Consider the following 57,671-nt stretch of genomic DNA (forward strand, 5'->3'; position numbering starts at 1 on the left):
CTGTTCAGCGAGTTGGGCGACTTCGATCTGGCCTGTGCCAAGGACGGCGAAGAAGCACTGGATTGCCTGAAACACCGCGACTTCGATCTGGTGCTCACCGATTTGCTGATGCCGGGCATGGACGGCGTGCAATTCATTCAGGGCCTTGCCGCCCAACGCTCACGCCCGGCACTGGCGATCATGAGCGCCGCCTCACGACGCATGTTGATGGGCGCGAGCCTGGTGGCGAGCAACCTGCAAGTGAAAGTCATCGGGCTGATTTCCAAACCAGTGAACGCTGCCGCCCTGCGCTGCCTGATCGATCAATTGCAGGCGCTGCGCCAGAGCGTCCCGGCGGCGACGCATCCCGGCATTGATCGCCAGAGTATTTGCAATGCCCTCGACAACGGTGAACTGCAAGCCTGGTTTCAACCGAAGAAGGCTTTGAACAATGGCCGGATCGTCGCCGCCGAAGCGCTGGTACGCTGGAATCATCCTGAACATGGCACGCTGTTGCCCGGAGTTTTTTTGCCGGCGTTGATTGCTTTTGGTCTCGAAGAGCCGTTGCTCTGGTGCGTGCTGAAACAGGCGATCGCCGCCCAGGCTACGTGGCGCGAGCAGGGTTATGACATTCCGGTCTCGGTCAACCTGCCCACGCACCTGCTCAACAGCCATGACCTGCCTGATCGCATTCTCGCCTTCGTCCTCACCCATCAAGGCCTGCCCGCACGGATCTGTTTCGAGTTGATGGAATGTTCGGTGCCCGACGACATCAGCAATTTCTACGCCGGTGCCTGCCGGCTGCGGATCAAGGGTTTCGGTCTGTCGCAGGACGATTTCGGCAAGGGTTACAGCTCGTACATGAACCTGGTGTCGGCGCCGTTCACCGAACTGAAAATCGACCGCGCGCTGGTGCAAGGCTGCAACGCCAACGCCGAACTCGCGCAGGCGCTGACCAGCATTGTCAGCCTCGGTCGGCAATTGGGTTTGACCGTTGTGGCCGAAGGTGTGGAAACCGCACAAGAACTTGCTCTGTTGCGTAAAATCGACTGCACTCAGGTTCAGGGTTTCCTGATCTCCCATGCCGTTTCAGCCGATCAGTTCCAGCACTTGCTGACCCACGACGGGCCGGCGACTGCCTATTGAGCGGCACGTGGCTGTTGTTGAACGTCGCTCGCTACCGAGGTCACTGTGTCCCAAGGCTGCCCCATCATCGCTGGTCAGGCGCTGTAATGCCGCATACCAATGCATTTCTGGACAAACTGGCCAGCAGTTCGCTGCGTTTGAACAAAACTCTGCTGCTGCTCGGCGCACTGGTGTTGCTGCTGTTGGGCATCAGCTATGTGGGGGTGCTGCGCATGCTCGAAGAGCAGCGCGACACCTTGCAGTTTCACTTCGCCCGGTTGATGGAAAATATCCATGAGCAGGAAGTGTTCCTGCGCGATATCTCCCAGGCCAGTGCCAAGGGCCAATATTTTCCTTTGGTGGTGTTACCCACCTATTCGCAAAAGCTGCTGCCCGATGAAGGCCCGAATATCTATGAGGGCCGTGGCTTGCCGTTCTCACTGCCGTTCAGTGTAAAAATCGACCCGCACAGAATCGCCGCCGACCAATACCCCAAGGTTTTCGCGCTGGGCAGTTATCTGGCCGCCTACTACAGCGCGTTCTGGGCGGCATCGCACTATCAGTCGCCGCAAGTGATCCTGCTCAATGGCCCCGACAACTTCGACGTGGCGGTGCCCTCCGCCGGGCGCTTGCGCGGTGCAGGCCCGATGCAGATCGGCGCGTTTGCGCAAGTGATGAGCCAGGTGAACCAGCACACACGCGAACAGTCTTCATCAGCGGCCGATCATCAGGTGCATTGGGCACCCTACCCGTCTACTCAGGACAGCGAGGCAACACCGACGCTGCTGGCCTACGTCAGGATCAATCTGCTGCAGCCAACGCTGACCATTGAAGGTGCCGATTCCTGGGTGGTGCTCGGCACGCTGCTGAAGCTGTCGCAGGTCAACAACATCGAGCGCTTGATGGAGTGGTCGATTTACGATGACTTCACCTTGATCACCCCGGCCGGTTTGGTCTTGACCGGCGCACAGAGGTCCGACCAGGCGCTGGATGAGGGGATAAATTTCGACCGTGACGGCCTGGTGTTCAAGCTGAGCAGCCCCGGCGAGCAACACTGGACCGCGATCTACGTCATCAGCCTGCGCAGTTTCCTCAGCTATGCGCTGTGGCCATTGCTGTGCCTCGTGGCGGTGGTGCTGGCGTTGCTCGGTTGCGGTCGGGCCATCAATCGCTGGTACACCGCGCGCGTGATACTGCCGGCGCAAAGTGCGCACGCGAGCATCGCCGAAAGCGAGGCATTCAGCCGGGCGGTGATCGACACCGCGCCAACCGGCCTGTGCGTGATCCGCCGCAGCGATCACCACGTACTCCTGGAAAACCAGCGCGCCCAGCAATGGCACGACAGCAGCCGGTTGATGAGCCTGCTCAAGGCGCACAGCGAGTCCGGCCATGCCGATCTCGAGATCGATGGGCGTCATCTGCATGTGGCCTTCGTCTCGACCCGTTATCAGGGCCAGGATGCCTGGCTGTGTGCGTTGCATGACGTGACTCGGCATATCGAAGACGCCGCCGCTCTTGAAGAAGCCCGTCAGGCCGCCGACTCGGCCAACCACGCCAAAAGTCGTTTCCTCGCCACCATGAGTCATGAAATTCGCACCCCGCTCTACGGCGTACTGGGCACCCTTGAGTTGCTCGGGCTGACGCCGCTCGCGCCGCGCCAGCAGGATTATCTGGACACCATCCAGCGTTCCTCCGCCAGCCTGTTCAAGCTGATCAGCGATGTGCTCGATGTGTCGAAGATCGAGGCCGGGCAGATGACCCTTGAGCTTCAGGACTTCTGCCCGCTGGAGCTGACTGAAGATGTCGTGCGGACTTACAGCGCCTTCGCCCGCGCCAAAGGCCTGCAACTGTATGCCTGCATCGATTCAACATTGCCGGATCGGCTGCGCGGCGACCCGTTGCGCATCCGCCAGATCCTCAACAACCTGCTGAGCAACGCGATCAAGTTCACCGACAACGGCCGCGTGGTGCTGCGGGTACGCGTGGTGCAAAACGCCGCCGACAACGCCCAAGTGCAGTGGCAGGTCAGCGACTCGGGGGTGGGGATTTCCCAGGCGCAGCAACAGCAATTGTTCGACCCGTTCTATCAGGTCAACGATGCCGACAGTCAGGCCGGCGCAGGTCTGGGCCTGGCCATCTGCAAATGGCTGTGCGAGTTGATGCTAGGGAAGTTGAGCGTGGTCAGCGAACCGGGACTGGGCAGCAGTTTTACCCTGCAACTCACGCTGGAGAACAGGCCGGGCGCATTGGCCGACTGCCCCGCGTTCGAGGCCGGAAGCCCCGCCGTTTATGTTCGTGCACCCGTTAACGAACTGGCGCTGCACCTCATCGCCTGGCTCAACCGTTTTGGTCTGGACTGCCACTTGGTGACAACCGAGATGCCAACATCCTCGGCGCTGCTGGTGGACCTCACGCCTCTCGACAACGCTCCGCACTGGAGCGGGCCACGGATCGTCGCCATTGCGGGCGGCCCCAATCCGGCGCAGCCAAGCGGTGCAGACTGGGCGGTCGACGCCGGCGATGTGCGCGCAATTGCCTGGGCGATTTATCTGGCACAACACGGCGCCAATGCGCAGCGCCCAGCCGCATTGCAGGCAAAGACCCGCCCACTGAATCTGCAGGTGCTGGTGGCCGAAGACAACGTGATCAACGCGGCAATCATCAAGGAACAACTGGAAGCACTGGGCTGCGCGGTGATCGTCGCCGTGAACGGCGAACAGGCCTTGGCACAGTGGGTGCCCGGCCGCTTCGATCTGCTGCTGACCGACGTCAACATGCCGGTCATGAACGGCTACCGGCTGGCCGAAGCGGTGCGCCAACAGGACACTACGCTGCCGATCATCGGCGTCACCGCCAATGCCCTGCGCGAAGAAGGCGAACGCTGTGCCGCCGTCGGCATGAACGCGTGGATGGTCAAGCCGCTGAACCTCGCGACGTTGCGCGCGCAACTGGAGCAGCATTGCAAAATCGCCCTGGCGCCGACTATCGACGCCCCGCCGGCGCTTTCAGCGAAAATGCGCGAATTGTTTGTCACCACCCTGCGTCAGGACATTCAGACCACCCTGACGGCACTGGATGCGGCCGACGCCAACAGCGTGGCGCAGCAACTGCACAGCATGGCAGGGGCGCTGGGCGCGGTGCAGATCAACGTCTTGGCCAGCGCGTTCGTCGAACTGGAATGTCGCTTGACCGGCATGGCCGTGACGCCCGCGCTGGCCGTGGCAGTGCGACAAAATCTGACGCGGCTGCAAGATCTGCTCGATTCCCTCGAATAACTTCACTCTGGATAAATCACTCATGGAAACCTTCAACGTTGTCATCGCCGATGATCATCCCATCGTGCTGCTGGGGGTAAGGGAACTGGTTGAGCGTGACCAACGCTTTCGCGTGGTGGGCGAAGCCGTTGGCTCCGATGAGCTGATCAAGCTGCTGGAGACCCGGCCTGTGGATTTGTTGATCACCGACTTCAACATGCCCGCCGAGTCGCCCTACGGTGACGGCCTGAAACTGGTGGAATACCTGACGCGGCATTTTCCCAAGGTTCGGGTGTTGGTGCTGACCATGATCTCCAATCCGTTGATCCTGACGCGCCTGCAGGAACTCGGCGTGCTGGCGGTCATTCAGAAAAACCAGCTGCACGATGAAATAGCCGCCGCCCTCAAAGCCATTGCCAAAGGCAGCCCGGTGCGCTGGCAGACACCCGCGCCGACATCAGTGGTGAACGACGGCGCTGATCTGGACGAACGTTTTTCAAGGCTGTCGCCCAAGGAACATGAAATCCTGCGTTTGTTCGTTCAGGGCCAGGGCGTCAACGACATTGCCCGCCACTTGAACAGAAGTGCGAAGACCATCAGTACGCAGAAAGTCTCGGCAATGCGCAAACTGGAAGTCAGCAGTGATCAGGAGTTGATGACTTACTGCATCGAACGCAACTTGTTCAATTAACTAAAAGACACTTTCCGAAATCCTCCGAACTTCTAAGGATCGTCTGATGTTCCAACGGTAATGCGCGTTTTATTGTGTTGTCTTCTCCCCAACCAATGGAAAAAGCAACATGAAAAAGTTGTCCCGAACGCTTCTCGCCCTTTCGATGTTCGCTGCGGCCGGCAATGCCCTGGCAGCCGACCCGCCAGTGACCCCGACCAAGGCCGGCAGCGGCACCATCAACTTCACCGGCACCATCAACAACGACGCCTGTTCGGTTGAAAGCGCCGGCAAGGACAAAACCATTTCGGTCGCCATGGGTGAAGTGTCGATCAAAGACATGGGCACCGCGACTGCGCCGAAAGGCAACGGCACCTTGAGCGTCGAAAACTTCGACATGAAGATCAACTGCAACGCTGGCACCAAGGTTGCGATGCTCTTCGAACCGACCAAAGGCGCCGGTTCGGGCATCGAACCTGGCACTAAAGTGCTGCGACTGATCAGCGGCCTGGGGGCTGCAAAAGGTATCGGTATCGCCTTGCTCGACGCCAATGGCGCCGTGATCGACTTGAGCTCGCCAGCCACCGCGAAGATCGAAAACACCCTGCAGGACAGCAATACCACGCTGAAATTTTCGGCCGCCTACGTCACTACGGTTGACCCGAAACTGGCTGTTGCCGGTCGTGGCGATGCCACCCTGCCGTTCACCCTCCAATACGAATAACCCGCGCGAACTTTCGAGCCCGGTGCGGGGCCTCGCGGCCCCGTGCTTTCAATCATCTGCGCGGTAGCCATCATGTTTTATCGTCACTCACTGTCATTTTGCGCGGGCCTGCTGGGCCTGTTCGTGGTCACTCAGGCCACGGCCGGCATTTCCCTGAGCAGCACCCGCCTGATCTTCGACGGCCAGCACAAGGAAGCCGGCATCACCGTCCGTAACAGCGGTGAAGACGTATTGATCCAGTCCTGGATCGACACCGAAGCCAGCGAAACCGCTTCCGTGCCATTTGCGGTCACACCGCCGCTGGTGCGTGTCAGCGGCGAAGAACAGCAAATACTGCGGGTCATCTACGAAGGCACCGGCATGCCGACCGACCGCGAATCGGTGGTCTGGTTGAACGTGCAGGAAATCCCCCAGACCGCGAAAACCCAGAACACCTTGCAGCTCGCCGTACGTCAGCGCATCAAGGTGTTCTTCCGCCCCGCGGGCCTGAAAAACAACGCCTACCTTGCACCGGGTGAGTTGACCTGGCGCCTGGCCGAGCGCGCCGGCAAAAGCGTGCTGGTGGTGAACAACCCCGGTCTTTATCACGTGTCTATTGCCGATATCACCCTGCAATCCGGCGCACTCAGCGAGCACCCGTTTGATTCGATGATGATCGCCCCCGGCGAACGCAAAGAGTTCGCCCTGAAACAACTTCACTCGACGAACACGCCAATTTTGTTGTTCAGCAGTATTAATGACTATGGCGCTCAAGATCGTTTTACCGCGCAACTTTCCAACAGCGCCGAAACCCGCGCTCGTCCAAAGAACGAATCTCCATAACTCGCGAGTCGCTTTGATCGCGCACTTTCACTGTATTTCTCTTCGCTCCGTTAGTTCGTATCGGAGGTGATATAGGGTTCCTGCATGTTTTTACTCAAACGCGACGGCCTGGCATCGTTGTTGATCGCCTCGGCTATCAGCACGGCGTGCCAGGCTGACGGCGATGAACAGTTCAATACCTCGTTTCTGCAAGGCGCCGCGTCGACCGTTGATGTGCAATCGCTGCTCGCCAGCAACAGCGTCCTGCCCGGCAACTACCGGGTTGACCTCTACAGCAACGACACGCTGGTCGGACGTCGCGATATCGACTTCCGCCGCCACCCCGGCAACGGCAAGATCCAGGCCTGCCTGACCCTGGAAATGGTCCAGCAGTTGGGCGTCGACATCGCCAAGTTGCAGGCTAGCGGCAAACTGGATGCTGACGATCCGCACGCCTGCCTCGACCTGCCCGCATTGATCGAGCATGCCAGCGTGCGTTACGACGTGCCACGCTTGCGCCTGCTGGTCAGCGTGCCGCAAAGCGCCATGGAACGCGGTCGACGTGGCTATGTTGATCCGGCGCTGTGGGACGAAGGCGTGCCGGCCGCATTCATCAACTATCAGGTCAGCAGCAACCGCAACAGCACGCAAACAGCCGACACGATTGCCAATAACGTCGGCCTGCGCAACGGCATCAACCTCGGCGGCTGGCGCCTGCGCAACGAGTCCAACTTCAACAGCAGCACCGGCCAGCCGAGTACGTTCAAGAGCAACCGCAGCTATCTGCAACATGACCTGACCGCGCTGAAGGGCCAGTTCAGCGCCGGGGATATTTTCTCCGACGCCGACCTGTTCGACAGCGTGCGCTATCGCGGCCTGAAACTGGCCTCTGACGACGGCATGCGTGCCGACAGCGAGCGCGGCTATGCGCCAGTGATTCGCGGGATTGCGCAGTCCAGCGCGACTGTGGAAATTCGTCAGAACAACTACATGCTCTACAGCGCCAACGTGCCGCCGGGGCCGTTCGAAATCAGCGATATCTATCCGAGCGGTTCCAACGGTGATCTGGAGGTGACGATTATCGAGGCCGACGGTCAGCGCCGGGTGACGGTGCAGGCGTTTTCCAGCCTGCCGATCATGGTCCGTCAAGGTCAACTGAAGTACAGCTTCTCCGCTGGCCGCTACAACAGCAACAGCGACGATCTACAGTCGCCGCAGTTTGTCAGCAGCACGCTGGCCTATGGCATCAGCAGCAACTTGTCCGGCATCGTCGGCGTGCAGGTGACCGAGGATTTCCAGGCGTTGTCCGTGGGCGCGGGGCGCAATACGCCGATTGGTGCCGTGTCGCTCGACGTCACCCATTCCGCCAGTCGTACCTTTGGCCAAGCGGTCAAGGGCAACAGCTTGCGGGCGCTGTACGCCAAGACCTTTACCGGCACCGACACCAGCTTCACCCTCGCCGCCTATCGCTATTCGACCGAGGGTTATCGCACCCTCACCGACCACGTCGAGGAACTGAGCCACGAGGGCGAAAAACGCACGGGCAACTCGAAAACCCGCACCGACCTGACCGTCAACCAGAGCCTGGGGCGTGATCAGCAATATGGCAGCGTCTACCTGAATGCCAGTGACCAGCGCTATTGGGGCCGCGGCGGATCGCAAAGTCTGTCGGCGGGTTACAGCAACTATTGGGGTGATGTCAGCTACAACCTCGGCGCCACCTACACCAAGGATGTCGGCAACTATGGGCCGGCGAACAACGACACCCTGGTCAACCTGTCACTGTCTTTCCCGCTGGGTTCAAAACCGCGCGCGCCGCGAGCGTTTGTTTCCGCGAGCACCCAGAAAGCCACCGACAGCACCCAGGTCGGGATCAACGGTTACCTGACGGAAGACAGCGATACTTATTACTCGGTGCAAGGCGGCAACAGCAGCACCGGTGGCAGCAGCGGTTCGGTCAATCTCAGCACCCGCACGTCAGTGATGGACATCAGCGCCGGTTACAGTCAGGGGCGCGGCTACAACTCGCAGAATCTCAATCTTGCCGGCTCGATTGTCGGCCATGGCGGCGGGATCAACCTCGGGCAAACCGTCGGCGAGACGTTTGCGCTGGCGCAGGTCGAAGGGGTTTCAGGGGTGAAAATCGGCAGTTTCTCCGGGGCGAAAACCGGTCGAAATGGCTATGCCGTGGTGCCCAATGCGCAACCCTATCGGGTAAACTGGATCAACCTCGACACCCGCGATCTGGGCGGCGATATTGAAATCGATAATGCGACCCGGCAAGTGGTGCCGCGCCGCGGTGCGGTGGTGCTGGCGCGCTATGCGAGCAAGACCGGTCGGCGCGTGCAATTTGCTTTGTTCGATGCGCAGCACCAGCCGATTCCCTTCGGTGCTTCGGTGGAAGATGGCGCCGGCAAGCAACTGGCAATCTCCGACCCGAGCGGCAAGGCACTGGCGCTGGTGGAAAGCGACACCGGGACGCTCACAATCAATTGGCAAGGCCAGCGTTGTGAAGCACCGTATGCGTTACCTGAACGTGACAAGGCGTTGAACTATGAGCGGGCCTCGCTGGTGTGCGGTCCGTCCCAGTAAATCCAAAGATCAAATCAGCAACGAGCCTGCTCGCGAAGAGGTCAGCAACCTCAGCATCATCGATGAACGAGAAGACGCCTTCGCGAGCAGGCTCGCTCCCACAGGGGATTTCGAGCGAACACATATCCATGCATGGCACAGATCGAATGTGGGAGCGAGCCTGCTCGCGAAGGCCGCGCCTCGGTTCAAATAAAACAGGTGCGATCTAGAAATCGCGCTTGTAGAAAATATCCAGCGAACTCGCGACGCCACTGGCCGCCTCGACATAGACCTTCTTGCTCAGCTTGTAGCGCAGCGCAATGGTGCTGGCCGGTTCGAACACGCCAACGCCATAACGCAAACTGAGCTTCTCGGTAATATTGCCGCTGGCCACAACACTGGTGGCATCGCCGCTGCCTGCAGTGTCGAGTTGGAAGTCCTGAATCCCCAGATCCTTGGCCAGACTGCTGGTGACCCCGGAACTGCCCATCAAGCCCAGTCCCAACGCCGCTTGCGCGAGCATGTTGTTGTCTTCGCCGTTGGTGCTCAGCGGACGACCCAATACCAGATAGGACAACGCCTGCTCCTGGCTCATCGCCGGCTCGGAGAAGATCTGTGTGGTCGGCTGCTCGGCGCTGCCGCTCAGGCGAATACCGGCGATCACGTCGTCGGTCTGGCGGATCGCTTCGATGTCCAGATACGGCTGATCGAGAGGGCCGGCGAACAACAGACGCGCACGGCGCACTTGCAGGCGCTGACCGTAGGCACTGTAGCGGCCGTCGTTGAGCCACAGTTCGCCACGGGTGTCCATGTTGTCGCCGATGTGTACATGCCCTTGCACATTGGCGGTCAGACCAAAACCGGCGAAAGCCAGTTTGTCTTCGCCGACCACCACGTCGATGTCCATCTTCATGGCCATCGGTGGTTTGCCCTCTTCGGTCTGCGCGCCGACGATAATCGTGTCATCGGAGACTTTCACCGTTGACGGCGGCAGCTCACGCACGGTGATTTCGCCTTTGGGCACCTGCACTTTGCCAGCGATTTTCAGCTCGTCGCCGGCCATGGAAATCTTCAGGTCCGGCGCGACTTCGAGCTTCGCGTACGGTTCAACGGTGACCGGCAATTGCGTGCCCTTGAGCGCCAGATCGACCATCAGTGCCTGACCCCAGGCGACGTTACCGGTCAGGCTGCCCTGCCCGCTCTTGCCGCTTTTCCAGCCGCCGTCGAGGCGCACGGATTCACCGGCAATCACGGCAGTGAGTTGCAGGTTCTGCAGCTCCATCGGCAACTCGGCGCCGGACACTTCGCCGTCGCTGAGTTGCACGCTGCCGTTGACCAGCGGCGCCAGCAATCCGCCGGAAATCGTGCCGCTGCCGTTGAGGCGGCCGGTGAGTTTCTCGACCATCGGCACAAACGGCCGCGCCACCGACAGATCCAGCCCGGAAAGGCGGAACGAGCCGCTCAACGGTTTGTTTTTCGGCAACGGGTTGAGCTGCGCCTGCACCATCAGTTCGCCGAGTTTGCCGCCGACGAAGTTCAGTTCGGTGTCGACGCGTTTCGGCGTGAGTTTGCTGCTGAGCTTCAGGGTCTGGTACGGGAAGTCCAGCCACTGATCCTTTTCCTTCATGCGCAAGGTGCCGCCGCTGGCGTCAATGCTGACCACGCCGTTCGGGCCACTCGCCGGCAGATCCAGTTGCAGATCGGCGTTGAGCTTACCCTTCCAGGCAAAGTCTTTCGGCAACCATTGCGCGAGGCTTTCGATCGGGAATTGCTTGAGGTGATAGCGCAGTTTCGGCTCCGGCATCAGCCGCTGATCTTCACCGCACAGGCTGGCGTCGCCGGACATCCAGCAATGCGCGCCAAAGTTGATTTTGCCGTCAGCCAGACGTTCCAGCTTGGCCGGGTTTTGCAGTTTCCAGTCCTGGCCACCGGCCTGAATGTCGCCGCTGGACAGGCGACCGCGCCAGTTGCCTTTATCCAGATTGCCGTCCAGACCGAGGGCCAGTTTCAGCTTCGGCCCGATCAGGTCGAGGTCGAGTTTCTGCTTTTTGATGTCGCCTTGAGCGCTGGCGGTCAACACGCCCAGGTTAGTGTCACCGGCCTGAATGCCGCTGCCTTTCAGATCAATCTTTGCCCGCTGCGCACTGTCGAGGGTGGCGTCGAGGTTGAGGCTTTGCAGGCGATTGTCCTGGAAGGCCAATTGCGAACCTTGCAGATCGAGTTTGCCCTGCGGTGCTTGCAGCGTACCGGCCACATTGACCTGGCCGTTAACCTGTCCGCGCAGTTGCGGCCAGAGCTGGGCCAGACGCGACAGCTTGATGTCGATCTGCCCGGTCAGTTTCTGTTGCAGGCTGCCCTTGCCGTTGATGCTGTTGTCGCCGAGGCGGATTTGCAGGGCATTCAGGTTCCACTGCTCGCCAGCGCCGTCAGCCTTGGCCTGAAGAATCGCCGGTTGGCCGCGCAATTTGCCTTTCAAATCGAGGTCGGCGGTCAGGCTCAGACGCTCATTCTTCATTTCGCCCTTGCTCTTCAGCGGCCCGGCCAACGTGCCCGGCAATTCGGCGACCCAGTACGCCGGGTTCAGCGCCGAGAGATCCAGCGCGGTGTCCCAGGCGATGCCATCGGCGAACTGCACATTGACGTGCCCTTCAGCCTTGCCCTGCCCGGCTTGCATTTTCAATTGAGGCAAAGCGATCTGTGTAAGGCTGCCGCTGAACGGACTGCTCAGGGTGAACGCGCCGGCCGGACCATCGAGGGCGGCGGCGAAGTTGCCGAGGTATTGACCATCGGTGTAAGAAACTTCGCCAGTGAAGGTGCGTAAGGCGACCTCTGGCTCGTCGATTTCGTTATAGAGCCGATGCCAAGGAAAGTCCTGCCAGTTGATGTTGGCTTGCGCGGTAAGGCCTTTGCTCCAGTCGACGCTGCCAGTGAGTTTCAGGCTTTGTTTATCGTTGGCCGTCAGGTCGAGGCCGGCGATCTGCGCGCCGCTGGCATCGACTTTGCCTTTGAGCAACAGCGCCACCGGGCCTTTGTCGGCGGGCAGCGTGGCGTTGCCGTTGAGCTGGTAACCGTTTTCCAGGTCGCCTTCGCCGGTCAGCAGCAATTGATTGAGTTGCAGAGTGTCCGGCAGGTCAGCGCTTGGTTTGAACGACTCGGCGGTGATGCGCACTTTGGCCGGCAGGTTTTCCGCCAGCGGTTGCAACTCGCCACTCAACTGGCCGTCGAGGTAGCCATGACTGTCGGCATGCAGGTTGAGGGTTTTCAGCAGATCGCCATCGATCTTCAGCGCCAGTGTCCACGGCCCAGTGCCCGGCGACGGCAATGTCAGGTCACCGGCGATGTTAAGCGGCCAGTTGCCGGTCGGCGTGAGTGTGCCGGAGAGGTTCAGGCTGAGGTCGTCGCGCTGCAATTTCACGCTGTCGATCTGCATGCCCTGGGCAGTCCAGTGCGCCGCCAGTTGCAAGCCTTTAAGCTGTTCGCTGCCGTTGAACAACAGGCTGCCGACCTGTACGTCGCCCAGCTCGATGGCCACCGGCAATTGCAGATCCGGCAGTTTGATCGGGCCGCTTTCGGTGGTTTCTTCGCTCGGCGGGAATTGCAGAATGACCTGATCAGCCTTGAGCTGTTCGATGCACAAAGTCATGCGCGTCAGGCACAGCGGTGACCAGGCGAAGATTGCCTTGTTCAGCTCGACGCGACTGCTGTCCTGCTGCCACAGCAGATGATCGGCGCTCCACTGCCCGCCGAGGCGGCCTTGGAAATTTTCCACCGTCAGCCCCGGCACGAGGCCCAGCACCCAGCGGCTGCCGGCCGCCGTGCCGAGTACGGCGGTGACACTCAATACAATCAACAACACCAGCGCCAACAACGCCAGCGCCGTCATTTTCAAACCACGCTTCACAGCTCAGGCCCCATGGAAAAGTGCAGCCGGATGCCGCCATCGTCGTCGAGTGCGTGGGCCAGGTCGAGGCGGATCGGCCCCACCGGAGAGACCCAGCGCACACCAATACCGACCCCGGTCTTGAGGTTCGGCAGTTCGAGTTTGTTGAAAGAGTTGCCTTGGTCGACGAAGGTCGCGACGCGCCATTTTTCGGCGATCGAGTATTGATACTCGACGCTACCGGCGACCATGTAGCGGCCGCCGATGCGATCACCCTTGGAGTTTTCCGGGGACAGGCTCTGGTAGTCGTAACCGCGCACGCTCTGATCGCCACCGGCGAAGAAACGCAGCGACGGCGGCACGGAGTTGTAGCCATTGGTGGCGCTGCCGCCGACCTGCACGCGACCGAGGAACCGGTGTTTGTCGAACACCGTGGTCAGGCCTTTGACCAGTGCGGTGCCATATAAAAGGTTGTTGTCCGAGCCGAGGCCTTCCTTCGCCACTTTGCTTTCGAAGCTCAGGCGATAGCCGTTGTGCGGGTCGATGCGGTTGTCGCTTTTCAGGTACGAGTAACTGATGCCGGGCATCAGCAAGGTGCTCAAGCCGGAGTCATCGCCGAGTTCATATTCTTCACGCTGCCATTTCAGCGAGATCACCCGCTGCCAGCCGCTCGGCAATTTGCTGTGCCATTCCGGGCCGAAGGTCAGCAGTTTGCTCAAGGTGTCGGAACCGTCGATGTCTTCGAATTGATAACCGCCGGCCCAACGCAATTTATCGGTCAGTGGCGGGTCGAGCGGGATGTCGTAGAACAAACCGACGTTTTGCCGAGGTGCCGACAGTTCCGCTTCCCAGCCATAGCTGTCGCCCTGCGGGTTGACCCAATGGCGCGTCCAGTTGGCTTTGATGCGCGGGCCGACGTCGGTCGAATAGCCGAGGCCCAGGCCCATGGTCCGTGGTTTGCGCGTGTCGAGTTTGACGTCCACCGGGATCACGTCGTTTTTCGCCGTGGTGGGTGCGGCATCGACGCGTACGCCTTCAAAATAACCGCTCGATTGCAGGTCGCGATTGAGCTCGGCGATCAGCTCGGAGTCGTAGGGTTCGCCTTCCTTGAACGGCACCATGCGTTGCAGCAGGTCTTCGTCGAACGGCGTGTCGCCTTCGAATTTGACTTTGCCCAGCGCATAACGCGGGCCGCTTTCGTAAATCAGTTCGATGTCGGCCACCCCGGCGCGCGGGTCGACCATAAGTTTTTGACTGGTGAAATGGCCACTGAAAAAACCGAAGCGCGAGGCCTGATTCTGAATAAGTCTTTTGGCGTCTTCGTAACGGCCATGGTTGAGCACCGCGCCGGACTTGAGCGCGTCGCTTTTCGGGACTCGAAAGGATTTGAGGGAGGCAGCCGGGCCGTCGACACGAAGGGTGACGTTGCGCAGGTGAATTGGCTCGCCGGGATCGATGTTCAACACCAGGCGCGGCTTGTCGCCGCCCTTGACGTCGCTTTCGATCTGCGGCTGGTAGTAGCCCAACGCCTGGGCCGCTTTGCGCGCCTGCTCTTCGGCACCGCGACTGAAGCGTTGCAGGGCTTCTTCGTCACGGTCGCCGAGGCTGCCGATATAGCCTTCTATATTGGCTTTAAGTTCGTCGTTGGACGGTTTGATCCGCACGTCCAATTCACTTTGCGCCAGCGCCGCGCAGCTGGTTAACAGCATGAGCACGCCACTGGTAAATCTTCCTGGAAACTTCATAGGCGCGGATGCTATCACGGGCTTGGGAGCGTGATAGAACAGGAAATTTCCCAAGAAGTTCGATTGTCATGCTGTTGCAGTTTGTAACACCTGCGGATTGGCGTGGAAAAACACGTGTTCCCGCACCGGCCCGACGGCAACCTCGCCGATCTCCTCGTAACCCTGCCTTTTATAGAATTCCAGGTAACGCGGGTTGCCGGTGTCGAGCACCACGCCCTGCGAGGTTTCATCCACCGCGCACCAGTTGTGTACGGCTGTCAGCAATTGTTCGCCGAAGTGTTTGCCCTGGAATTGTGGATGAATGCCCAACAAGGGCAGCATGTGCACGGAATCGCTGGGCACACACGCGGCGACCGCATCGTGGTATTCCAGATAGCGGCGGGTGCAGCGGAAACCGGTGCTAAGCACCATGCGCAGGCGCCAGGCCCAACTTTCAGTGATGCCCAAACGGCGTTGTGGCGGCGCGATCAGGGCGATGCCGATCAGGCGATCGTTGACCAGCAGGCCGATGGCGGGCAGGTCCTGCAGAAAGTGTTGTTTGACCAGTTCCCGCACCGTCGCCCGCACGCGCTGTTCGTAACCGGGGCGCTCGGCTTCGAACAGGTAGCCGAAGGTCGGCTCGTGGCGATACGCCTGATAGAGCAGCGATCGGGCTTCGCGGGAATAACCGCGGTCGAGCATATGAATGTCGGCGATGGCGGTCTGGGTTTCAGGCATGACGGTGATTCTCCCCGGGGCGCGTGCAAATGGCGGCGCTCTTGTTGGTACGAACCTTTTGGCGGTGGGACAGTTCCCCACAGGTATAGACCAACTCGGGATCTTCATCGACTGGGCGGGCCTCATCGCTGGCAAGCCAGCTCCCACAGTGTCTGTGTTGTACACAACATTCATATGCACCACAGAAACCTGTGGGAGCTGGCTTGCCAGCGATGGGGCCGGGGCGGACAACATAAATCCCACAGGCCAAAATGATTTCTCCCACACTGGCCCATCTCCCCCATGTCAGCTAGCATCGCCCTTTTGCCAGGACTGCCGACCATGAAGATCGTTTCCTTCAACATCAACGGACTGCGTGCGCGTCCGCATCAGCTGGCAGCGCTGATCGAAAAACACCAGCCGGACGTCATCGGCCTGCAGGAAACCAAGGTCCACGACGACCAGTTCCCGCTCGAAGAAGTCCGCGCCCTCGGCTACCACGTGTATTTCCACGGCCAGAAAGGCCATTACGGCGTGGCGATGCTGTCGCGTCAGGAACCGATTGCCATCCACAAAGGTTTCGCCACTGACGAAGAAGACGCTCAGCGCCGCTTTATCTGGGGCACCTTCGCCGACGCCAATGGCGTGCCGGTGACGATCATGAACGGCTACTTCCCCCAAGGCGAAAGCCGCGACCACCCGACCAAGTTCCCCGCCAAGCAGCGCTTTTACAGCGATCTGCAAACGCTGCTGGAAAGCCAGTTCCACAACGAACAGCCGCTGGTGGTGATGGGCGATGTGAACATTTCCCCGGAAGACTGCGACATCGGCATCGGCCCGGACAACATGAAACGCTGGCTGAAAACCGGCAAATGCAGCTTCCTGCCGGAAGAGCGCGAGTGGATGGCACGCCTGAAGAACTGGGGCCTGACCGACAGCTACCGCTACTTGAACCCGGATGTGACGGACATGTTCAGTTGGTTCGATTACCGCAGCCGGGGCTTTGAGGATGAGCCGAAGCGTGGGCTGCGTATTGACGTGATTCTGGCGTCCCATGGTTTGTTGCCGCGGGTGAAGGCAGCCGGTGTCGACTATGAACTGCGCGGGATGGAAAAGCCTTCCGATCATGCGCCGATCTGGCTTGAACTGGCCTGATCTTCGAATCTCTTGAAATCCCCTGTGGGAGCGAGCTTGCTCGCGAAAGCGGAGTGTCAGTAACCAGAGATGTTTCTGATACAGCGCATTCGCGAGCAAGCTCGCTCCCACACTCGATCTCTGTCATCTTTTGGTCATGCGCCTGACTTAATCTCCCCGGCAATCCCCTTGGCTTGATTCGGTGCCGGCATGACCCTGCGTGTTTTGTGCGTGTTTCTCTTGAGTGCGTGGCTGTCGGTTTCTGCCGCCGCCCTGCCCCTTCCTGAAAACGGCCCGGCGCTGCGCATTCAAGGTTCCAACACCATCGGTGCCGAACTCGGCCCGGCACTCGTTGAGGGTCTGCTGCAAGAGCAAGGCCTGCTGAAAATCCACCGCGAAACCCCGGACACCGCCAACGAACTGCGCATCGTCGGCCAGACTGCCCAAGGCAAACGTGTGGTCATCGAGGTCGCCGCCCACGGTTCCAGCACCGGTTTCACCGCGTTGAAAAATGCCAGCGCCGACCTTGCCGCGTCCTCCCGCGAGATCAAGGACAGTGAACTGCAGACGCTGCAATCACTGGGCGATCTGAAAAGTCCCGCCGCCGAGCAAGTCATTGCCATCGATGGTCTGGCGATCATCCTTCATCCTGATAATCCGCTGCAGCAACTGGACACCGAGCAACTGGCGCGGATCTTTGCCGGCGAGGTGAAAACCTGGGAAGACCTCGGCGGTCGTGGCGGTGCGATTCATTTATATGCGCGCGATGATCAGTCCGGCACGTACGACACGTTCAAGGAATTGGTGCTTAGTCGTCGTGGGAAAAGTCTGAGTAGCGCAGCGAAAAGGTTTGAGTCCAGCGAGCAATTGTCCGACGCCGTCAGCGCGGATCCTCAGGGCATCGGCTTCATCGGTTTGCCTTACGTGCGCCAGGCCAAAGCGGTGGCCATTACCGATGGTGCGTCGCAATCGATGCTGCCGCTGAACAGCTTGATCGCGACCGAGGACTATCCACTGTCGCGGCGATTGTTCTTCTATCTGCCACCCGACAGCAACAATCCGTGGGCGAAAGCCTTGGTGGCGTTTGCACAAAGTCGTCAGGGTCAGGCGATCGTGGCGGCCAATGGTTTTATCAGCCAAACCGTGCACGCCATGACTGTGGCGCCGAATGCGCTGATGCCCGAGGGTTATCAAGCGCTCAGCCGTCACGCCCAGCGTCTGACGGTGAATTTCCGTTTCGAGGAAGGCAGCGCGAATCTCGATAACAAGGCGCGTCAGGATCTGGCGCGGGTGTTCGACTATATAAAGCGCCATGACAAGACCGAGCGCGCGGTGACATTGGTCGGGTTTGGTGATGCCAAGGATGACCCGGCACGCGCGGATTTACTGTCGAAGCTGCGAGCGATGGCGGTGCGACGGGAATTGGTGAAGAACGGCGTGGTGTTGCGTGAGGTTCGTGGCTTTGGCGCGCTGATGCCGGTGGCGGCGAACAATGTCGATGAGGGGCGGATCAAGAATCGGCGGGTTGAGGTTTGGGTGTATTGAGCCTGATGTTGATGTGTTGAACCTGCTTACGTCATCGCTGGCAAGCCAGCTCCCACAGGTTTTTTGAGCCTACATGAATTTTGTGTACGACTCGGACACTGTGGGAGCTGGCTTGCCAGCGATGAACGATAACGCGGTGCCGGATCAGCGCTCGCTACGCAACATTTCCTTCGGCACATATTTGCCGATCTCGAACTTGCCGATCGCCGCGCGGTGCACTTCGTCCGGGCCGTCGGCCAGGCGCAGGGTGCGTTGCATGGCGTACATGTAGGCCAGCGGGAAGTCGTTCGACACCCCTGCCCCGCCATGCATCTGGATGGCCCGATCGATCACGCGCAGGGCCACGTTCGGCGCAACGACTTTGATCTGCGCGATCTCGCTTTTCGCCACTTTGTTACCGACGGTGTCCATCATGTACGCCGCTTTCAGCGTCAGCAGACGTGCCATGTCGATTTCCATCCGCGAGTCGGCGATCTTGTCGACGTTACCGCCCAGACGCGCCAGCGGCTTACCGAATGCAGTGCGGCTCACCGCACGTTTGCACATCAATTCCAGCGCACGCTCAGCCATGCCAATCGAGCGCATGCAGTGGTGAATCCGGCCCGGGCCAAGACGACCTTGCGCAATTTCGAAGCCGCGTCCTTCACCCAACAGGACGTTCTCGTACGGCACGCGCACGTTGTCGAACAGCACTTCGGCGTGGCCGTGTGGCGCGTCGTCGTAACCGAATACCGGCAACGGACGGACGATCTTCACGCCGGGAGTGTCAACCGGCACAAGGATCATCGAGTGCTGGGCGTGGCGTGGCGCATCGGGGTTACTCAGGCCCATGAAGATGAGGATTTTGCAGCGCGGATCGCAGGCGCCGGAGGTCCACCATTTTTTGCCGTTGATCACCCACTCGTCGCCATCACGCACAGCGCGGGCGGCCATGTTGGTCGCGTCAGACGAAGCAACGTCGGGTTCGGTCATGGCGAACGCCGAGCGGATTTCACCGCGCAGCAGCGGTTCGAGCCAGCGCTGTTTCTGCTCTTCGTTGGCGTAGCGCACCAGCACTTCCATATTGCCGGTGTCCGGTGCCGAGCAGTTGAACGGCTCGGGACCGAGCAGCGAGCGGCCCATGATCTCCGCCAATGGCGCGTATTCGAGGTTGCTCAGGCCGGCGCCGAGTTCCGATTCAGGCAGAAACAGATTCCACAAGCCTTCGGCCTTGGCCTTGGCTTTGAGCTCTTCCATGATCGCCGTCGGCTGCCAACGATCACCTTCGGCAACCTGGCGTTCGAACACGGCTTCGGCCGGGTAAACGTAAGTGTCCATGAACGCGGTCACGCGCTCACGCAGTTCTTGCACCTTGGGCGAATAAGCGAAATCCATGATCAATTACCTTCTTGGGCAGAGGTTGTTCAAGTCATGCAATCGATGCTAGAACAGCGCTGATAATTTACCTAGCCTATTCTCGGCGTGTATAAACATTCATCACCGATATATGATCGGCTGATTGCCAGCCCCCAAAACACCGCCCTAAATAACAAGAGAAGCCGCGTTATGAATCTGAGTAAGGTCGACCTCAACCTTTTCATCGTCTTCGACGCGATCTATACCGAAGCCAACCTGACCCGCGCCGGGCAGATTGTCGGCATCACCCAGCCGGCGGTGTCCAACGCCTTGGCGCGGTTGCGCGAGACCTTCAACGATCCGCTGTTCGTGCGCACCGCGCAGGGCATGGTGCCGACGCCGATGGCGCAGAACATCATCGGCCCGGTGCGCAACGCGCTGTCACTGCTGCGCGTGTCGGTTCAGGAAAGCCGCATTTTCAACCCGGCGCAAGCGGTCAAGACCTACCGCATCAGCATGACCGACCTCACCGAGGCGGTGATTCTGCCGCCGCTGTTTCAGCGCCTGCGCCGTCTGGCGCCGACGGTGATCATCGAAAGTTTTCTGTCCAAACGCCGCGAGACCACCAAGGAACTGGCCGCCGGGCGTCTGGATTTTGCCGTGGATGCGCCGCTCAACACCGACCCGCAGGTGCGTCACGTCAAGCTGATGGAGGACCGTTACGTCTGCGCGATGCGCAAGGGGCATCCGATGGCGGGCAAGGAAAAACTCTCCCTGGATGATTATCTGTCGCTGACGCATATCCACATTTCCAGCCGTCGCAGTGGCCTGGGCTATGTCGATCTGGCCTTGGGCAAAATGGGCATTCAGCGCAAGATCGCCCTGCGTTCGCAGCACTATTTGATGGCGTCGCAGGTGATGCAGCAGACCGACATGGTCATGACCGTGCCGGAGCGCTTCGCCCGTCGGCATGAGTTGCAGGCGTTTAACCTGCCGGTGAATGATGTGCCGCCGGTGGAGACGCATCTGTATTGGCATGAAAGCACCGATCAGGACCCGGCGAATCGCTGGATGCGTGAGCAGATGATCGAGCTGTGCCAGCAGGTGACGGCGCAGGAGAAGAAGCTCGATAAGCAGGTGGTGTAAGGAAAGATCAAAAGATCGCAGCCTGCGGCAGCTCCTACAGAGATCGGTGTAGGAGCTGCCGCAGGCTGCGATCTTTTTCTTGCTTGACGTAAACGTCAACCTGCCATTAGCTTAGCGCCAAGACCTTTTTCCGAGCGCTTCCATGAGCAGCCAGACTTACAGCATCTCCGACCTCGCCCGCGAGCTGGACATCACGACCCGGGCAATCCGCTTTTATGAAGAGCAAGGCCTGCTCAGTCCTGAGCGCCGTGGCCAGGAACGCATCTATTCGCCCCGCGACAAGGTCAGCCTGAAGCTGATCCTGCGCGGCAAACGCATTGGTTTCTCCCTGGCCGAATGCCGCGAACTGATCGAGCTTTACGACCCGTCCAGCGGTAACACCAAACAGCTCAACAGCATGCTGGCGAAAATTGCCGAGCGCCGCGAGCAGCTGGAACAGCAGTTGCTGGATATCGAACAGATGAAGCTGGAACTCGATACTGCCGAGGAGCGCTGCGTGCAGGCGTTGGAGCAGACGCTCAAGAGCCAGCAGGCGATCTAACGGATCAAAGACCATTCCCTGTGGGAGCGAGCTTGCTCGCGAATACGGTCTGACATTCAAATGTTTGTCGACTGATGCACCGCTTTCGCGAGCAAGCTCGCTCCCACAGTGATCTCCACGAATTCAAAAGAGCAGGTCAACCGCCATGTCCCTCCCCTCCCAAGTACGCCTGATCGAAGTCGGCCCGCGCGATGGCCTGCAGAACGAAGCCCAACCGATCAGCGTCGCCGACAAGGTGCAACTGGTCGACGCTTTGAGCGCCGCCGGCCTTGGCTATATAGAAGTCGGCAGTTTCGTCTCACCAAAATGGGTGCCGCAGATGGCCGGTTCCGCCGAGGTGTTCGCGCAGATTCAGCGCAAGCCCGGCGTGACTTACGGCGCGCTGGCTCCGAATCTGCGCGGCTTTGAAGATGCGATTGCCGCCGGGGTCAAGGAAGTCGCGGTGTTCGCCGCCGCCTCCGAAGCCTTCTCGCAGCGCAACATCAACTGCTCCATCAGCGAAAGCCTCGCGCGGTTTGCGCCGATCATGGAAGCGGCGCAACAGCACGGCGTTACCGTGCGCGGTTACGTTTCCTGTGTGTTGGGTTGCCCCTATGAAGGCACGGTCGCGCCGGAACAAGTGGCGATGGTCGCGCGCGAGTTGTATGCGATGGGCTGCTACGAGGTTTCGCTGGGCGACACCATTGGCACCGGCACCGCTGGCGCGACTCGCCGCTTGTTCGAAGTGGTGTCGGCGCAGGTTCCGCGCGACAAGCTCGCCGGGCATTTCCACGACACCTACGGTCAGGCCATGGCCAACATCTACGCCAGCCTGCTCGAAGGCATTTCAGTGTTCGACAGCTCTATCGCGGGCCTCGGCGGCTGCCCGTACGCCAAAGGCGCGAGCGGTAACGTTGCTACCGAAGATGTGGTGTACCTGCTCAATGGCTTGGGTATCAAGACCGGAATCGACCTGGACGCCTTGATCGCCGCGGGTCAGCAGATCAGCGCGGTGCTCGGTCGCCCGAGCGGTTCGCGCGTGGCCAAGGCTCGTAACGCGCAGTGAGGGGGAAAGGTGTTACCGCTGTGTCCGGAATGTGGGTTCAAGCGAGTAACACGGAAACAAATTGTCTGGTTTCGCCGGAATGAAAAATCGCTGAAACTTTCAAGCTGTTGATTTATAAAGAATTTTTAAAGTTGGCACGGCTTCTGCTATCTCTATGGCATAACAAGAATAAAAAGCAGCAAACCAATAAAAATAAGACGTACCGACTCTGACATAACAAAAACAACACGGCAGAGACGCAGCTAACAGATTTTTTTGGAGAAGGTGTGCTTTTCAGGGTGCTCTCAGGAGTGACCCGCAACCGGGCAGAGAACAATAAAACTACCTTCAGGTAGCTCCCGAATCGGTTGGATCGCTTAGCGAGAAAGTAGATCAGCGCTCAAAAAAATACGTTTGCTCTTGACCCCGGATGGGGGTCGCCAAAAACAGCGGTAAAGGGCCACGGTTGCCAAAAACAACAACAGACCGACCCTCAATAATAAAAAAGAGCACGCGACGACAAAATTAAAGGGGAGCTTCGGCTCCCCTTTGTGCTTTCTGTGATTTCTTAAAAACCATACAGAACACTGTGGGAGCTGGCTTGCCAGCGATTGCGGTAGATCAATCATCATAGATGCTGGCTGACCTGACGCCATCGCTGGCAAGCCAGCTCCCACAGGGATGGAGGTTACCGTTCGATTGTTTTCAGTTCTTTGATACTGATCTCTCGCATGCGGAATTTCTGAATCTTGCCCGTCACCGTCATCGGAAACTCTTCAACAAACTTGAAGTGCCGTGGCGTCTTGAAATGCGCGATGCGCTCCTTGCACCAGGTTTGCAGCTCCAGCTCGGAGGCGTTATGGCCGGGGTGGAATTTTATCCAGGCAACAATCTCCTCGCCGTAACGCGAGCACGGAATGCCGATCACCTGCACATCCGCCACCGCCGGATGGGTGAAGAAAAACTCCTCCAGCTCACGCGGATAAATGTTCTCGCCGCCACGGATGATCATGTCCTTGTTGCGCCCGGCAATGTTGACGTAACCCTCCTCGTTCATGCTCGCCAGGTCGCCGGTGTGCATCCAGCCCGCTTCATCGATGGCTTCAGCGGTGGCCTGCGGATTGTTCCAGTAGCCGAGCATCACACTGTAACCACGGGTGCACAGTTCGCCGATGGTGCCGCGCGGCACGAGGTTGCCGGCCTCGTCGACGATCTTGCTTTCCAGTTGTGGCTGGGTGCGACCGACAGTGGTCACGCGCAGTTCCAGTTCGTCGTTCGGACCGGTTTGCAGCGACACCGGGCTGGTTTCGGTCATGCCATAGGCGATCTGCACTTCGCTCATGTGCATCTCGCTGATGACCCGGCGCATCACTTCGATCGGGCACGTTGCGCCGGCCATGATCCCGGTGCGCAGGCTCGACAGATCGAATTCGCCGCGCTGTGGCTGGTCGAGCATGGCGATGAACATGGTCGGGACGCCGTACAGGCCGGTAGCCTTTTCTTCGGCGACGGTTTGCAGGGTCAGCAATGGATCGAACGCGTCGTTGGGGTAAATCATCGTGCTGCCGTGGGTGATGCAGCCGAGGTTGCCCATGACCATGCCGAAGCAGTGGTACAGCGGCACCGGAATCACCAGGCGATCGCGCGAGGTCAGGCCGATACTTTCGCCGACCATGTAACCGTTGTTGAGGATGTTGTAGTGGCTGAGGGTCGCGCCCTTGGGGAAACCGGTGGTGCCTGAGGTGTACTGGATGTTCACCGGTTGATCGAAGTGCAGGCTGTCGCTGCGTTCATTCAGTTGTTCTTTGGAGACACTGCTTGCCATGTCGGACAATTGCGACCACGGCAGGAAACCTGACGGTGGCTGCGCATCGAGGCTGATCACCCCGCGCAAGTCCGGCAGGCGCTCGTTGCGCAATTGGCCGATGGATTGTTCGGCCAGTTCCGGCACCAGTCCCTGCAACATGGTGTGGTAGTTGGAGGACTTGAACGCCCCGGCGCAGACCAGCCACTGGCAGCCCGATTGTTTGAGCACGTATTCCAGTTCGGAGCTGCGGTAGGCGGGGTTGATGTTGACCAGGATCACGCCGATTTTCGCCGTAGCGAATTGGCTGATGCACCACTGCGCGCAGTTCGGCGCCCATATCCCGAGGCGGTCGCCGGCCTGAAAACCCAAAGCCAGCAGCGCTCTGGCGTGCAGATCCACTGCGTCGGCCAGTTGTCGCCAGGAATAGCGCAACTGCTGATGGCGCACCACCAGCGCCTCACCGTCCGGATACTGCGCGACCGTCTGATCGAACTTCTGCCCGATGGTCATCGCCAGCAAGGCTTTGTCCTGTGAGCCACGGGTGTAGCTGCGCTGCGGGTTTGCACTGGGTTGATCCATGACGACCCCTATTGTCTTTATTAGTGGGTTTTGCCGGATTTAACCCCTGTGGGCTCGCGAAGAGGCCAGCGGATTCAACATCCATGTTGACTGATCTGACGCTTTCGCGAGCAAGCTCGCTCCCACAAGGTCTATTCCGTTTCAATCTTGAACTGCCACTACTCTCGCTCAAGTTGACGTTAACGTAAAGGGTGATTGACAGCCATTCATCACCGGCTTACGTTAACGTAAAGGTGAGAGCCGAGTGACCGCCCTCCCCACCCTACAAAAAAGCCAAAAGGTGACCCATGAGCTATCCATCCCTGAACTTCGCCCTCGGTGAAACCATCGACATGTTGCGCGATCAGGTGCAGTCCTTTGTCGCCAAGGAGATCGCCCCGCGCGCGGCGCAGATCGACAGCGACAACCTGTTCCCTGCTGACATGTGGGGCAAATTCGGTGACATGGGCCTGCTCGGCATCACCGTGCCGGAAGAGTACGGCGGCGCGGGTCTGGGTTACCTCGCGCACGTGGTGGCAATGGAAGAAATCAGTCGCGGCTCGGCCTCGGTGGCGCTTTCTTACGGCGCGCACTCCAACCTCTGCGTCAACCAGATCAACCGCAATGGCAACCACGAACAGAAAACCAAGTACCTGCCGAAGTTGATCAGCGGCGAGCACGTCGGCGCCCTCGCCATGAGCGAGCCAAACGCCGGCTCCGACGTGGTTTCAATGAAACTGCGCGCCGACAAACGCGGCGACCGTTTCGTCCTCAACGGTAGCAAAACCTGGATCACCAACGGCCCCGACGCCAACACCTATGTGATCTACGCCAAAACTGATCTGGAAAAAGGCCCGCACGGCATTACCGCATTCATTGTCGAGCGTGACTGGAAAGGCTTCAGCCGCAGCAACAAGTTCGACAAGCTCGGCATGCGCGGTTCCAACACCTGCGAACTGTTTTTCGATGACGTCGAAGTGCCGGAAGAAAACATCCTCGGCGTGCTCAATGGCGGCGTCAAAGTGTTGATGAGCGGCCTCGATTACGAGCGCGTCGTACTGTCCGGCGGCCCGACCGGGATCATGCAGTCGTGCATGGACCTGATCGTGCCGTACATCCACGACCGCAAACAGTTCGGCCAGAGCATCGGTGAATTCCAGCTGATCCAGGGCAAAGTCGCCGACATGTACACCCAACTCAACGCCAGCCGCGCCTACCTCTATGCAGTCGCCCAAGCTTGCGAACGCGGCGAAACCACGCGCAAGGATGCCGCCGGGGTGATCCTCTACACCGCCGAGCGAGCCACACAAATGGCCCTCGACGCGATCCAGATTCTCGGCGGCAACGGTTACATCAACGAATTCCCGGCTGGGCGCTTGCTGCGCGATGCCAAGCTGTACGAAATCGGCGCCGGCACCAGTGAGATCCGTCGCATGCTGATCGGTCGCGAACTGTTCAACGAAACGAAATGAATTTCGTCAGCTGCGAGCTGCAAGTTTCAAGCTGCAAGAGAACCGCGCTCTTGCTTCAACTTGTAGCTTGTAGCTTGCAACTCGAAGCTGCTACGGAGTAGCCCATGATCCTGCACACTCAGCTCAATCCCCGTTCGGCGGAGTTCGCCGCCAACAGCGCGGCGATGCTCAAACAGGTCGACGCCCTGCACACCCTGCTCGCCCAAGTGGCGCAGGGCGGCGGTGCGAAAGCTCAGGAACGTCACACCTCGCGCGGTAAATTGCTACCGCGTGAGCGCATCAACCGTTTGCTCGATCCGGGCTCACCGTTTCTGGAAATCAGCCAATTGGCCGCCCACGCCGTGTATGGCGAAGAGGTTCCTGCCGCCGGCGTGATTGCCGGAATCGGTCGAGTCGAAGGCGTCGAATGCATGATCGTCGCCAACGATGCGACGGTGAAGGGTGGCTCGTACTATCCGCTGACCGTGAAAAAGCATCTTCGCGCACAAACCATCGCTCAGCAGAATCGTCTGCCGTGCATCTATCTGGTGGACTCCGGCGGCGCCAACCTGCCGCGTCAGGACGAAGTGTTTCCGGATCGCGAGCATTTCGGGCGGATCTTCTTCAACCAGGCCAACATGAGTGCAATGGGCATTCCGCAGATTGCCGTGGTCATGGGCTCTTGCACTGCCGGCGGCGCCTATGTCCCGGCGATGGCCGACGAAGCAATCATGGTGCGCAATCAGGCGACGATTTTCCTCGCCGGCCCGCCGCTGGTGAAAGCTGCGACCGGCGAAGTGGTCAGCGCCGAAGATCTGGGCGGTGCCGATGTGCACTGCAAGATTTCCGGGGTCGCCGACCATTACGCCGAGAGCGATGAACACGCCCTCGCCCTCGCCCGCCGCAGCGTTGCCAACCTCAACTGGCGCAAGCTCGGTGAAGTGCAACAACGCACACCGGTTGCGCCGCTGTACGCCAGCGACGAGTTGTACGGCGTGGTTTCGGCCGACGCCAAGCAGCCGTTCGACGTGCGCGAAGTGATTGCGCGACTGGTCGACGGTTCGGTGTTCGATGAATTCAAGGCTTTGTTCGGCACCACGCTGGTGTGTGGCTTTGCGCATCTGCACGGCTACCCGATCGCGATTCTGGCGAACAACGGCATCCTCTTCGCCGAAGCCGCGCAGAAAGGCGCGCACTTCATCGAACTGGCTTGCCAGCGCGGCATTCCGCTGCTGTTTCTGCAGAACATTACCGGCTTCATGGTCGGCCAGAAATACGAGGCCGGCGGCATCGCCAAACATGGCGCGAAACTGGTCACGGCAGTGGCTTGCGCGAAAGTGCCGAAATTCACCGTGATCATCGGCGGCAGCTTTGGCGCCGGTAACTACGGCATGTGCGGGCGCGCTTACGATCCACGCTTCCTGTGGATGTGGCCGAACGCGCGGATCGGCGTGATGGGCGCCGAGCAGGCAGCGGGCGTGTTGGTGCAGGTCAAACGCGAACAGGCTGAACGCAGTGGCCAGGCCTTCAGTGCCGAGCAGGAAGCCGAGATCAAGCAACCGATCCTCGACCAGTATGAAGAGCAGGGTCACCCCTACTATTCCAGCGCACGGCTGTGGGACGACGGCGTCATCGACCCGGCGCAGACCCGCGATGTGCTGGCCCTGGCCTTGTCCGCGTCGCTGAACGCGGCAATCGAACCGAGCCGCTTCGGCGTGTTCCGGATGTGATCGGGAGAATCTCATGAGTGATTTCAACACCCTCGAACTGCAAAGCGACCCACGCGGTTTCGCCACGCTGTGGCTCAACCGCGCGGAAAAGAACAACGCGTTCAACGCCGAGATGATCCGCGAGTTGATCCTCGCACTCGACAAGGTCGCCAGTGATGCCAGCCTGCGTTTCCTGCTGGTGCGTGGCCGTGGCAAGCACTTCAGTGCCGGCGCCGATCTGGCGTGGATGCAGCAATCGGCCGAACTCGATTACCACACCAACCTCGACGACGCCCGCGAACTCGCGGAGCTGATGTACAACCTCGCCAAGCTGAAAATCCCCACCGTGGCCGTGGTGCAGGGCGCGGCGTTTGGTGGTGCGTTGGGGTTGATCAGTTGCTGCGACATGGCGATTGGCGCCGATGATGCGCAATTCTGCCTGTCGGAAGTGCGCATTGGTCTGGCGCCTGCGGTGATCAGTCCGTTCGTGGTGCAAGCCATCGGCGAGCGCGCGGCGCGGCGTTATGCGCTGACCGCCGAACGTTTCGGCGGCCAACGCGCACGGGAAATCGGTTTGTTGTCCGAAAGCTATCCCGCCGCTGAACTCGATCAGCAAGTCGAACAGTGGATCGACAACCTGCTGCTCAACAGCCCCGCCGCGATGCGCGCCAGCAAGGATTTGCTGCGTGAAGTCGGTAACGGCGCGCTGACCCCCGCGCTGCGCCGCTACACCGAAAATGCCATCGCCCGCATCCGCGTCAGCCCTGAAGGTCAGGAAGGCTTGCGCGCCTTTCTGCAAAAACGTCCGCCGAACTGGCAAGCCGCAACCAAGGAGCCGCGTTGATGAGCGCACCTGTTCTCACCACCCTGCTGGTGGCCAACCGTGGCGAAATCGCCTGCCGCGTGATGCGCACCGCCAAAGCGCTGGGCCTGACCACGGTCGCCGTGCACAGCGCCACCGACCGTGAGGCGCGGCACAGCCGTGAAGCAGACATTCGCGTCGACCTCGGTGGCAGCAAAGCGGCCGACAGTTATCTGCAAATCGACAAATTGATCGCAGCGGCCAAGGCCAGTGGCGCTCAGGCGATTCATCCGGGTTACGGGTTTCTCTCGGAAAACGCCGGATTCGCTCGCGCCATCGAAGCGGCCGGGCTGATTTTCCTCGGCCCGCCCGCCTCGGCCATCGACGCCATGGGCAGCAAATCCGCTGCCAAAGAGCTGATGGAAACCGCCGGTGTGCCACTGGTGCCGGGTTATCACGGTGAAGCACAAGACCTTGACACCTTCCGCGACGCCTGCGAACGCATCGGTTATCCAGTGCTGCTCAAAGCCACCGCCGGCGGTGGCGGCAAAGGTATGAAAGTGGTCGAGGACGTCAGCCAACTGGCCGAAGCTCTCGCCTCCGCTCAGCGTGAAGCGCAGTCGTCGTTCGGCGATTCGCGGATGCTGGTGGAGAAATACCTGCTCAAGCCACGTCATGTGGAAATCCAGGTGTTCGCCGATCAACATGGCAACTGCCTGTACCTCAATGAGCGTGATTGCTCGATCCAGCGTCGCCACCAAAAAGTCGTCGAAGAAGCGCCGGCACCGGGCTTGTCCCCGGAACTGCGTCGGGCGATGGGCGAAGCGGCTGTGCGTTCGGCGCAGGCGATCGGCTATGTCGGCGCGGGTACGGTAGAGTTTTTGCTGGATGCGCGTGGCGAATTCTTCTTTATGGAGATGAACACGCGGTTGCAAGTCGAACACCCGGTGACCGAGGCGATCACCGGTCTCGATCTGGTGGCGTGGCAGATCCGTGTGGCGCGTGGTGAGGCACTGCCGATCACTCAGGAGCAAGTGCCGTTGAACGGCCATGCGATTGAAGTGCGCTTGTACGCCGAGGATCCTGCGAATGACTTCCTGCCGGCGACCGGGCGACTTGCGTTGTACCGCGAATCGGCCGAAGGGCCAGGGCGCCGGGTGGATAGCGGAGTCGAAGAAGGCGATGAAATTTCACCGTTCTACGACCCAATGGTCGGCAAGTTGATTGCCTGGGGCGAGGATCGTGAACAGGCGCGGTTGCGCTTGTTGAGCATGCTCGACGAGTTTGCGATTGGTGGATTGAAAACCAACATCAACTTCTTGCGGCGGATCATCGCGCACCCGGCGTTTGCGGCAGCGGAACTGGATACCGGGTTTATTCCGCGTTATCAGGAGCAATTGCTGCCTGCTCCGGGCACGTTGAGCGATGCGTTCTGGAATGCGGCGGCTCAGGCGGTGGCGCAGAGTCTGCCGCAATTGGCGCGTCAGGATGATCCTGCTTCGCCATGGTCTGTCAACACCGGACTGCGTGCGGGTCTGCCACGGGAAATCACCCTGCATTTGAGCTGCGAGGGACAGGATCGCGCCTTGACGCTGAATGCCGATGATCACGCCAGACTGTCCGGCGAAGCACTCATCGTCGAGCACGACGGCGTCCGTCATACGTTGCGTGCCATCCGCCAAGGGGATTCGCTGTACCTGCAATGGGACGGTGAGTTGCGGCGCATCGAAACGTACGACCCGATCAGCGCCGTCGAAGCCAGTCACAGTCATCAGGGTGGCCTGACTGCGCCGATGAACGGCAGCATTGTCCGTGTGCTGGTCGAGGCCGGACAATCGGTCGAGGCCGGTGCGCAACTGGTGGTGCTGGAAGCGATGAAGATGGAACACAGCATCCGTGCGCCGCATGCCGGGGTGATCAAAGCGCTGTATTGCCAGGAAGGTGAAATGGTTGGCGAAGGCAGCGCTTTGGTTGAATTGGAAGAAGTGTGAACGGGAGGATCGATCCTACGCCTGGCGAGGATCGATCTGACTAGTAACGCGCCGTTGCCTGAACCACAACGCCGATGATTCGACACTCATCGGTCAGCAGGGCTTTCGGCCAGGTCGGATTGAGCGGCACCAGGTAACGCTGGCCGCCCTCTTCGTCGAGTTTGCGGAAGATCGCTTCAGGGCTGTCGGGCCACTGGGCAATCACCAGTTTGCCGGGCACCGCCTCCGCTGCCGGGTCGACCAGAATCAGCATGCCTTCGGCGATGCTCTGGCCACTGGGGGCGGTCATCGAATCCCCCGTCACCGTCAGCCAGAACGCCGCGCCACGTGCGTGGTAATCCGTCAGTTCGAAACGCTGCTTGCCTGATGCCTTGGCGTAGGACGCCGGATCGCTCTCGCGCACCTCGCAGGTCGTCTGCCAATCGCTGACCGGGTAACGGAAGTAAGGGTTGTACTTCTGCGCCAGCGGCATGTCGTCGTCAGGTGTTACTTGCGGTTCCCGGATCACCAGCACCACTTCGAGAAAATCCATGCCCAATGCTTGCAGCACGCGGTTCATCTCGGTGATGCCGGGTTCGCGACGCTTGTTCAGCCAATGACCGATCCCGCCCTGGGACATGCCGACGCGCTCTCCGAGCTCTGTTTGAGTGATTTTGAGTTCACTCATCTTGGCCTTGACCAACTCAATCCATTTATCCATGTGCAGCACCTTACGTCGACGCCTTCGGCCAGCAAAACACATATTGTAGTATTTAAATTCTTGGCACAACTACACAGGGTACTATTCTGGGGGCACGGATTTTCAATCGACCAAGGAGTGCCTCTTCATCATGAATATCAGCAGCAAAGACTTGCCCGATCTGCAAATGGACACCACCTTCACCTCGCCCCAAGGCAATGCGGCGGCGCAGCGAGCGCTGGACTATTACTTGAAACCAGCTGTGTCAGAACCCGATGTCGACGAACGTTTTTTCGATGTCAGAAGCCATCTCAGTGGCGAAGAAGCCCTGGTCCACGCCTCAGACCTGTTGCGCTGCGCGGCAGCCACAGCGTTCAAGGCAGCCGAAAGCCTGCAGGGTGCGAGTCGCGACCTGGCATTTTCAGTGGTGCACATGGTGGATATGGCGCGGGCGATGGTCGACCATTCGCTCGATGGCGATGAAGCCTGAGGAAGGGAATCCGGACGCACAGGAAAGAATTTTCCTATCGTGCAGGTAAAAACATTTGACTTGCAAATGATAATGATTATTATTGCATGCAGCTGGTCGCGAGATCAGTCGATGGACCAGAGACCTTAGGTCGGTCTTCTGGACTATCTCCTCATCAGGCTAATCACGGTTTTTGACCCGGCTTTTTGCCGGGTCTTTTTTTTGCCCGTTTTTCGGGCTTGTGGCTTCAGGCTAATGAAGTCTTTAGGTGCTGCAAATTCGATGGCGCGGATAATATCAAAAGAATATCGCTTGGCAAGCGAAGCCCGGCCAGATTGGGGCAAACTAATGACATTTAGCACTTGAGAATCAATCGCACACTCTCTAAGCTGCTTGCGCGTCATGGAGGACGCCCCCCGCCACACCCCGCAATTCCCCTCGGTTTCAGCCCTGCCTGCGTGTACAGTAACGGCCATAAAAATCATATTCAGGAATCGATTATGACCGTGGCCAAATCTTCGTTCGACATCAGCGCCAACTTCGACAGCGGCAACATCCAAGTCATCGACATCAGCAACCCGCTCAATCCGGTTCTGGCCATTCGACCGGACACCCGCAGCGCCCATTTTCAGTGGTTCCACTTCAAGGCCAGCGGCCTGCATGTTCATCAGGAACACTGGTTTCGCTTGGTCAACGCCAGCCAGTCCTCCTATAACAAAGCCTGGACCGGCTATCAGGCAGTCGCCTCCTACGACCACGTCAACTGGTTCCGCATTCCAACCAGTTTTGAAGGTGACAGCCTGCGCTTTTGCCTTGAAGCCGAGCAAACCCACGCCTGGTTCGCCTACTTCGAACCCTACAGCCGTGGCCGTCACGACTGGCTGATCGAACAGGCGCTGAGCAAGGCCGGTACCGAATTGCTGGCCACCGGCAAGAGCGTCGAAGGTCGCGATATTCAACTGCTGCGCAAAGGCACCGGCGCCGAAGGTCAGCGCAAAATCTGGATCATTGCTCAACAGCATCCGGGCGAGCACATGGCTGAATGGTTTATGGAAGGCGTGATCGAACGCCTGGAAAGACACGACGATCCCGTGCTGAACAAACTGCTGGCCAGCGCTGATCTGTACTTGGTGCCGAACATGAATCCGGACGGTGCCTTCCACGGTCACTTGCGCACCAACGCGATGGGCCAGGACTTGAATCGCGCCTGGCAGAACGCCAGTCAGGACGTCAGCCCCGAGGTACTTTTCGTACAACAGCAAATGGAAAAGTACGGCGTCGATCTGTTCCTCGACGTACATGGCGACGAAGAAATCCCCCACGTATTTACCGCCGGTTGCGAAGGCAATCCGGGCTACACGCCGCGCATCGAAAAGCTCGAAGAGCACTTCCGCAATCACCTGAAACACACCACCAAAGACTTCCAGACCAAGTACGGCTACACCCGCGACGAACCGGGCCAGGCCAACATGACGTTGGCGTGCAACAGCGTCGGCCAGAAATACGACTGCCTGTCGTTGACCCTGGAAATGCCGTTCAAGGATCACGACGACCATCCCGACAAGGAAACCGGCTGGTCGGGCAAACGCTCCAAACAACTGGGCAAAGACGTGCTGACCACCATCGCTGACATGGTTGATACCCTGCGCTGATCCCCTCCTCCGTCCCGCAAAAGATCGCAGCTTGTCTGCGATCTTTTGCTTTCTGCCATTCGTACTTTCGCGCAAGCAGGTTGCAAAATAAAACCACAATCAATACCTTGATCAAGGTTTTATTTTGAAACCTAAAAGGATGCGGGATATGAAACCTCTCAAAAGCAGCGCCGTTTTGCTGTTCTCTGTGGCCTGCGGTCTGGCCGTGGGCAATGTGTATTACGCCCAGCCATTGCTGGACGCCATGGCCGAGGCGTTTGCAATGTCGCCGGCAACCATCGGCATCGTCATCACCCTGACGCAAATCGGTTACGGCATCGGCCTGGTGTTACTGGTGCCCCTCGGCGATCTGCTCAATAGACGCAAATTGATCGTCACTCAAACCCTGCTGTCCGCAGCGGCGTTATTGATGATTGCATTAGCGCCCAACAGTGCGTGGCTGTTGCTTGGCATGACATTGACAGGACTGCTCGCCGTAGTGACGCAGGTATTGGTGGCTTACGCCGCCACACTGGCGATCCCGGCCCAACGCGGGCGCGTGGTCGGTGTGGTGACCAGCGGCATCGTCGTCGGCATCTTGCTGGCGCGCACGGTCGCCGGCGGCATGGCCGATCTGGCTGGGTGGCGAGCGATCTACTTCCTGTCAGCCGGGCTGACACTGTTGATGGCGTTGCTGCTGTTTCGCATTCTGCCCAAGCATGAATCACCACAGCCAGCGACGAGTTACCTCGCACTGATCACCTCAGTATTCAGTCTGTTCAAAGAAGAACCGGTGCTGCGTCAACGTGCATTCCTCGCCCTGCTGACCTTCGCCAGCGCGATGGTGCTGTGGACGCCGATGGTGTTGCCACTGGCCGCGCCGCCACTGTCCCTGTCGCACAGTGAAATCGGTCTGTTCGGACTGGCCGGCGCAGCGGGTGCGCTCGCCGCCGCACGGGCCGGACACTTGGCTGATCGCGGCCTCGGGCAATGGGTCAGCGGTCTTTCGCTGTTGCTGATGCTTGCCTCCTGGTTGCCGATCGCCCTCACCCAATCCTCGCTGTGGGCCTTGTTGCTCGGCGTGATCACCCTCGATCTGGGTCTGCAAGCCGTGCACGTCACCAGCCAGAGCATGATCTACGGCGTGCGCCCCGAAGCGCAAAGCCGCCTCACCGCCGGTTACATGCTGTTCTACTCGATCGGCAGCGCGCTCGGTTCCATCGGGTCGACCGCGATGTACGCGTGGGCCGGCTGGATCGGCGTGTGCCTGCTCGGCGCCGGCATCAACGCTGTGGCGCTGGCTTACTGGTGGTTGACCCTGAAAAGCGGCGCACCGCTACGATGCGCCACTCAAACGGGTTAGTCGCGATCGCGACCGCGCAACATGCTGTCGAGCACCTCGTCGCGGCGGATCCAGCCATGGAACAATGCCGCCGCCAGATGCAGCAGCACCGTCAGGAACAACAGATAGGCCAGATAGCCATGAGCCTTGCGCAACAACGCAAACAACTGCGCATCGGCCGGAACGATCGCTGGCAACTGCAACGTTGTGCTGAGCATCACCGGTTCGCCTGAAGCGCTGATCATCGCCCAACCAAGCAACGGCAACACCAGCATCAACGCATACAGCAGCAAATGCGAAGCCTTGGCCGCCAGCACTTGCCAACCCGGCAGATCCGCTGGCAGCGGTGGCTGGCGCGTGGTGAGTCGCACCAGCAAACGCACAATCACCAGCGCCAGAATCGCAATGCCCAGCGGTTTGTGCAGATGGATCAGCCATTCATGCCGCTCGGAAACCGAGGTGACCATGCCGGCACCAATAAACAGCATGGCGAGGATCATGACCGCCATCAGCCAGTGCAGCAGCCGCGCCAACAAGGCGAAATGCGTCGGTTGAGTGCTCATGGACGAGCCTCCTGTTTGGCAGCGGGCAACTGGCTGACTTCGCTGGTGCGACGCAAGTAGGAATCGGCGTAACCGGCGGAACGGGCCGCGAGCAACGGGTCGTCGGAACCTTGAATCCCGGCCGGCAGCACCAGCGGGTCATAGTTGATGTCGCGGCATTCGCCGCTCAGTTGTGGCTGGGTCTTTTCCAGCACCAGCGTGCCGGCGTTCAACACCTTGCGCCCCTCGGGCCAGGTCTTGCTGGCGTCGTTCACCGGATCTTCGGGATTGGCCAGAGTGATATTCAACTGAAAACGCAGCGGAGCAGACGCCAAACGTTGCACCAGATCCTTCTCGAGAAAATCGCTGCCCTCGGGTGCAGTGGCACCCGCAGCATCCCGCGCCAACGGCGTCATGCTCCAGCGTACGGCCTGCTTCTTACCGCTGGCGTCGACCAGATAGAACGCGTTGACACTGTTGTAGGTTTCGGTGGCATAGCTGGCCGAAGGTTTGGCCGTCTTCACCCAAGTCAGAAACGGCACGGTTTCCGGGTGCGAGGCGAAGAATGCCGGCACCTTGCTCGGATCCGGTTTACCGGTGGCCGGATCCGGCGACTGCGCCTGCTGCAATTGATAGAACGCCTCAGGCGTACCGACCGGGAACACCGGCATGCTGTTCATCCCGGTGCGCCACTGCTGTCCATTGGCCTGGGTGAAACGCAGTGCCAGACTGCGAATCGGCACGCTGCTGTCCGGTGCATACGGATTACCCGCCGGCAACGCAAAGCGCCCGACCACCGGGGTCTGCGGTTCGTTGAACACCTGCGCAGAGGAGAACACCCGCGCCTCGCCACTGCTCTCGAAATGCCCGATCACGCACACGCCTTTGGCGTGGTTACGGCGAAACCCGGGGTGCACGCCGTTGTTCTTCTCCAGCACATCGACCAGCGCTTTCGGCGTCAGGCGTTGTGGGTCAAAGTTACCGTGAACGTAGGCAAACGCCCCAGCCACCGCAGCGACGACCACGGCAATGCCGCCCAGACGCAGGATCAGGTTCGCGGCACTCAGTGGCGGGCGCTGCGGCCCGTCGGGCGGTGAAGCGTTGGGTGAGGTGCGATCAACCATGAAAAACTCCAGGGCCATCGGCCACAAGTAGGAAGAATCAGCAAGACGCGCCTCGTCCGGGTTTATTCCACACGACGGTATTTATTTTTCCGAACGTGGAATAACCTCCAACGGCGGGCGTCTCCCTAGTCCACAGCGTAGTGACTAGCAGAAATTCATGAGCGAATTCGACGAACAGTTGAGAGAAATCATTCCCAGATTGCGCCGCTTTGCCGTGTCACTGACACGCAACAGCAGCAGCGCCGACGATCTGGTGCAGGCCAGCCTGGAGCGGGCGCTGTCGAGTTGGGGCGACAAACGCGCCGACGGCGACTTGCGTGCCTGGCTTTTTGCGATCCTGTATCGGCAGTTTCTCGACGCCCATCGTCGCTCCCGACGCTATGCGCGCATGCTCGAATTCTTCACCGGTCGCGACGATGCCGAACCCTCGGCGGAGCGCACGGTGATCGCCCAGTCGACCCTGCAAGCCTTCGATCGCCTACCCACCGAACAGCGTGCCCTGCTGCTGATGGTCTCGGTGGAAGGCCTTTCCTATAAAGAGGTCGCCGAGATTCTCGGCGCCCCGATCGGCACCGTGATGTCGCGCCTGTCCCGCGCCCGCCAGGCCTTGCGCCAACTCAGCGACGGCGAAATCAGCAGCCCTTCTTTGCGGATACTCAAATGATCAGCCTGCCTCCCAACGAGCGTGATTTGCACGCCTATGTCGACCACCAACTCAGCGACGCCGACCGGCGTGTGCTGGAGACCTGGCTGGCCAATCACCCGGACGAAGCGGCGCAGGTGCGTGCTTGGCAACAGGATGCCCAGCAACTGCGCGCGGCACTCAGCGGCGCGTTGCAGCAACCGGCCAATCCAGCGCTCGATCCAGCCATGATTCGCCAGAGCCGCCAACGCCAGACACGGCGTCATCTGGCCAGTGCCGCGGTGTTATTGATCGCGGTCAGCGTCGGCGGCTTCAGTGGCTGGCAGGCCCGGGAAATGACCCTAGTGCGCTCGACCATGCTGCCGATGACCGACGCTTTACAGGCTTATCGCTTGATTGCCCAGCAAGGCATGCTGCCAGCCGATTACAAGGTCGACAGTGACGGTGACATGCAGCGCTGGCTCGACCGCTACTTCACCCGGGCAAGTCGCTTGCCCAATCTGAAGGCCGCCGGTTTCGAACCGGTCAGCGGACGCCTGCTCAGCACCGACGAAGGTCCGGCAGCGATGGTCATGTACGAGGATGGCAGCGGACACAAGGTGAGTTTCTACGTGCGCCCGCCGGGACCGAAGAACACCTTTTTGCCAAGGGGAAGCCGCAGTGATGGCGACTTGCAGGCCGAATACTGGTCGGGTGGCGGCTACAACTATGCGATGGTCAGCCCGGTCGATACGCCAGCGGCGCAACAGCTCAAGCAATCGCTGCAATTCTGAAAACACCGCTGTTCTATGTAGGAGCTGCGGCACGCTGCGATCTTTTGATCTTGTTCTTAAGGGCAAGATCAAAAGATCGCAACCTCGTTTCACTCGACAGCTCCTACAAAGGATCGTGTCAGCTCAGAAACCTACGTCCAAAACTACATTGTCCAGATAAGTGCCCGCCGGCGGCGTGGTCTGGTCGGTGTAGATCTTCGCGTTGTAGTTGAAGATCTGACTGCCTGTGCCCAAGCCGTTACCCGGATTGACCTCGGCATCGGTACTCGCCCGCCGCGCCGTGCCGACACTGCCCCAGCGCGTGGTGCCGGCGCTTTTGAAAATGTCGTAAGCCAGATAATTGCTCCCGGAAATCATCCGTCGCCGCCCGCCGACACTCACCGCGTTCTGCCCGTCACTCAACCCCACGGTGTAGGCACTGCCCTTGGTGCAGGCCAAATTGATGGTTTGCCCGGTCACCGGCGTGAACGCACTGACCACCGGCGCGCTGCCGAACGCGATGTTCGGCGCAGTAATCGTGCAGTCATTGGACACCGTCATGTTCACCGTCAACGAGGTCGTGCCGCTGGCGATATCGCGCCCGAGGCAGATGGCGCCGATGCCGATCCCGGAACAGTAATTCCAGTTCCAGAAAATGCTCAGGGTTTCGGTGTACACCCCGGCGGCGACGTTGCTGCCGATGGTTGTGCCGAGATACAGCGGCACGGTTTTCGGCGTTGTACCGTTGAGCAGGCCCAAGGCATCGATGATGCCGTTGCGCGCAAAGTCGTAGGCCGTGCCACGAGTCAGCGGGTAGCTGGTGCTGTTGTTGGCGTAGACCGTGTAGTTGATGACATCGCCGGTCGGTCCGACCAGACCACTTTGAGTCGAAGAAACGGTGCCCCAGAAGTGGTCGTTGCTGGTCAGCAGGGACAGCAGCGAACCGGTGCAACTCAAACCCGCATTCAGTGTGGAACTGGGTTGCGACGTCGTGCGCACCGCGATCGAACTAAGCATACCGAACGCCGCCGGCGTGGTGCTGACCACCGAGCACGCAGCCTGCGCCGCCCCCGGCAGCATCAGCGCCAGCAACAGAAGCAAGCGTGCGCCGATCATTGACACACCAACGGGCCAATCAGCGGCACCTGGTCCTGATTCAGATCGACGCTGAACTGTGCCCGACAGGTCTTGCCGTCGGCCAGCGTGACCTGCAGCGAGTTCTGCGCCTGCAGGTTTTCCAGATACACCAGCCCATCCCAACCGACCACCGTCCGTGTGCCGCTCTGCTCATGCAGCACGCCCACGCCCAGCGGCAGTTCTCGCTGCTGCGCGTCGACCAGCACGATGCTCGCGGCAATCACCCGAGACAGCGGAAACTCCAGCAAATAGCCGCTGCCACGCCGCACAGCGATGCGCTGTTCGACGTTGGGGCTGCGCACGTTGGCCGGCAGATTCAGTGGATCGATTTCATACTTGCCCCGGTAATAGGCGCTGCTCCACGGCACCAGCAGATGACCGTTCTTGTCGGTCTGGCCGACCTGCTGGTTTTCGTAGCGCACCGGAATGTCGGCGAAACCATCGGTGCTGACCACTACGAACGCATCATCGATACGGTTGGCGGCGAACACCTGACGGTCCATCCACACCAGCGAACCACTGGCATCGGCCCAACGGGTTTCGGCATCGGAAGTACCGTAGACACCGGCCTGCAATTGCACCGATTGCAAACGCCAGGTGACGTCGGCCTGACGATAATCCGCCCCATCACCCTTGGCATAGCCCAGATTGAAACCCACGCCGCCCTCGGTCGGCACCGCCCGACTGTAGTTGACCCGCTGCTGGCTCTGCCCGGTTTTACTGCGATCGCTGCTGATCGCCAGACTGCCGCGCAGATCGAACGGGACCACCAGTTGCGCCTGCACCGCCCAGTTGCTGTCGCCGATCTCGCGGTTGGCCGACAGGTAGAAACTGCTGTTGCGCCATAGCGGTTTGCTCCAACTGAGGTTGAGCAGCCGCGTGCGTGAATCGTCCGCCGCACGCACATCGAAATAGCCGGCACCGAGGCTGCCCCAGCGGTCGAGGTTGAGGCTCAGGGTCGCCTGTTCGCTGCGCCGGCTAAGGCTGATATAGGGGCTGTCGACCACGCTCAGGTCAGCGTATTGATCGTGGCGTTGCAGGCGTTGGTAGGAAAAGCTCAAACGCTGGTTGCTGTACTGATAGCCAAGGCTGACCTGGTGACCGCCCTCGCCGTCGAAACGGCTTTGGCTCAACGCACTGTTGAGCACACCAAAGTTGCCGAGTTGCCAATTACCGCCAAGGCCGCCCAATGTCAGCGAATCGGCCGCTTCGGCATGGCTTTCCAGGGTGAAGCTGTCGCTGACGCCATACCGCAGGCTGCCGGAGGTGACACCCGGCCCATAGTTGAAATCCTTCAAACCGTAGTCGCGGCGCAGCGTACCGGCGGCCACGGAAAAGTCGCTCAAGCCTTTTTGCAGCAAGGTGCTGGTGACATAAAACGGCACCGTGGTCGACACCTGCCGACCGAGCGCATCAGTGGTCACCACCACCGCTTCGCCCGCACCGTTGATGAACGGAATATTGGTCAGCGTATAAGGCCCTGGCTGCAAATCTGCGCTGCTGGATTTGTAGCCATTGATGAACAGATCCACCGAGGACGGCACCGCCGCTTCACCGGCAAATTGCGGCAATGGATAGGTCACCAGATCCGGGCGTACCGCAAAGTCCCGAGAAAACTGCACGCCGCCCAGACGCACCGAACTGCTCCACGGCAACGCACCGCTGATCACGTCACCGGCCTCGTAGGTGAGCATTCGCTCGTCATCGGAGTATCGCCACGTGGTGTCGTAGCGTAGATAACCGTTGTCCAGCGTGTTGAGCGAATCACCGGACAAGGTGCGCCGGTATTGCCCAGTGTTGGACAGCGTGCCCCAGCTGTCGAACAGCCGCACTTCGTTCCACGCCGCCAGATAAGTGCCGGCATCGTCGGTGTCGTTGAGGTACAGGTCATAGTTGAACAGCGCGCCGAAGCTGCTCAGCGCCGGCGTTCGCGGATAGCTCTGGCGATTGCCGATGAACTGTTCTGGCAGCCAGTCCGGCGGCACGTCCAGCAGCAAGCGTTGACCAACACTGTCGTAATCACTGTGCAGCCCCGCCAGGCTGTCGAGATCGACCTCGGCGCCGAGGCTGTCGGGCAACTTCATGCCGGTTTCGCGCAACGCGGTCGTCGGGACAAACAAGCGCCCGTCGCGCTGCTGCACCGCCACCACGCGTCCGGTATTCATCTGGTTGACCACCAGTTCCAGAAACAACTGTGCATCACTGACGGCCTCCATGCCGCTGGGAGGCGGCGGCAGATCGCCGGCCCCGGATGGTTGAATGAACATCAGGCAACACGCGCCGGTGATGAGCCACAACGGACGCTGAATACGGCGAACCCGTCCTGGGTTCATACGCGTTTTACGCCCGTCAATGGACTCAATCCTCCTGATACCGCTTGCGTCGACGCCAGATGCCCGCGCTACGACTCATTCACTTGGCAGGTGTAATGCTCTGCACCTGCGGCGCGCCGTTCACTCGCACCTGCAACGCCGAATCACCGGCCAACGGCCCCGGTGCCGGCCAGCGCATTACCGCGCCCGGCAGCACGTACCCAAGCAACCCTTCGGCCAGCGGTCTGCTCTGCCCGGCCTGTTTGATTGCCACGTCAGTCAGTCGCGCATGCACCGCACCCTGATTGCGCACTTCGACATAGGGCTTGCCGTCCACCGCCACCGTGCGCCAGCTCAACTGCGGCAGACCGACACCTTTGGGATCGCGCGCGCGGGTGCTGTCTTCTTTGCTCCACAGTCCGGCGCCATAGGCAAACAGCGGCACCGAGTAACGCATCTGGAAGCGGATCGCTGCGGCGGTTTTACCGCCGTCAGCGGTCGCGGGTTGCGCGGAGGGAATTTCGTCGATGATGATCCGGTAGGCCAGTTCCTGCCCCGGCGGCACTTCCTTGGTCCGGGTCAGACGCACCAGTTGTTTCTGCCCCGGCTCGATTTTCGCCACCGGCGGGCTGCCGATCACGTCGCGTTGGTTCTGGTATTGCTCGGCGAAACCACTCTGGCTCCAGCCGAACACGCGGATTTGCAGATTGGCGGTTTCGCTGCCACGGTTTTCCAGCCACAGCGCACTGGCCTGTTGATCCGCCTCCAGCACCGGATCGATCGGCCAGATCAGCACCGAACTGGCGGCGTGAACGTGGCTTGCCCCAAGCATGACCAACGCCCACATCGCGCAACGCACAAGCGAGTGCCGTGACGTAACTGACCCCATAAACCTGCTCCTTGTCGGCCATTCAACTTCGCCTTACCACGACAGTTGCACCTGCAACACGTCGCTGTACGTCCCCCCAGGCTGATTGCCCGGCAATTGCACCTGACCGTAAATCGGCAGGCTGATGTTGTTTGCATCGCTATACGCCACCGCCACACTCTGGCCGATGCCCAGGCTCTGGCTGTACGCCGCATCCCGAAACAGCGCATACGCCACCCGCGCGCTGCCGCTGTTGACCTGCATGTGCCGGCCGCTGCTGTTGTACTGGCCGCCATCGACGCTCATGTTCAGCGTCACCCCCGGCGTGCATTGCAATTGCACTCCACCGGTCAGCGCGACCTGCACGGTGCCGGTGGCCAATGCCGAACGCGAACCGAAATTCAGCCCGCCATAGTTCGACACCCCGCCCACCACCAGACACCCGGCAGTCACCGTGGCGCTGACCTGAAAGCTCTGGCTCGTCGCTGCTGTCAGCGGCAGCGGTGCACTGCCGGCACAGAGCAGGAGCAGCGCGGCACAGCCATGGCGGCGCATGACATCAGAACGTCAGTTCAACAGCGACGGTGTCGGTGTACGTCCCCGCCGGCAGACCGGCCTTGCCCACCGCCTGACCGTAGATGTTCACCGTCTGCGCGACACCGGTGCTGGCGGCGAGATTGATCGTCCCGTCGATCGCCAGCAGTTGCGAGTGCCCGGCATCGGTGTACAAGTCGTACGGCACGTAATTGGCGACTCCGTCGTACAACGCTCGCGTGCCGCCCGGCGACATGCCGTCATGGGAGCCCGCGCGCACCTTGACCGTCGGCGTGGTGCCGCTGGAACAGAGAATCGACAACGCCCCGCCGCCACCGCCCAACACTTGACCGGTAGCGGTGGTGAACAGGCTGTTGGCGGTGCCGAAGTTCAACGCACCGAAGTTCAGCCCGGTGGAACCGCCAGCGCCGTTGACCTGACAACTGCTGATCAGAATCAGGCTGGAGGTGATCTGGCCGGTGACCGTGGTGGCAGCGTTGGCACTGGAAACCAGCGCCAGGCCAAGCAGCGACAAACCTATCCTTGATGCAAACGTACGCATGGTGTCCGTCCTCTACGGGTTTACCAGTCGAGCGTCACCGTCAGGGTGTCGGTATAGACCCCTGCCGGCACCGCGCGGGTATTCGCCACCACCGAGCCAAATACCGGAATGGGTATCTGCGCAGCGCTGGTGACAGCGAAATTGTGTTGCTGGCCGATGCTGTAGCTCCGGACGCCGGAGGGATCGACGAACAGCTGATAGGGAAGGGTCTGGCGGCCGTTGCTCAGGCGCCGGGTGTTGCCGTCACCGTGGGTGCCGCCGTCAATGGTGACGGTGAAACCGGTGACCGAAGGGTTGCAGGCGACATTGAGTTTACCGCTGCTGTCGCCATCCAGACTGGCCTTGATCGGCGCGTTCCAGGTGGGTCCCTGAAGGCCGAAATCGAGGGTACCGAAGGCGCTGACCGGGCTGTCGGGAGTGCTGGTGTTGGTGACTTCGCAGCCGGCAATCAGGATCAGCCGCGCATTGATCTGCCCGCTGACCGCCGCTTGCGCCTCGTCTGCGAGCAATGCCAGCGTACCTGCCGCCACCACCATCCAGTGTTTGCCTGTCATTGCGCCCGTCCCTGCTCCCTTCCCTGACTCATTCACCGCGTTCATCATGGAACGCCTTCCTTGCACACCCGCGTCCACCGGGTGCTTTGAAACCGTGATCACCAGGTGACCGTCACCTTGACCAGATCCGAGTAACGACTGACTTGTGGCACTTCGGCCAGCGGCTCGATCCGCGCGTACAACGGTAATTCCACGGTGCCGCTGTCCGGCACCCGCCCGCTGACCGGCACATCCACCACCAGCGGCACCCGTCGCGCCGCGTCCTGATACAAGCGGTACGGAATCGGTTTGCTACCGACCGAACCGGCCATGTAACGGACTTCGCCGACACCGCCATGCAAACCGCCATCGACACGCATCTGGTATGGCGTGTCCGGGTTGCACTCCAGCCGTGGCAGGCGTTGATTGGTCAACGCGGCCGCCAGTGGCCCGGCAGGGTCGTCAAGCCGTGCGGTGCTGCCAAAGTCGAGCACACCCAGTTGCTCGATGCCGGCATTACGCTGCTGGCCGACCAACTGGCAGCCGCGTTGCACATTGACGCGCACTTCAACCTGAAGATCCGCCGCATAAACAGGTGCAGCGAGTACCCCCAGCAGGCCCATGACCACCCGTATATTCACTGCGCCGTTCCTTGTCAGTGATCGCTGGCGACGTCGTTTCTGTGATTGAGGTTAGCAACGGTCGACGATTCCGCCAGTCGATTGGATCCAGGGTTCGCCCGGGATATGTTTCGAAAGGTTGGCAGCAGGTCGAGCCATGTCGCTAAAAATAGCTGTACGTGCGGCACATATTTGTTCAATAACCGCCCACTCTCGATGCATTGCGGTGGCTGGCCAAGTCGGCGTCTGGTTACACTACCTCGCCGCGCTCCCGGGAGCCGGTCCTGACGAACACGGAGACGCCCACAGTGCCTGCCCACCCGCCGAAACGATCGCGACTGATCCAGCGCTGGCCGGCGTTGCGCCGCTGGTTCGGCAAGGGCCTGCAGGCCAGCGCCGGGCATGACGCCAGTGGCCAGTCGATCCGCGACTTCTTTCGGCGCAAGGCCAGCGGTCAGGGTTACACCCTCAGCCACAGCCAGCTGCGCGTCATCGAATGCATGGCGCAGCAGGCCAGTCTGTTGTTTGGCGCGAGCAGTCGAACCGCGCCGAGTCTCTATCTGTTCGGCGCTGTCGGGCGAGGCAAAAGCTGGCTGCTCGACGGTTTCTTTCAGGCCCTGCCGATCACCCAGAAACGGCGCCTGCATTTCCATCAGTTCTTCGCACAATTGCATCAGGGCATGTTCAGCCATCGCGAGCAGGACGATGCCCTCGAAGTGACCCTCGACGAACTGCTGGAGGATTGTCGGGTGCTGTGTTTCGACGAGTTTCATGTGCACGACATCGGCGATGCCATGCTCATCACCCGGCTGTTCAAGGCGCTGTTCAAACGGCGGATTCTGCTGCTGGTCACCTCCAACTACGCACCTGAAGGGCTGCTGCCCAATCCGCTCTATCACGCCCGCTTCAAACCGGTGATCGAACTGATGAATACCCACATGCAGGTGATGGAAGTCGGTGGCCCGCACGATTACCGCAGCCACACGCGCCACTCTGCACATCAGATATTTACCCAGGGGCATTACGTGTGGCCGGCCACGCCCGCGCAACGCACCGCTCTGGATTTGCCCTCTGCAGATGCACCTGCCATTGCGCTAACGGTCGGCACCCGGCAGTTTCAGGCTCGATTGTGTGAAGAGCGGCGTGTCGGTTTTACCTTCAGCGATCTGTGTGAGCAGCCGACGGCGGTCATGGATTATCTGGAACTGTGTCGACGGTTCGACCGCTGGATCATTGATGATCTGCCGGAACTGGGAGAATGCCCGATCGCCGCACAACAGCGCTTCATCAATCTGATCGACGTGCTGTACGACCAGGACAAACATCTGACGCTGCTCGGCCAGCTGCCCTTGCATGAAAGCCTGGACGGCCACGCCATTGACCTGGCGCGCACACGCAGCCGCTTGGGGCAATTACAGGAAGTGCACGAACCCGCCTGACCACACGGTTTCAGTGGGAGCGAGCCTGCTCGCGAAAGCGCCCTATCAGTCAAAACATCAGCGGCTGACACTCCGCCTTCGCGAGCAGGCTCGCTCCCACCATGGGCATCTGAAGTTTCGCCACCTAGCCAATTTCAAATCAGGGTATTGCCGTTATCATGTCGGCCATTCCCGGCGCCCCTGCGGCGCGCCCCTGATCAATAGCGAACACCAAACATGCACACCCTTGCTCAATTGCGCGCCGGCGAGTTGTCGGGCATTACGCGACTGGATCTGTCCTGCGGCCTGACCGAGTTCCCGGTCGAGATTTTCGACCTGGCCGACACCCTGGAAATCCTCAACCTCAGCGGCAATGCCCTGAGCAGCCTGCCGGATGACTTGCACCGTCTGACACGCCTGCGCGTGCTGTTCTGTTCCGACAACCCGTTCACCGAACTGCCGGCCTGTCTCGGTCAGTGCGCGGCCCTGACGATGGTCGGCTTCAGAGCCAATCGCATCGTCAACGTTCCCGCTCAAGCCCTGCCGCCACAACTGCGCTGGCTGATCCTGACCGACAACTGCATCGAAAGCCTGCCGAGCGAACTCGGTGAGCGCCCTGCCCTGCAAAAGCTCATGCTGTCCGGCAACCGCCTGCAAGCGCTGCCACCCTCGCTGAGCAACTGCCATCGTCTGGAGCTGTTGCGCATCTCCGCCAACCACCTGACCGAGCTGCCGCAGTGGCTGCTCGCGCTGCCGAGCCTGACCTGGCTGGCCTACGCCGGTAACCCGCTGGAAACCGAGGCAGACGCCGCCGCGCTGGAGGCGACGCCGCAGATTGCCTGGTCGGCGCTGCGTCTGCAGCAACGGTTGGGTGAAGGCGCCTCGGGGGTGATTTCCCGGGCGAACTGGCAACGCGACGATGGCTCAGTAACGCCGGTCGCAGTGAAACTGTACAAAGGTGAAATGACCAGCGACGGCTCGCCGCTGCACGAAATGAATGCCTGTATCACCGCCGGCCTGCATCCCAATCTGATCCGGGTCGAGGGGCGCATCAGTGGCCATCCCGACGGACAGCAAGGCTTGGTGATGCAATTGATCGATCCGTCGTTCGGCAACCTCGCCGATCTGCCCAGCCTGGCGTCCTGCTCGCGGGATGTGTACGCCGATGATTGCCGGTTCAGTGCCGAGGTGGCGCTGAACATTGCCAAAGGTATCGCTTCGGCAGCCGAGCATCTGCATCAGCAAGGCATCACCCACGGCGATCTCTACGGGCACAACATTCTGTTGAACAAGCACGGCGATTGCCTGCTCGGGGATTTTGGCGGGGCGTCGTTCCACGCGGTCGCCGACACTGCGGAAACTCGCGCGCTGCAACGCATCGAAGTGCGCGCGTTCGGGATTTTGCTGGGGGAATTGCTGGCGCGCATCGACTCGGGGTTGAGTGATGAGTTGCGTGCGGTGCTTGAAGAGCTGGAGCGGCGTTGCTGTCAGGCGGATGTGCTGGCGCGGCCGGGGTTTGCTGAAGTTATTGCGGTTTTGCAGGAAAGCTGACTGCTGCGCAGTCAATCGCGGGCAAGCCCGCTCCCACAGTGTCCGGGTCGTTCACAAAATCTGTGGACACCTCTGAACCTGTGGGAGCTAGCCTGCTGGCGATGAGGCCATCACTGACGCTCGATCAGCCCGCCAGGCCAACAAACATGTCCTGCACATCATCATGGTTGTCGAGGCCTTCGAGGAACGCTTCAACCTCAGCCATCTGCTCGTCGCTCAAACCGCTGACCGGGTTCTTCGGCTGGAAGCCCAGTTTGGCCGACAGCACGGTGAAGCCTTGCTCTGGCAGCGCTTTCTGCACCGCATCCAGATCGGTAGGGTCGGTCAGGAACAGCGTTGCGCCGTCTTCGCCCGGCTCGAAATCCTGCGCGCCCGCTTCGATCGCAGCCATTTCCGGATCGGCGTCCGGGGTGTCCGGCGAAGCCTCGATCATGCCGACATGGTTGAAGTCCCAGGCCACGGAGCCGGAAGCCCCCAGTTGGCCCTTACGGAATGCCACGCGGATTTCCGCAACGGTACGGTTGATGTTGTCGGTCACGCACTCGACGATCAGCGGCACCTGGTGCGGAGCGAACCCTTCATAGGTCACGCGATGGTATTGCACCGCTTCACCCAACAGACCGGCGCCTTTCTTGATCGCGCGATCGAGGGTTTCTTTCGGCATCGAGGCTTTCTTGGCCTGTTCAACCACCAGACGCAAGTGTGCGTTGGTGGCGGTATCGGCACCGTTGCGCGCAGCAATGGTGATTTCTTTCACCAGTTTGCCGAAGATTTTGCCCCTGGCGTTGGCTGCCGCTTCTTTGTGTTTAACCTTCCACTGTGCGCCCATTACTCACTCTCTTGATCTGTGGCGCCGAGACATCTATTGGCCGACGCGTGGCGCCAAGTTTATACGGCCTAAAGTCGGCAATCGACCAAAAAAACACAATGCAGAATCGACATCTTCACCAGAGCTTGTAGGGGGATTCTGAAAAACGCCTTTGACATGACCATTCAGCGCTGTGGTTTCGTACCCTCTCAAGCCCGTATTGCCTGACAGAGCCTGTTCGAATGCTCAATGACAAGGAAAGTCCTTTTACCCTGACCCTGACCGACAGCGGCCTGTGCCTGCCGGTGGTGCGTTTTCATGGCGAGGAAGCACTCAACCAGCCCTACCGTTTCGACATCGAACTGATCGGCCTGGCCCCCCCCGTGGCGCCGGGTACCTTCCTGCATCAACCGGCATTTCTGCGCCTGGACGACCATCATGGGATTCACGGCGTGATCGACAGTGCCAGTTGCGAACATCGCGGTACGCACCGGATCGGCTATCGCGTGACGGTCGTGCCGCACTTGCAGCGGCTGGCCCAGCCAAGTCAACGGCGGGTGTTCGTGCACCTGAGCGTGCCGCAGATTCTCCAGCGATTGCTCACGGAAAATGCCCTGCCCGTTGAGGGCTACCGGATTGAAATGACCGTTGGCCAGTACCCGATCCGTGCGTTTTGCATTCAGTACGAAGAAAGTGATCTGGCGCTGCTGAACAGGCTTTGCGAGGAGGAAGGCATTCACTATCACTTCGAACACCGGGTGGACGGGCACATTGTCGTGTTTGCCGATGACAGCCTGAGCCTGCCGCAGGCGCCAACGCTGGTTCCGTTCAAGGCTTGCGAGCAAACACCCTCACCGTGCGTCAGTGCGTTGTACCAGCATCATCACGCCGCGCCCATTGCCACGCTGCATGCCGTGCGGAATCGAGGGCAGCAGGCGATCAGCGACGATGCCGCCAACCATATCCCTGCACCGGCGCCGCCGATACCTTCCCTCGAACAACGTCACCACGAACAACGCAGTCGTCGCCATCTGGAACGACAACGTTGCCAGCACCGCACGATCAACGGCCGCAGCGACCGGATCGGTTTATTCAGTGGACATCTGCTGCAGGTATCGGCGCATCCGATCAACCAGTTCAACGAACAATGGCGGCTCACTGCCATACGCCATCACGGGCAACATCCGTCGATTCTTGACCCGGCCCCTGCCCTGCACCGCTATTACAACGATTTCACCGCCCAGCCCTGGTCAACCGATTTTCGGCCGCCACTCAAACAACCGCGTCCAGGTATTGCCGGTTATCACCTGGCGCAAGTGCTCGGGCCTGCCGGGCAATCGGCGCAGGTCGATGAGCAGGGCCGAGTCGCCATCAGGCTGTGGCCCTCGGAGCAGAACTCAGCGCCTGACAGTGACGCGGTCTGGCTGCCCATCGCCATGACTCGAGCCAATGCTCGAATCACCCAGGACGAACTGCCCTGCGCCGGCAGCGAAGTATGGGTGAGTTTCCTCGACAGCGACCCGGACCGGCCGATTCTGTGCCTGGGCAACTCACGCAAGCCCACACCTCGCGAACCACCCGCACGTGACAGCCTATTGCTCGACTGGCTACTCGACAGCGGCGCACGCTGATCCCTTTGTAGGAGCTGCCGCAGGCTGCGATCTTTTGATTTTGATCTTGAAAACAAGATCGAAAGATCGCAGCCTGCGGCAGCTCCTACATCAACACGCCGTGCTTCAACCTTTGTCAGCCTTGCCCGCTGCGGCGGCGAATTTCGCCAGACGCACGTCCAGGTGCCGAGGCCGCCGCCCATGATCCTCGGCGTGCTCCTTGCGGCGGATGGCATTGCGCACCATCAACGAGCCGAGGTAGCGGATCGGCTCCGGCGGGAAATAACCCAGCGGCCCGTTGACCAGCGGCGAACGCGTCCACGGGTTATCCAGCCCCTGCACCAGCGAAGCGAGAATCTGCCCGCCCATATGGCAAGGGCCGACGCCGCTGCCCGAATAGCCGAAACCGTAAAACACATTGCCGGCGCTGCTCATCTGGCCGAAGAACGGCAAGCCGGTGACCGAGCGATCAGACGGACCGTTCCAGGTGGCATCGACTTTGACATCGGCAAAGGCCGGGAAGAAGTCGGCGAGGCTGTTTTTCAGCAGGCCGGCATACGGCGATGGCTGATCGAACACCGGCAGCATGCGCCCGCCGAACGCGAAAGTGTTGCCACCCTTGCCGAGCATGATTCGGCCGTCGGGGGTGTTGTGGTAGTAGTGCACGAAAATCCGCGAATCGAGCACCGTCACGCCGCTGGTCAAACCGATTTCCTGCAACAGCTCCGGGCGCGGTTCGGTGATCAGCATGTCGCTGGAGACAATCGCCACGCTGCGTTCGAACTGCGGAAAGGCACGGGCCATCCAGGCATTCATCGCCAGCACCACGCGATCGGCGATCACCGTGCCATTCGGCGTCTGCAAGCGTGCCGGGCGTCCTTCTTCCAGCCCGGTCATTGCCGTGTTTTCGTGAATTTTCACACCCAGTTGCAACGCCACCCGACGCAAACCCCGCACCAGTTTGCCCGGCTGCACACTGGCGGCTGCCGGCGAAAACCAGCCTTCCAGATGCTTGCTCGAACCGGCCATGCGCTGCACATCGGCGAGCGGGCGCTGAGTGAACGAGTTGATGCCATTACGCTCCAGTGCGGCGATCACCGCGTCGGTCGAACCGACTTGCGCGCGGTTGGTCGCGGTGTACAGCGTGCCGTCGAGACGGTAATCGGCATCGACGCCGTACTGCTCACAGAACTCGCCGATCGCATGGATGCTGCGCTCCGATTCCTTGACCAGACGTACCGCTTCCTCGACGCCAAACAGGCGCTCGAGGGTGAAATACTTCGCCGACCACGACAGCGCACAACCACCGTTGCGCCCGCTGGCGCCGGCACCGCAGATGTCCGCTTCGATCAGCAACACGTCGAGTTCGGGGTTCTGTTGCTTGAGCATGATCGCCGTCCACAACCCGGTATAGCCGCCGCCGACAATGCACACATCAGTGCGGACTTCGCCGTGCAGCGGCGGGCAGGTTTGCGAGGTATCGGCCTGCAAGGCCTGCTCAAGCCAAAACGGTCTCATGGGGTTTCTCCAGTCAGATGGCCACGACCCAGCCTGCCGCGAGCACCGCAGCAGGCCGCGAGGCAAAGGGTTTCAGGAACGCAGGGGTTTGATCGTCAGCGGGCAATTGGGGATCGCGGCGCGCGGTTCCATCACCCCGACCGGGCGGCTGTTCCAGTGCGGAATCAGCACCAGCGCCGAGAACAGCGCACAACCGGCGAAGACGATGAACACCGTCACCGAGTCGAAGTAACCCGGCAGCAAACCGCCGAGCACTGCGCCGACCGAGCCGCAGCCGTTGACGAAACCGGCCGCCGTGGCGCCAGCCTTGGCTTTGCCGAAGTCGATCGCGGCGGCACCGCTGATCATTGAATCCGGGCCGTACAGGGTCAGGCCCATGACGAACAGCAACGCGACCACCAGCAAGACACTGCCGGTGTGCAGCGCGCCCATGAACAGCGCCAGCGTCACGGTCAGCGCCAACAGGCTCAACACGCAGGCCGGCATGCGCCGGGCACCGAACAGTTTGTCCGAGGCCAGGCCGATCAGGATCGGCCCGAGCAACCCGGCCAGTTCGAACGAGGTGGGAATGATCGCCGCGCCGACCTTGCCGACACTGGGCATTTGTTCAAAGACAATCACCGGGCCCCACAACAGAATCGCGTAACGCGCCGGTTTCAACATGAAATACGCCAGGCCCAGCACCAGCACCGTGCGGTTACGCAGGATTTCCTTCAACGGCTCCCAGACACTGAGCTTGCTGTTGGCTTCGGTTTCTGCCGCCGTCAGTTCAGGTTCCGGCTCGACCGCCGGCAAGCCGACGTCTTCCGGTTTGTTGCGCTGGAAGATAAAGAACAACACCGCGACCACGGCAACCACCACCGCGCTGGAAATGAACGCCGCGTGCCAGGTGCCCATCAAGGTATACGCCCACCAGCCGGCGAACGGCGACGCCACCAGACCACCGAACGCGTAGCAGGAACTCCATAGGCCGAGCACCCGTCCGCGCTGCTGGGAGGGGAAAAAACTGCCGAGGTTTTTGCACAATCCCGACCATCCGGTGGACTGCGCCAAACCCTGAATCAACATACAAGTGGCGAAGATCGGCAACGTGGCGTAACTGCCCATCACCAGCGCCGCTGCGGCGGAAATCAGCAAGCCGCCGAGCACCACGACCCGTGGGCCAAAGCGGTCGGCGAGCATGCCCCAGGTGAACTGGCCGATCGCGTAAGCCGCCAGATAGATCGCATCGAGGTTGGCCATGGCCATCTTGTCGAGCATGAAGGTCGGGTCTTCGGCGATGCCGAGTTTGGCCACCGAAAACGCTTTGCGGGTGAAGTAGAAAGCGGCGTACGCCAGCCAGGTAATCGCGAAAATCTGCACGCGCCAACGCGCAATGGTGCCGATGTGCTTGTTCATGGTGGTTCTGACCTCAGGGTGTGAGTGTGCCGGCAGAATCGTTAAGAAAAACGCCTGTGTTTTTATTGTTGAGCACTGCGATATCACCCCGTCCCTACGGCGATATCGGTCAGATGAGTCCTGCTGTTGCACGCACAGGCTCATGGCCAACGTGCTGCCCGAGCGGGCAGTCAGCGATGGCGTGAGCCGATCAAAGCAATTACTGTTTAATAAATAAAATCGATTTATCGTATTTCACACATAAGCTCAGCTTGTTACTGACTTAACGATCAGGTGACTTCATGTCGGTGTCTCACGCCCAACTCAAAGCCTTCCACGCCGTGGCCGTGCATGGAAGCTTCACCAAAGCCGCCGAGCGCCTTTTTCTCACGCAACCGGCGATATCCGACCAAGTGCGCAAACTCGAAGAACGTTTCGGCGTTTTGCTGTTTCACCGCAATAAACGTTCCGTACGCCTGACCGACCTGGGCGAGCGCTTGCTGGCGATCACCCAGCGCCTGTTCGTGATTGAAGCCGAAGCGCAGGAGTTGCTGCAGGAATCTCAGGCGTTGCAGACCGGCAGCCTGATTCTCGCAGTGGATGCGCCAGTGCACGTGTTGCCGCAGATCGCGCGGTTCTGTGAGCGTTATCCGGGGATCAGCGTGAAGATCGAGACCGGCAACACCGATGAATCACTGTTTCGCCTGTTCAACTACCAAGCCGACCTGGCGTTGCTCGGGCGCGATGTCAGTGATGAACGCCTGCTCTGTGTGCCGCTGCGCAATGATCCGATGGTGGCGTTCGTTTCGCGCAATCATCCGTGGGCCGAGCATGAATCGATCTGCCTGGAAGATCTGGATGACACGCCGCTGGTATTGCGTGAGCACGGTTCGGTGACGCGGCAGACGCTGGAAGAGGAAATGGCCCGGGCCGGATTTCGCATTCGCCCGGCGATTCAGGTGGAAGGCCGGGAAGCGGCGCGTGAGGCGGTGGTGGTCGGGATTGGTGTCGGCGTGGTCTCGGCGGCGGAGTTTGGTGCGGATTCGCGGGTGTGTGCGTTGCCGATAATCGACTGCACACGACGGCTGACGGAGACGCTGGTGTGTTTGCGTGAGCAAAGCAATCGACGGGTGGTGTCGACCTTCCTCGATATGGTTCGCCAAAGTCTTGTGTAAGGAATACCGGCCCCATCGCTGGCAAGCCAGCTCCCACAGGTTTCCTGGCTGTACCCAGCACCTTTGAACGACCGAGATCACTGTGGGAGCTGGCTTGCCAGCGATTGGGGCGACTCGGTGTATCAGACCGGCGCCAAGCCAAAGAACGCCTGAATCAGGCGCAACTCCCGCCGCCGCTCCATGCAACCGATCATGTGCCGATTGACCAATCCGGCCCCGGCAATCGGAATCGCCACCACGCGCGGGTCATGGCTGACCTCAACCGATGACACCACACCAACGCCCAACTCGGCCGCCACCGCCTCGGTCACTGCCTCGCGGCTGTCCAGTTCCAGCAACACCCGCGGATGAATCGACGCCTGCTCACACGCCTGATCAAACGTGCGCCGGGTGATCGAGCTCGGCTCACGCAGCACCATGATCACTTGATCCAGCTCCTTGAGTTTCACTTCTCCGGTGCGCATCGCCCACGCATGCCCTGCCGGTACCAACGCGCAAATCCGTGATTCGCTCAACGCTTGCAGATGCAGGCCTTTGCGCGGTTCGACCTCGGTCAACACTGCCACATCGGCATGTTCCGACAACAACGCCGCCAGGGTTTCCTGGGCATTGCCCAGGCGCAGATTCACCGTGATCCCCGGATATCGCGCGCGCAGGCTGGCCAACATCGGCATGACCATGTGCGGCCCGTCCGCCGCCACTTCCAGCCGCCCGGTGAGTAATTGCCGGTTGGCCTCGAGCATCGTCTGCGCCTCTTCCGCCAGGCCAAACATCGCGCGAGTGATCGCCGCCAGTTTGGTGCCCTCCTCGGTCAGTTCCACCCGTCGCGCGGTGCGCCGCAACAGGGTGATCTGGTAGTGCTCTTCCAGCGCCTTGATGTGCCCGGTAACCGCCGGCTGACTGATGAACAAGCGCGCGGCGGCGCGGGTGAAGCTGCCTTCACGGGCCACGGCATCGAAGGCGCGGAGCTGGAACAGGTTCATGAATAACTCTCGCTGATGGTTGGCATAACAACAAACAATTTGATTGATGCAACGGCGAATTGCAACGTATGCCCCGTAGCTTCATCCCACAGCGCTATCCGAGGACACACGAATGAGTATCGCCGAACCCATCCTGCTCACTCCCGGCCCGTTGACCACTTCGGCCCGCACCCGCCAGGCGATGATGGTCGACTGGGGGTCATGGGATGACCGCTTCAATCAACTGACCGCCAGCCTTTGCGAACAATTGCTGGCGATCCTCAACGGCGCCGCGACTCACCACTGCGTGCCATTACAGGGCAGCGGCACCTTCGCCGTCGAAGCGGCCATCGGCACCTTGGTGCCGCGTGACGGCAAAGTGCTGGTGCTGATCAACGGCGCCTACGGCAAGCGTCTGGCGAAAATCTGCGAAGTGCTCGGCCGCTCGTTCAGCACTTTTGAAACGGCTGAAGACGAACCGACCACCGCCGCTGACGTCGACCGTCTGTTGCGCGCTGACAACGCCATCACCCACGTTGCGCTGATTCATTGCGAAACCAGCACCGGCATTCTCAATCCGCTGGCGGAGATTGCCCAGGTCGTCGAGCAACACGGCAAACGCCTGATCATCGATGCCATGAGTTCCTTCGGCGCATTGCCGGTGGATGCGCAGAAAGTGCCGTTCGACGCACTGATCGCCGCGTCCGGCAAATGCCTGGAAGGCGTGCCGGGGATGGGCTTCGTGTTTGCTCGCAAAGAGTCATTGGCCGCTGCCGCCGGTAATTCGCATTCGTTGGCAATGGACCTGTACGACCAGCACGCCTACATGATGAAAACCGGCCAATGGCGCTTCACCCCGCCGACCCACGTGGTCGCGGCGCTGCACGAAGCGCTGCTGCAATACAACGAAGAAGGTGGCTTGCCGGCGCGGCATGCGCGTTACGCCGCCAACTGCCAGGCACTGATGGAAGAGATGGGCAAACTCGGTTTGCGCAGTTTCCTGCCGGCAGCGATTCAGGCGCCGATCATTGCCACGTTCCATGCGCCGCAAGATCCGCGCTATCAGTTCAAGGATTTCTACGAACGGGTCAAGGCCAAGGGTTACATCCTCTATCCCGGCAAATTGACTCAGGTCGAAACCTTCCGTGTCGGCTGCATCGGCCACGTCAGCCCGGACGAAATGCGCCAGGCCGTCGCGGCGGTCGGTGAAGTGCTGCGCGAAATGGAAGTCCTCGAAATCTAAGAACACCACCAATCCCTTGTGGGAGCGAGCCTGCTCGCGAAAGCGGTCGCACATACAACATAGATGTCGACTGACACGACGCCTTCGTCGGATCGCCGCCCGGAGCAGGCTCGCTCCCACATTTGAACTGCATTTCAACTCAGGAATTTGATTGCCATGAACTACGTCAATCCAAACAAGCTGCAAGCCGCGATCCTCGACTGGGCCGGCACCGTGGTCGACTTCGGCTCGTTCGCCCCGACGCAAATCTTCGTCGAAGCCTTCGCCGAGTTCGACGTGCAGGTCTCCATCGAAGAAGCGCGTGGCCCGATGGGCATGGGCAAGTGGGACCACATCCGCACCCTCTGCGATCAGCCGCAAGTGGCCGAGCGTTATCGCAAGGCATTCGGCCGCACGCCGACCGACGACGACGTCACCGCCATCTACAACCGCTTCATGCCGCTGCAGATCGAGAAGATCGCCGAGCACTCGGCGCTGATTCCCGGCGCGCTGGAGACCATCGCCAACCTGCGCCAGCAAGGGATCAAGATCGGTTCCTGCTCCGGCTACCCGAAGCAAGTGATGGACAAGGTCGTCGAACTGGCCGCTATCAACGGCTACGTCGCTGACCATGTGGTTGCCACCGACGAAGTGCCGAATGGCCGCCCGTGGCCGGCTCAGGCACTGGCCAACGTGATCGCGCTGGGCATCGACGATGTCGCGGCGTGCGTGAAGATCGATGACACCGTGCCGGGCATCCTCGAAGGCCGCCGCGCCGGGATGTGGACGGTCGCGCTGATCTGCTCGGGCAATGCGCTGGGTCTGGATTACACCGGTTTCCGCGCCCTGGGCAGCGATGAACTGGCCAGCGAACGCAAGCGCATTCACGCGCTGTTCGAGGGCTCGCGTCCACACTACATGATCGACACCATCACTGATCTGCCGGAAGTCATCGCCGACATCAACAAGCGCCTGGCAAACGGTGAGATGCCGCAATCGAGCTGAGTTCTGCCGCTTGCTGCCAACAAAAACGCCAGCGTCTGCACGACGCTGGCGTTTTTTATTGGCAAAGCCCTGATTCAGAGCATTGAAAGTCCGATCAGCCTCAGGCAAATCCGCCAAAGCGGATTACAGTTAAAGCATGCCGTCGCACAAGAACGGCCGTTTTGACCCTGATCTGTGAGGAAACACCGTATGCCGTGGACAAGTTCCGAATCCCGTTACAGCACCGTGTCGGTCCTGTTGCACTGGCTGATGCTGGTCCTGTTGGTGCTGGTGTACGCCAGCATGGAGTTGCGCGGGCTGTTTCCAAAAGGCAGCGGCGGGCGCACGCTGATCCGCGAAGTGCACTACATGCTCGGCCTGACTGTATTTGTGCTGGTGTGGTTTCGCCTGCTCGCCCGCAGCATCGGCCCGGCGCCGAAAATCTTCCCCGCCTCACCGCAATGGCAAACCGTAATGGCGCGGCTGATGCACTGGGCGTTGTACCTGTTCATGATCAGCATGCCGATCCTTGGCTGGCTGATTACCAGCGCCGAAGGGCATCAGGTGATGTTCTATGGTTTTGATCTGCCGCTGCTGGTCGCGGAGAACAAGGATTTCGCCAAGCAGGTCGAGCACTGGCATGTGCTGATTGCCACGATCGGCTACTGGCTGATCGGGCTGCATGCGCTGGCGGGGATCTATCACCACTATGTGGTAGGTGATAACACGCTGCTGCGGATGATGCCCAAGCGCGGTTGACCGTCAGGGGCTGGCGATAAAACCGCGTCGCCCCTGCAAGCCACCGGTATG

Annotated in this window: 48 protein-coding genes (2 of these 48 cut by a window edge); 27 read left to right on the forward strand and 21 right to left on the reverse strand. The window is 60.4% G+C overall.

Going from position 1 to position 57,671, the window contains the following annotated elements; all coding sequences use genetic code 11:
* From RMV17_RS18685 to RMV17_RS18710, 6 genes are all read left to right on the forward strand, one after another.
* On the forward strand, nt 1-1,125 hold the 3' portion of the coding sequence (locus RMV17_RS18685) for an EAL domain-containing response regulator (protein ID WP_311881635.1). Its footprint begins 63 nt before the window's first position; the window shows 1,125 of its 1,188 coding nt (coding positions 64-1,188); its start codon lies off the left edge, out of view; it ends in the stop codon at nt 1,123-1,125.
* An 86-nt stretch (nt 1,126-1,211) separates the two neighbouring features.
* Nucleotides 1,212-4,379, forward strand: coding sequence for an ATP-binding protein (locus RMV17_RS18690; RefSeq protein WP_311881636.1), 3,168 nt, complete (start codon nt 1,212-1,214; stop codon nt 4,377-4,379).
* A gap of 22 nt (nt 4,380-4,401) precedes the next feature.
* Complete coding sequence (locus RMV17_RS18695; RefSeq protein WP_311881637.1) at nt 4,402-5,049, forward strand: response regulator; 648 nt, start codon at nt 4,402-4,404, stop codon at nt 5,047-5,049.
* A 109-nt stretch (nt 5,050-5,158) separates the two neighbouring features.
* A complete protein-coding gene (locus RMV17_RS18700; protein WP_311881638.1) occupies nt 5,159-5,752 on the forward strand; it encodes a fimbrial protein in 594 nt (197 codons plus the stop codon).
* A 72-nt stretch (nt 5,753-5,824) separates the two neighbouring features.
* Nucleotides 5,825-6,574, forward strand: a complete 750-nt coding sequence (locus tag RMV17_RS18705) for a molecular chaperone (RefSeq protein WP_311881639.1) — start codon at nt 5,825-5,827, stop codon at nt 6,572-6,574.
* 84 nt (nt 6,575-6,658) lie between these two features.
* Nucleotides 6,659-9,145 (forward strand): fimbria/pilus outer membrane usher protein, encoded by a 2,487-nt coding sequence (locus RMV17_RS18710; RefSeq protein WP_311881640.1) that lies wholly within the window; start codon nt 6,659-6,661, stop codon nt 9,143-9,145.
* Nucleotides 9,146-9,350: 205 nt separating this feature from the next.
* Here the strand turns inward: RMV17_RS18710 and RMV17_RS18715 are convergent, their stop codons facing one another.
* The 3 genes from RMV17_RS18715 to RMV17_RS18725 form a co-directional block, all read right to left on the reverse strand.
* The gene (locus tag RMV17_RS18715) at nt 9,351-13,025 is read right to left on the reverse strand and encodes a translocation/assembly module TamB domain-containing protein (RefSeq protein WP_311881641.1); all 3,675 of its coding nucleotides are present in this window, start codon (nt 13,023-13,025) and stop codon (nt 9,351-9,353) included.
* Nucleotides 13,022-14,749: an autotransporter assembly complex family protein gene (locus tag RMV17_RS18720; RefSeq protein ID WP_108225631.1), complete on the reverse strand. Its 1,728-nt coding sequence runs from the start codon at nt 14,747-14,749 to the stop codon at nt 13,022-13,024. Before RMV17_RS18720 ends, RMV17_RS18715 begins: the two co-directional genes overlap by 4 nt.
* A 66-nt stretch (nt 14,750-14,815) precedes the next feature.
* Nucleotides 14,816-15,466 (reverse strand): GNAT family N-acetyltransferase, encoded by a 651-nt coding sequence (locus RMV17_RS18725; protein WP_007912451.1) that lies wholly within the window; start codon nt 15,464-15,466, stop codon nt 14,816-14,818.
* Between the two features lie 321 nt (nt 15,467-15,787).
* Between RMV17_RS18725 and xthA the strand changes: the two genes are divergently transcribed.
* Together xthA and RMV17_RS18735 are read left to right on the forward strand one after the other, a co-directional pair.
* The gene (gene xthA, locus RMV17_RS18730) at nt 15,788-16,600 is read left to right on the forward strand and encodes an exodeoxyribonuclease III (protein WP_034154722.1); all 813 of its coding nucleotides are present in this window, start codon (nt 15,788-15,790) and stop codon (nt 16,598-16,600) included.
* Nucleotides 16,601-16,789: 189 nt separating this feature from the next.
* On the forward strand, nt 16,790-18,124 hold the full coding sequence (locus tag RMV17_RS18735; RefSeq protein WP_311881642.1) for a phosphate ABC transporter substrate-binding/OmpA family protein: 1,335 nt from the start codon (nt 16,790-16,792) through the stop codon (nt 18,122-18,124).
* A gap of 144 nt (nt 18,125-18,268) precedes the next feature.
* Here RMV17_RS18735 and RMV17_RS18740 read toward each other — a convergent pair whose 3' ends face one another.
* Nucleotides 18,269-19,498, reverse strand: a complete 1,230-nt coding sequence (locus RMV17_RS18740; protein WP_007917231.1) for an acyl-CoA dehydrogenase — start codon at nt 19,496-19,498, stop codon at nt 18,269-18,271.
* Between the two features lie 171 nt (nt 19,499-19,669).
* On the opposite strand from RMV17_RS18740, the gene RMV17_RS18745 reads away from it, so the two are divergent.
* The 3 genes from RMV17_RS18745 (at nt 19,670) to RMV17_RS18755 (ending at nt 22,191) form a co-directional block, all read left to right on the forward strand.
* Nucleotides 19,670-20,605: a LysR family transcriptional regulator gene (locus RMV17_RS18745; RefSeq protein WP_007917233.1), complete on the forward strand. Its 936-nt coding sequence runs from the start codon at nt 19,670-19,672 to the stop codon at nt 20,603-20,605.
* 142 nt (nt 20,606-20,747) lie between these two features.
* Nucleotides 20,748-21,146, forward strand: coding sequence for a MerR family transcriptional regulator (locus RMV17_RS18750; RefSeq protein WP_034154720.1), 399 nt, complete (start codon nt 20,748-20,750; stop codon nt 21,144-21,146).
* Between the two features lie 145 nt (nt 21,147-21,291).
* Entirely contained in the window at nt 21,292-22,191 is a 900-nt protein-coding gene (locus RMV17_RS18755; protein ID WP_108225628.1) for a hydroxymethylglutaryl-CoA lyase, read from the forward strand.
* A 667-nt stretch (nt 22,192-22,858) separates the two neighbouring features.
* On the opposite strand, the gene RMV17_RS18760 is transcribed toward RMV17_RS18755, so the two are convergent.
* Nucleotides 22,859-24,556 (reverse strand): AMP-binding protein, encoded by a 1,698-nt coding sequence (locus tag RMV17_RS18760; RefSeq protein ID WP_311881643.1) that lies wholly within the window; start codon nt 24,554-24,556, stop codon nt 22,859-22,861.
* 287 nt (nt 24,557-24,843) lie between these two features.
* Here RMV17_RS18760 and RMV17_RS18765 point away from each other — a divergent pair, with 287 nt between their 5' ends.
* The 4 genes from RMV17_RS18765 to RMV17_RS18780 all read left to right on the forward strand — a co-directional run bounded on the left by RMV17_RS18765 (nt 24,844) and on the right by RMV17_RS18780 (nt 30,488).
* Nucleotides 24,844-26,007 (forward strand): isovaleryl-CoA dehydrogenase, encoded by a 1,164-nt coding sequence (locus tag RMV17_RS18765; RefSeq protein ID WP_034154717.1) that lies wholly within the window; start codon nt 24,844-24,846, stop codon nt 26,005-26,007.
* A 104-nt stretch (nt 26,008-26,111) separates the two neighbouring features.
* The gene (locus RMV17_RS18770) at nt 26,112-27,716 is read left to right on the forward strand and encodes a carboxyl transferase domain-containing protein (protein WP_311881644.1); all 1,605 of its coding nucleotides are present in this window, start codon (nt 26,112-26,114) and stop codon (nt 27,714-27,716) included.
* Nucleotides 27,717-27,729: 13 nt separating this feature from the next.
* Nucleotides 27,730-28,539 (forward strand): gamma-carboxygeranoyl-CoA hydratase, encoded by an 810-nt coding sequence (locus tag RMV17_RS18775; protein ID WP_034154715.1) that lies wholly within the window; start codon nt 27,730-27,732, stop codon nt 28,537-28,539.
* Complete coding sequence (locus RMV17_RS18780) at nt 28,539-30,488, forward strand: acetyl/propionyl/methylcrotonyl-CoA carboxylase subunit alpha (protein WP_311881645.1); 1,950 nt, start codon at nt 28,539-28,541, stop codon at nt 30,486-30,488. The genes RMV17_RS18775 and RMV17_RS18780 overlap by 1 nt, the downstream gene beginning before the upstream one ends.
* A 40-nt stretch (nt 30,489-30,528) precedes the next feature.
* On the opposite strand, the gene RMV17_RS18785 is transcribed toward RMV17_RS18780, so the two are convergent.
* The gene (locus RMV17_RS18785) at nt 30,529-31,188 is read right to left on the reverse strand and encodes a S24 family peptidase (protein ID WP_311881646.1); all 660 of its coding nucleotides are present in this window, start codon (nt 31,186-31,188) and stop codon (nt 30,529-30,531) included.
* A 130-nt stretch (nt 31,189-31,318) separates the two neighbouring features.
* On the opposite strand from RMV17_RS18785, the gene RMV17_RS18790 reads away from it, so the two are divergent.
* On the forward strand, nt 31,319-31,657 hold the full coding sequence (locus RMV17_RS18790) for a DUF6124 family protein (protein ID WP_034154712.1): 339 nt from the start codon (nt 31,319-31,321) through the stop codon (nt 31,655-31,657).
* A gap of 143 nt (nt 31,658-31,800) precedes the next feature.
* Here RMV17_RS18790 and RMV17_RS18795 read toward each other — a convergent pair whose 3' ends face one another.
* Nucleotides 31,801-32,040, reverse strand: a complete 240-nt coding sequence (locus RMV17_RS18795; protein ID WP_311881647.1) for a hypothetical protein — start codon at nt 32,038-32,040, stop codon at nt 31,801-31,803.
* Nucleotides 32,041-32,136: 96 nt separating this feature from the next.
* Here RMV17_RS18795 and RMV17_RS18800 point away from each other — a divergent pair, with 96 nt between their 5' ends.
* Nucleotides 32,137-33,288 (forward strand): M14-type cytosolic carboxypeptidase, encoded by a 1,152-nt coding sequence (locus tag RMV17_RS18800; RefSeq protein WP_311881648.1) that lies wholly within the window; start codon nt 32,137-32,139, stop codon nt 33,286-33,288.
* Nucleotides 33,289-33,436: 148 nt separating this feature from the next.
* Nucleotides 33,437-34,630, forward strand: a complete 1,194-nt coding sequence (locus RMV17_RS18805; RefSeq protein ID WP_311881649.1) for an MFS transporter — start codon at nt 33,437-33,439, stop codon at nt 34,628-34,630.
* Here RMV17_RS18805 and RMV17_RS18810 read toward each other — a convergent pair.
* Nucleotides 34,627-35,172 (reverse strand): cytochrome b, encoded by a 546-nt coding sequence (locus RMV17_RS18810; RefSeq protein WP_311881650.1) that lies wholly within the window; start codon nt 35,170-35,172, stop codon nt 34,627-34,629. The two genes, RMV17_RS18805 and RMV17_RS18810, sit on opposite strands and share 4 nt — an antisense overlap.
* Nucleotides 35,169-36,275, reverse strand: coding sequence for a catalase family peroxidase (locus tag RMV17_RS18815; RefSeq protein ID WP_311881651.1), 1,107 nt, complete (start codon nt 36,273-36,275; stop codon nt 35,169-35,171). The genes RMV17_RS18810 and RMV17_RS18815 overlap by 4 nt, the downstream gene beginning before the upstream one ends.
* Before the next feature lie 157 nt (nt 36,276-36,432).
* Here RMV17_RS18815 and RMV17_RS18820 point away from each other — a divergent pair, with 157 nt between their 5' ends.
* Together RMV17_RS18820 and RMV17_RS18825 are read left to right on the forward strand one after the other, a co-directional pair.
* Nucleotides 36,433-36,939 (forward strand): sigma-70 family RNA polymerase sigma factor, encoded by a 507-nt coding sequence (locus RMV17_RS18820; protein WP_108225617.1) that lies wholly within the window; start codon nt 36,433-36,435, stop codon nt 36,937-36,939.
* Nucleotides 36,936-37,691, forward strand: a complete 756-nt coding sequence (locus RMV17_RS18825) for an anti-sigma factor (RefSeq protein ID WP_311881652.1) — start codon at nt 36,936-36,938, stop codon at nt 37,689-37,691. Before RMV17_RS18820 ends, RMV17_RS18825 begins: the two co-directional genes overlap by 4 nt.
* Nucleotides 37,692-37,814: 123 nt before the next feature.
* Here RMV17_RS18825 and RMV17_RS18830 read toward each other — a convergent pair whose 3' ends face one another.
* The 7 genes from RMV17_RS18830 to RMV17_RS18860 all read right to left on the reverse strand — a co-directional run bounded on the left by RMV17_RS18830 (nt 37,815) and on the right by RMV17_RS18860 (nt 44,257).
* On the reverse strand, nt 37,815-38,786 hold the full coding sequence (locus RMV17_RS18830; RefSeq protein WP_311881653.1) for a spore coat U domain-containing protein: 972 nt from the start codon (nt 38,784-38,786) through the stop codon (nt 37,815-37,817).
* Nucleotides 38,783-41,140 (reverse strand): fimbria/pilus outer membrane usher protein, encoded by a 2,358-nt coding sequence (locus RMV17_RS18835; protein WP_311881654.1) that lies wholly within the window; start codon nt 41,138-41,140, stop codon nt 38,783-38,785. Before RMV17_RS18835 ends, RMV17_RS18830 begins: the two co-directional genes overlap by 4 nt.
* 79 nt (nt 41,141-41,219) lie before the next feature.
* Nucleotides 41,220-42,008: a molecular chaperone gene (locus RMV17_RS18840; RefSeq protein WP_311881655.1), complete on the reverse strand. Its 789-nt coding sequence runs from the start codon at nt 42,006-42,008 to the stop codon at nt 41,220-41,222.
* A gap of 33 nt (nt 42,009-42,041) precedes the next feature.
* A complete protein-coding gene (locus RMV17_RS18845) occupies nt 42,042-42,542 on the reverse strand; it encodes a spore coat U domain-containing protein (RefSeq protein WP_016983916.1) in 501 nt (166 codons plus the stop codon).
* Between the two features lie 4 nt (nt 42,543-42,546).
* On the reverse strand, nt 42,547-43,083 hold the full coding sequence (locus tag RMV17_RS18850) for a spore coat U domain-containing protein (protein WP_034154702.1): 537 nt from the start codon (nt 43,081-43,083) through the stop codon (nt 42,547-42,549).
* Nucleotides 43,084-43,103: 20 nt separating this feature from the next.
* Nucleotides 43,104-43,637 (reverse strand): spore coat U domain-containing protein, encoded by a 534-nt coding sequence (locus RMV17_RS18855; RefSeq protein ID WP_311881656.1) that lies wholly within the window; start codon nt 43,635-43,637, stop codon nt 43,104-43,106.
* 98 nt (nt 43,638-43,735) lie between these two features.
* Complete coding sequence (locus tag RMV17_RS18860) at nt 43,736-44,257, reverse strand: spore coat U domain-containing protein (RefSeq protein WP_108225610.1); 522 nt, start codon at nt 44,255-44,257, stop codon at nt 43,736-43,738.
* Between the two features lie 287 nt (nt 44,258-44,544).
* Between RMV17_RS18860 and zapE the strand changes: the two genes are divergently transcribed.
* Nucleotides 44,545-45,675, forward strand: a complete 1,131-nt coding sequence (zapE, locus tag RMV17_RS18865; RefSeq protein ID WP_311881657.1) for a cell division protein ZapE — start codon at nt 44,545-44,547, stop codon at nt 45,673-45,675.
* 216 nt (nt 45,676-45,891) lie between these two features.
* Complete coding sequence (locus RMV17_RS18870) at nt 45,892-47,205, forward strand: protein kinase (RefSeq protein ID WP_311881658.1); 1,314 nt, start codon at nt 45,892-45,894, stop codon at nt 47,203-47,205.
* Between the two features lie 124 nt (nt 47,206-47,329).
* Here the strand turns inward: RMV17_RS18870 and RMV17_RS18875 are convergent, their stop codons facing one another.
* Nucleotides 47,330-48,034 carry a YebC/PmpR family DNA-binding transcriptional regulator gene (locus RMV17_RS18875; RefSeq protein WP_034154697.1) on the reverse strand — a complete coding sequence of 235 codons (705 nt, stop codon included), beginning with the start codon at nt 48,032-48,034 and terminating at the stop codon, nt 47,330-47,332.
* Between the two features lie 221 nt (nt 48,035-48,255).
* Between RMV17_RS18875 and RMV17_RS18880 the strand changes: the two genes are divergently transcribed.
* On the forward strand, nt 48,256-49,644 hold the full coding sequence (locus RMV17_RS18880) for a type VI secretion system tip protein TssI/VgrG (RefSeq protein ID WP_311881659.1): 1,389 nt from the start codon (nt 48,256-48,258) through the stop codon (nt 49,642-49,644).
* 105 nt (nt 49,645-49,749) lie between these two features.
* Here RMV17_RS18880 and RMV17_RS18885 read toward each other — a convergent pair whose 3' ends face one another.
* Together RMV17_RS18885 and RMV17_RS18890 are read right to left on the reverse strand one after the other, a co-directional pair.
* The gene (locus tag RMV17_RS18885) at nt 49,750-51,141 is read right to left on the reverse strand and encodes an FAD-dependent oxidoreductase (protein ID WP_311881660.1); all 1,392 of its coding nucleotides are present in this window, start codon (nt 51,139-51,141) and stop codon (nt 49,750-49,752) included.
* Between the two features lie 72 nt (nt 51,142-51,213).
* Nucleotides 51,214-52,539, reverse strand: coding sequence for an MFS transporter (locus RMV17_RS18890; RefSeq protein ID WP_311881661.1), 1,326 nt, complete (start codon nt 52,537-52,539; stop codon nt 51,214-51,216).
* A gap of 281 nt (nt 52,540-52,820) precedes the next feature.
* Between RMV17_RS18890 and RMV17_RS18895 the strand changes: the two genes are divergently transcribed.
* Nucleotides 52,821-53,693 (forward strand): LysR family transcriptional regulator, encoded by an 873-nt coding sequence (locus tag RMV17_RS18895; RefSeq protein ID WP_311881662.1) that lies wholly within the window; start codon nt 52,821-52,823, stop codon nt 53,691-53,693.
* Between the two features lie 122 nt (nt 53,694-53,815).
* On the opposite strand, the gene RMV17_RS18900 is transcribed toward RMV17_RS18895, so the two are convergent.
* Nucleotides 53,816-54,676 (reverse strand): LysR substrate-binding domain-containing protein, encoded by an 861-nt coding sequence (locus tag RMV17_RS18900; protein ID WP_311881663.1) that lies wholly within the window; start codon nt 54,674-54,676, stop codon nt 53,816-53,818.
* A 112-nt stretch (nt 54,677-54,788) separates the two neighbouring features.
* Between RMV17_RS18900 and RMV17_RS18905 the strand changes: the two genes are divergently transcribed.
* From RMV17_RS18905 to RMV17_RS18915, 3 genes are all read left to right on the forward strand, one after another.
* Nucleotides 54,789-55,898, forward strand: coding sequence for a 2-aminoethylphosphonate--pyruvate transaminase (locus RMV17_RS18905; RefSeq protein ID WP_311881664.1), 1,110 nt, complete (start codon nt 54,789-54,791; stop codon nt 55,896-55,898).
* Between the two features lie 156 nt (nt 55,899-56,054).
* Entirely contained in the window at nt 56,055-56,882 is an 828-nt protein-coding gene (phnX, locus tag RMV17_RS18910; protein ID WP_311881665.1) for a phosphonoacetaldehyde hydrolase, read from the forward strand.
* A 189-nt stretch (nt 56,883-57,071) separates the two neighbouring features.
* A complete protein-coding gene (locus RMV17_RS18915; protein ID WP_311881666.1) occupies nt 57,072-57,620 on the forward strand; it encodes a cytochrome b in 549 nt (182 codons plus the stop codon).
* 3 nt (nt 57,621-57,623) lie between these two features.
* Here the strand turns inward: RMV17_RS18915 and RMV17_RS18920 are convergent, their stop codons facing one another.
* On the reverse strand, nt 57,624-57,671 hold the 3' portion of the coding sequence (locus RMV17_RS18920; protein WP_311881667.1) for a pyridoxal-phosphate dependent enzyme. The gene runs 879 nt beyond the window's last position; only the last 48 of its 927 coding nucleotides appear in the window; its start codon lies beyond the right edge, outside the window; its stop codon occupies nt 57,624-57,626.

Origin of the sequence: Pseudomonas sp. VD-NE ins (genome assembly GCF_031882575.1) — a bacterium.
Classification (GTDB): Bacteria; Pseudomonadota; Gammaproteobacteria; order Pseudomonadales; family Pseudomonadaceae; genus Aquipseudomonas; species Aquipseudomonas fluorescens_BZ.

Coding starts and splice junctions, on each gene's coding strand:
- RMV17_RS18690 (WP_311881636.1), top strand. CDS start 1,212: ATGCCGCATACCAATGCATTTCTGGACAAACTGGCCAGCAGTTCGCTG.
- RMV17_RS18785 (WP_311881646.1), bottom strand. CDS start 31,188: ATGGATAAATGGATTGAGTTGGTCAAGGCCAAGATGAGTGAACTCAAA.
- RMV17_RS18825 (WP_311881652.1), top strand. CDS start 36,936: ATGATCAGCCTGCCTCCCAACGAGCGTGATTTGCACGCCTATGTCGAC.
- phnX (WP_311881665.1), top strand. CDS start 56,055: ATGAACTACGTCAATCCAAACAAGCTGCAAGCCGCGATCCTCGACTGG.
- RMV17_RS18725 (WP_007912451.1), bottom strand. CDS start 15,466: ATGCCTGAAACCCAGACCGCCATCGCCGACATTCATATGCTCGACCGC.
- RMV17_RS18775 (WP_034154715.1), top strand. CDS start 27,730: ATGAGTGATTTCAACACCCTCGAACTGCAAAGCGACCCACGCGGTTTC.
- RMV17_RS18720 (WP_108225631.1), bottom strand. CDS start 14,749: ATGAAGTTTCCAGGAAGATTTACCAGTGGCGTGCTCATGCTGTTAACC.
- RMV17_RS18755 (WP_108225628.1), top strand. CDS start 21,292: ATGTCCCTCCCCTCCCAAGTACGCCTGATCGAAGTCGGCCCGCGCGAT.
- RMV17_RS18850 (WP_034154702.1), bottom strand. CDS start 43,083: ATGCGTACGTTTGCATCAAGGATAGGTTTGTCGCTGCTTGGCCTGGCG.
- RMV17_RS18905 (WP_311881664.1), top strand. CDS start 54,789: ATGAGTATCGCCGAACCCATCCTGCTCACTCCCGGCCCGTTGACCACT.
- RMV17_RS18710 (WP_311881640.1), top strand. CDS start 6,659: ATGTTTTTACTCAAACGCGACGGCCTGGCATCGTTGTTGATCGCCTCG.
- RMV17_RS18745 (WP_007917233.1), top strand. CDS start 19,670: ATGAATCTGAGTAAGGTCGACCTCAACCTTTTCATCGTCTTCGACGCG.
- RMV17_RS18700 (WP_311881638.1), top strand. CDS start 5,159: ATGAAAAAGTTGTCCCGAACGCTTCTCGCCCTTTCGATGTTCGCTGCG.
- RMV17_RS18915 (WP_311881666.1), top strand. CDS start 57,072: ATGCCGTGGACAAGTTCCGAATCCCGTTACAGCACCGTGTCGGTCCTG.
- RMV17_RS18750 (WP_034154720.1), top strand. CDS start 20,748: ATGAGCAGCCAGACTTACAGCATCTCCGACCTCGCCCGCGAGCTGGAC.
- RMV17_RS18845 (WP_016983916.1), bottom strand. CDS start 42,542: ATGCGCCGCCATGGCTGTGCCGCGCTGCTCCTGCTCTGTGCCGGCAGT.
- xthA (WP_034154722.1), top strand. CDS start 15,788: ATGAAGATCGTTTCCTTCAACATCAACGGACTGCGTGCGCGTCCGCAT.
- RMV17_RS18805 (WP_311881649.1), top strand. CDS start 33,437: ATGAAACCTCTCAAAAGCAGCGCCGTTTTGCTGTTCTCTGTGGCCTGC.
- RMV17_RS18740 (WP_007917231.1), bottom strand. CDS start 19,498: ATGGATTTCGCTTATTCGCCCAAGGTGCAAGAACTGCGTGAGCGCGTG.
- RMV17_RS18870 (WP_311881658.1), top strand. CDS start 45,892: ATGCACACCCTTGCTCAATTGCGCGCCGGCGAGTTGTCGGGCATTACG.
- RMV17_RS18760 (WP_311881643.1), bottom strand. CDS start 24,556: ATGGATCAACCCAGTGCAAACCCGCAGCGCAGCTACACCCGTGGCTCA.
- RMV17_RS18840 (WP_311881655.1), bottom strand. CDS start 42,008: ATGGGGTCAGTTACGTCACGGCACTCGCTTGTGCGTTGCGCGATGTGG.
- RMV17_RS18815 (WP_311881651.1), bottom strand. CDS start 36,275: ATGGTTGATCGCACCTCACCCAACGCTTCACCGCCCGACGGGCCGCAG.
- RMV17_RS18795 (WP_311881647.1), bottom strand. CDS start 32,040: ATGACGCGCAAGCAGCTTAGAGAGTGTGCGATTGATTCTCAAGTGCTA.
- RMV17_RS18695 (WP_311881637.1), top strand. CDS start 4,402: ATGGAAACCTTCAACGTTGTCATCGCCGATGATCATCCCATCGTGCTG.
- RMV17_RS18770 (WP_311881644.1), top strand. CDS start 26,112: ATGATCCTGCACACTCAGCTCAATCCCCGTTCGGCGGAGTTCGCCGCC.
- RMV17_RS18875 (WP_034154697.1), bottom strand. CDS start 48,034: ATGGGCGCACAGTGGAAGGTTAAACACAAAGAAGCGGCAGCCAACGCC.
- RMV17_RS18830 (WP_311881653.1), bottom strand. CDS start 38,786: ATGATCGGCGCACGCTTGCTTCTGTTGCTGGCGCTGATGCTGCCGGGG.
- RMV17_RS18790 (WP_034154712.1), top strand. CDS start 31,319: ATGAATATCAGCAGCAAAGACTTGCCCGATCTGCAAATGGACACCACC.
- RMV17_RS18735 (WP_311881642.1), top strand. CDS start 16,790: ATGACCCTGCGTGTTTTGTGCGTGTTTCTCTTGAGTGCGTGGCTGTCG.
- RMV17_RS18885 (WP_311881660.1), bottom strand. CDS start 51,141: ATGAGACCGTTTTGGCTTGAGCAGGCCTTGCAGGCCGATACCTCGCAA.
- RMV17_RS18895 (WP_311881662.1), top strand. CDS start 52,821: ATGTCGGTGTCTCACGCCCAACTCAAAGCCTTCCACGCCGTGGCCGTG.
- RMV17_RS18900 (WP_311881663.1), bottom strand. CDS start 54,676: ATGAACCTGTTCCAGCTCCGCGCCTTCGATGCCGTGGCCCGTGAAGGC.
- RMV17_RS18705 (WP_311881639.1), top strand. CDS start 5,825: ATGTTTTATCGTCACTCACTGTCATTTTGCGCGGGCCTGCTGGGCCTG.
- RMV17_RS18880 (WP_311881659.1), top strand. CDS start 48,256: ATGCTCAATGACAAGGAAAGTCCTTTTACCCTGACCCTGACCGACAGC.
- RMV17_RS18800 (WP_311881648.1), top strand. CDS start 32,137: ATGACCGTGGCCAAATCTTCGTTCGACATCAGCGCCAACTTCGACAGC.
- RMV17_RS18835 (WP_311881654.1), bottom strand. CDS start 41,140: ATGAACCCAGGACGGGTTCGCCGTATTCAGCGTCCGTTGTGGCTCATC.
- RMV17_RS18855 (WP_311881656.1), bottom strand. CDS start 43,637: ATGACAGGCAAACACTGGATGGTGGTGGCGGCAGGTACGCTGGCATTG.
- RMV17_RS18820 (WP_108225617.1), top strand. CDS start 36,433: ATGAGCGAATTCGACGAACAGTTGAGAGAAATCATTCCCAGATTGCGC.
- RMV17_RS18890 (WP_311881661.1), bottom strand. CDS start 52,539: ATGAACAAGCACATCGGCACCATTGCGCGTTGGCGCGTGCAGATTTTC.
- RMV17_RS18780 (WP_311881645.1), top strand. CDS start 28,539: ATGAGCGCACCTGTTCTCACCACCCTGCTGGTGGCCAACCGTGGCGAA.
- RMV17_RS18765 (WP_034154717.1), top strand. CDS start 24,844: ATGAGCTATCCATCCCTGAACTTCGCCCTCGGTGAAACCATCGACATG.
- RMV17_RS18810 (WP_311881650.1), bottom strand. CDS start 35,172: ATGAGCACTCAACCGACGCATTTCGCCTTGTTGGCGCGGCTGCTGCAC.